Origin of the sequence: Paenibacillus sp. P3E (assembly GCF_001909045.1) — a bacterium.
GTDB lineage: Bacteria > Bacillota > Bacilli > Paenibacillales > Paenibacillaceae > Paenibacillus_AQ > Paenibacillus_AQ helianthi.
Window position 1 is genome coordinate 1 of the sequence record NZ_LVWH01000172.1, and the last position, 57,671, is coordinate 57,671.

The 57,671-nt window shown below is 50.0% G+C and carries 59 protein-coding genes, 2 rRNA genes and 1 riboswitch (1 of these 62 running past the window's edge); of the genes, 58 read left to right on the top strand and 3 right to left on the bottom strand.

Annotation, left to right across the window (positions count from 1 at the left end):
* From A3842_RS33895 to A3842_RS17435, 3 genes are all read left to right on the top strand, one after another.
* Positions 1 to 86, top strand: a 23S ribosomal RNA gene (locus A3842_RS33895); the annotation flags it as partial.
* Between the two features lie 77 nt (positions 87 to 163).
* A 5S ribosomal RNA gene (gene rrf / locus A3842_RS17430) occupies positions 164 to 280 on the top strand.
* A gap of 260 nt (positions 281 to 540) precedes the next feature.
* Entirely contained in the window at positions 541 to 954 is a 414-nt protein-coding gene (locus A3842_RS17435) for a hypothetical protein (protein ID WP_074086900.1), read from the top strand.
* An 83-nt stretch (positions 955 to 1,037) separates the two neighbouring features.
* Here A3842_RS17435 and A3842_RS17440 read toward each other — a convergent pair whose 3' ends face one another.
* The gene (locus A3842_RS17440; RefSeq protein WP_074086901.1) at positions 1,038 to 1,562 is read right to left on the bottom strand and encodes a hypothetical protein; all 525 of its coding nucleotides are present in this window, start codon (positions 1,560 to 1,562) and stop codon (positions 1,038 to 1,040) included.
* 210 nt (positions 1,563 to 1,772) lie between these two features.
* Here A3842_RS17440 and A3842_RS17445 point away from each other — a divergent pair, with 210 nt between their 5' ends.
* From A3842_RS17445 to rsmI, 10 genes are all read left to right on the top strand, one after another.
* A complete protein-coding gene (locus A3842_RS17445) occupies positions 1,773 to 1,958 on the top strand; it encodes a sigma factor G inhibitor Gin (RefSeq protein WP_020427902.1) in 186 nt (61 codons plus the stop codon).
* Between the two features lie 214 nt (positions 1,959 to 2,172).
* On the top strand, positions 2,173 to 3,807 hold the full coding sequence (locus tag A3842_RS17450; protein WP_074102222.1) for an aminotransferase class I/II-fold pyridoxal phosphate-dependent enzyme: 1,635 nt from the start codon (positions 2,173 to 2,175) through the stop codon (positions 3,805 to 3,807).
* A complete protein-coding gene (tmk, locus tag A3842_RS17455; RefSeq protein WP_074102223.1) occupies positions 3,808 to 4,449 on the top strand; it encodes a dTMP kinase in 642 nt (213 codons plus the stop codon).
* Positions 4,450 to 4,567: 118 nt separating this feature from the next.
* The gene (locus A3842_RS17460; protein ID WP_020427905.1) at positions 4,568 to 4,897 is read left to right on the top strand and encodes a cyclic-di-AMP receptor; all 330 of its coding nucleotides are present in this window, start codon (positions 4,568 to 4,570) and stop codon (positions 4,895 to 4,897) included.
* A 42-nt stretch (positions 4,898 to 4,939) separates the two neighbouring features.
* Positions 4,940 to 5,380, top strand: coding sequence for a YaaR family protein (locus A3842_RS17465; RefSeq protein WP_074086904.1), 441 nt, complete (start codon positions 4,940 to 4,942; stop codon positions 5,378 to 5,380).
* A 17-nt stretch (positions 5,381 to 5,397) separates the two neighbouring features.
* Positions 5,398 to 6,372, top strand: coding sequence for a DNA polymerase III subunit delta' (holB, locus tag A3842_RS17470; protein WP_074086905.1), 975 nt, complete (start codon positions 5,398 to 5,400; stop codon positions 6,370 to 6,372).
* 141 nt (positions 6,373 to 6,513) lie between these two features.
* Entirely contained in the window at positions 6,514 to 7,314 is an 801-nt protein-coding gene (locus tag A3842_RS17475) for a PSP1 domain-containing protein (protein WP_074086906.1), read from the top strand.
* A gap of 30 nt (positions 7,315 to 7,344) precedes the next feature.
* The gene (locus tag A3842_RS17480) at positions 7,345 to 7,710 is read left to right on the top strand and encodes an initiation-control protein YabA (protein WP_074086907.1); all 366 of its coding nucleotides are present in this window, start codon (positions 7,345 to 7,347) and stop codon (positions 7,708 to 7,710) included.
* 132 nt (positions 7,711 to 7,842) lie between these two features.
* Entirely contained in the window at positions 7,843 to 8,616 is a 774-nt protein-coding gene (locus A3842_RS17485; RefSeq protein WP_074102224.1) for a tRNA1(Val) (adenine(37)-N6)-methyltransferase, read from the top strand.
* Positions 8,613 to 9,515, top strand: coding sequence for a 16S rRNA (cytidine(1402)-2'-O)-methyltransferase (gene rsmI, locus A3842_RS17490; protein ID WP_074102225.1), 903 nt, complete (start codon positions 8,613 to 8,615; stop codon positions 9,513 to 9,515). Before A3842_RS17485 ends, rsmI begins: the two co-directional genes overlap by 4 nt.
* Before the next feature lie 464 nt (positions 9,516 to 9,979).
* Here rsmI and A3842_RS17495 read toward each other — a convergent pair whose 3' ends face one another.
* Positions 9,980 to 10,234, bottom strand: coding sequence for an AbrB/MazE/SpoVT family DNA-binding domain-containing protein (locus A3842_RS17495; RefSeq protein WP_019914502.1), 255 nt, complete (start codon positions 10,232 to 10,234; stop codon positions 9,980 to 9,982).
* Between the two features lie 305 nt (positions 10,235 to 10,539).
* Here A3842_RS17495 and A3842_RS17500 point away from each other — a divergent pair, with 305 nt between their 5' ends.
* From A3842_RS17500 to A3842_RS17560, 13 genes are all read left to right on the top strand, one after another.
* Positions 10,540 to 11,823, top strand: a complete 1,284-nt coding sequence (locus A3842_RS17500) for an HD domain-containing protein (RefSeq protein ID WP_074086910.1) — start codon at positions 10,540 to 10,542, stop codon at positions 11,821 to 11,823.
* Positions 11,824 to 11,877: 54 nt separating this feature from the next.
* Positions 11,878 to 12,648, top strand: a complete 771-nt coding sequence (locus A3842_RS17505) for a TatD family hydrolase (RefSeq protein ID WP_074102226.1) — start codon at positions 11,878 to 11,880, stop codon at positions 12,646 to 12,648.
* 198 nt (positions 12,649 to 12,846) lie between these two features.
* A riboswitch (cyclic di-AMP (ydaO/yuaA leader) is annotated at positions 12,847 to 13,075 on the top strand.
* A 290-nt stretch (positions 13,076 to 13,365) separates the two neighbouring features.
* Positions 13,366 to 14,526: a resuscitation-promoting factor gene (locus tag A3842_RS17510; protein WP_074102227.1), complete on the top strand. Its 1,161-nt coding sequence runs from the start codon at positions 13,366 to 13,368 to the stop codon at positions 14,524 to 14,526.
* A 165-nt stretch (positions 14,527 to 14,691) separates the two neighbouring features.
* Positions 14,692 to 15,243, top strand: a complete 552-nt coding sequence (gene rnmV, locus A3842_RS17515) for a ribonuclease M5 (RefSeq protein ID WP_074086913.1) — start codon at positions 14,692 to 14,694, stop codon at positions 15,241 to 15,243.
* Positions 15,240 to 16,124 carry a 16S rRNA (adenine(1518)-N(6)/adenine(1519)-N(6))-dimethyltransferase RsmA gene (rsmA, locus tag A3842_RS17520; protein ID WP_074102228.1) on the top strand — a complete coding sequence of 295 codons (885 nt, stop codon included), beginning with the start codon at positions 15,240 to 15,242 and terminating at the stop codon, positions 16,122 to 16,124. The genes rnmV and rsmA overlap by 4 nt, the downstream gene beginning before the upstream one ends.
* Before the next feature lie 103 nt (positions 16,125 to 16,227).
* Positions 16,228 to 17,130 carry a sporulation peptidase YabG gene (yabG, locus tag A3842_RS17525; RefSeq protein WP_074102229.1) on the top strand — a complete coding sequence of 301 codons (903 nt, stop codon included), beginning with the start codon at positions 16,228 to 16,230 and terminating at the stop codon, positions 17,128 to 17,130.
* Between the two features lie 258 nt (positions 17,131 to 17,388).
* On the top strand, positions 17,389 to 17,664 hold the full coding sequence (gene veg, locus A3842_RS17530; RefSeq protein WP_019914493.1) for a biofilm formation stimulator Veg: 276 nt from the start codon (positions 17,389 to 17,391) through the stop codon (positions 17,662 to 17,664).
* A gap of 130 nt (positions 17,665 to 17,794) precedes the next feature.
* Entirely contained in the window at positions 17,795 to 17,974 is a 180-nt protein-coding gene (locus tag A3842_RS17535; RefSeq protein ID WP_074086916.1) for a small, acid-soluble spore protein, alpha/beta type, read from the top strand.
* Between the two features lie 186 nt (positions 17,975 to 18,160).
* Complete coding sequence (gene ispE / locus A3842_RS17540; RefSeq protein WP_074086917.1) at positions 18,161 to 19,015, top strand: 4-(cytidine 5'-diphospho)-2-C-methyl-D-erythritol kinase; 855 nt, start codon at positions 18,161 to 18,163, stop codon at positions 19,013 to 19,015.
* A gap of 104 nt (positions 19,016 to 19,119) precedes the next feature.
* Positions 19,120 to 19,947 (top strand): pur operon repressor, encoded by an 828-nt coding sequence (gene purR, locus A3842_RS17545; protein ID WP_074086918.1) that lies wholly within the window; start codon positions 19,120 to 19,122, stop codon positions 19,945 to 19,947.
* A 211-nt stretch (positions 19,948 to 20,158) separates the two neighbouring features.
* Complete coding sequence (gene spoVG / locus A3842_RS17550; RefSeq protein ID WP_020425826.1) at positions 20,159 to 20,446, top strand: septation regulator SpoVG; 288 nt, start codon at positions 20,159 to 20,161, stop codon at positions 20,444 to 20,446.
* A gap of 171 nt (positions 20,447 to 20,617) precedes the next feature.
* Positions 20,618 to 22,027, top strand: a complete 1,410-nt coding sequence (gene glmU, locus A3842_RS17555) for a bifunctional UDP-N-acetylglucosamine diphosphorylase/glucosamine-1-phosphate N-acetyltransferase GlmU (RefSeq protein ID WP_074102230.1) — start codon at positions 20,618 to 20,620, stop codon at positions 22,025 to 22,027.
* An 82-nt stretch (positions 22,028 to 22,109) separates the two neighbouring features.
* Entirely contained in the window at positions 22,110 to 23,063 is a 954-nt protein-coding gene (locus tag A3842_RS17560) for a ribose-phosphate diphosphokinase (RefSeq protein ID WP_054944031.1), read from the top strand.
* Between the two features lie 79 nt (positions 23,064 to 23,142).
* Here the strand turns inward: A3842_RS17560 and A3842_RS17565 are convergent, their stop codons facing one another.
* The gene (locus A3842_RS17565; protein WP_074086920.1) at positions 23,143 to 23,343 is read right to left on the bottom strand and encodes a hypothetical protein; all 201 of its coding nucleotides are present in this window, start codon (positions 23,341 to 23,343) and stop codon (positions 23,143 to 23,145) included.
* A gap of 92 nt (positions 23,344 to 23,435) precedes the next feature.
* Here A3842_RS17565 and pth point away from each other — a divergent pair, with 92 nt between their 5' ends.
* The 32 genes from pth to folK form a co-directional block, all read left to right on the top strand.
* Positions 23,436 to 23,996 carry an aminoacyl-tRNA hydrolase gene (gene pth / locus A3842_RS17570; protein WP_074086921.1) on the top strand — a complete coding sequence of 187 codons (561 nt, stop codon included), beginning with the start codon at positions 23,436 to 23,438 and terminating at the stop codon, positions 23,994 to 23,996.
* Between the two features lie 89 nt (positions 23,997 to 24,085).
* Positions 24,086 to 24,316 carry an anti-sigma-F factor Fin gene (gene fin, locus A3842_RS17575; RefSeq protein ID WP_074086922.1) on the top strand — a complete coding sequence of 77 codons (231 nt, stop codon included), beginning with the start codon at positions 24,086 to 24,088 and terminating at the stop codon, positions 24,314 to 24,316.
* 133 nt (positions 24,317 to 24,449) lie between these two features.
* Positions 24,450 to 27,974, top strand: coding sequence for a transcription-repair coupling factor (gene mfd, locus A3842_RS17580; RefSeq protein WP_074102231.1), 3,525 nt, complete (start codon positions 24,450 to 24,452; stop codon positions 27,972 to 27,974).
* The gene (locus A3842_RS17585; protein WP_083609632.1) at positions 27,961 to 29,016 is read left to right on the top strand and encodes a peptidylprolyl isomerase; all 1,056 of its coding nucleotides are present in this window, start codon (positions 27,961 to 27,963) and stop codon (positions 29,014 to 29,016) included. Before mfd ends, A3842_RS17585 begins: the two co-directional genes overlap by 14 nt.
* A 206-nt stretch (positions 29,017 to 29,222) precedes the next feature.
* Positions 29,223 to 29,765 (top strand): stage V sporulation protein T, encoded by a 543-nt coding sequence (spoVT, locus tag A3842_RS17590; RefSeq protein WP_074086925.1) that lies wholly within the window; start codon positions 29,223 to 29,225, stop codon positions 29,763 to 29,765.
* A gap of 144 nt (positions 29,766 to 29,909) precedes the next feature.
* A complete protein-coding gene (locus A3842_RS17595) occupies positions 29,910 to 31,586 on the top strand; it encodes a putative polysaccharide biosynthesis protein (RefSeq protein WP_074102233.1) in 1,677 nt (558 codons plus the stop codon).
* A 178-nt stretch (positions 31,587 to 31,764) separates the two neighbouring features.
* Positions 31,765 to 33,264: a bifunctional methyltransferase/pyrophosphohydrolase YabN gene (gene yabN / locus A3842_RS17600; RefSeq protein WP_074102234.1), complete on the top strand. Its 1,500-nt coding sequence runs from the start codon at positions 31,765 to 31,767 to the stop codon at positions 33,262 to 33,264.
* Between the two features lie 323 nt (positions 33,265 to 33,587).
* Complete coding sequence (locus A3842_RS17605) at positions 33,588 to 33,860, top strand: HU family DNA-binding protein (protein ID WP_074086928.1); 273 nt, start codon at positions 33,588 to 33,590, stop codon at positions 33,858 to 33,860.
* A complete protein-coding gene (locus tag A3842_RS17610; protein WP_038584395.1) occupies positions 33,860 to 34,138 on the top strand; it encodes an RNA-binding S4 domain-containing protein in 279 nt (92 codons plus the stop codon). Before A3842_RS17605 ends, A3842_RS17610 begins: the two co-directional genes overlap by 1 nt.
* 179 nt (positions 34,139 to 34,317) lie before the next feature.
* Positions 34,318 to 34,602 (top strand): sporulation protein YabP, encoded by a 285-nt coding sequence (gene yabP / locus A3842_RS17615; protein ID WP_074086929.1) that lies wholly within the window; start codon positions 34,318 to 34,320, stop codon positions 34,600 to 34,602.
* Positions 34,599 to 35,162 (top strand): spore cortex biosynthesis protein YabQ, encoded by a 564-nt coding sequence (yabQ, locus tag A3842_RS17620; RefSeq protein ID WP_074102235.1) that lies wholly within the window; start codon positions 34,599 to 34,601, stop codon positions 35,160 to 35,162. The genes yabP and yabQ overlap by 4 nt, the downstream gene beginning before the upstream one ends.
* 21 nt (positions 35,163 to 35,183) lie before the next feature.
* A complete protein-coding gene (locus tag A3842_RS17625) occupies positions 35,184 to 35,519 on the top strand; it encodes an FtsB family cell division protein (protein ID WP_074086931.1) in 336 nt (111 codons plus the stop codon).
* Positions 35,520 to 35,643: 124 nt separating this feature from the next.
* Entirely contained in the window at positions 35,644 to 36,144 is a 501-nt protein-coding gene (locus A3842_RS17630; RefSeq protein ID WP_036696437.1) for a S1 domain-containing RNA-binding protein, read from the top strand.
* A gap of 431 nt (positions 36,145 to 36,575) precedes the next feature.
* The gene (gene spoIIE, locus A3842_RS17635; RefSeq protein ID WP_074102236.1) at positions 36,576 to 39,083 is read left to right on the top strand and encodes a stage II sporulation protein E; all 2,508 of its coding nucleotides are present in this window, start codon (positions 36,576 to 36,578) and stop codon (positions 39,081 to 39,083) included.
* 300 nt (positions 39,084 to 39,383) lie between these two features.
* On the top strand, positions 39,384 to 40,130 hold the full coding sequence (locus A3842_RS17640; RefSeq protein ID WP_074102237.1) for a vWA domain-containing protein: 747 nt from the start codon (positions 39,384 to 39,386) through the stop codon (positions 40,128 to 40,130).
* Positions 40,120 to 41,058 carry a serine/threonine protein kinase gene (locus tag A3842_RS17645; protein ID WP_074086934.1) on the top strand — a complete coding sequence of 313 codons (939 nt, stop codon included), beginning with the start codon at positions 40,120 to 40,122 and terminating at the stop codon, positions 41,056 to 41,058. The genes A3842_RS17640 and A3842_RS17645 overlap by 11 nt, the downstream gene beginning before the upstream one ends.
* A 75-nt stretch (positions 41,059 to 41,133) precedes the next feature.
* Positions 41,134 to 42,576, top strand: coding sequence for a tRNA lysidine(34) synthetase TilS (tilS, locus tag A3842_RS17650; protein WP_074102246.1), 1,443 nt, complete (start codon positions 41,134 to 41,136; stop codon positions 42,574 to 42,576).
* 45 nt (positions 42,577 to 42,621) lie between these two features.
* Positions 42,622 to 43,161 carry a hypoxanthine phosphoribosyltransferase gene (gene hpt / locus A3842_RS17655; RefSeq protein WP_074086935.1) on the top strand — a complete coding sequence of 180 codons (540 nt, stop codon included), beginning with the start codon at positions 42,622 to 42,624 and terminating at the stop codon, positions 43,159 to 43,161.
* A gap of 109 nt (positions 43,162 to 43,270) precedes the next feature.
* Positions 43,271 to 45,325 (top strand): ATP-dependent zinc metalloprotease FtsH, encoded by a 2,055-nt coding sequence (gene ftsH / locus A3842_RS17660; protein ID WP_074086936.1) that lies wholly within the window; start codon positions 43,271 to 43,273, stop codon positions 45,323 to 45,325.
* A 259-nt stretch (positions 45,326 to 45,584) separates the two neighbouring features.
* The gene (gene nadA / locus A3842_RS17665) at positions 45,585 to 46,523 is read left to right on the top strand and encodes a quinolinate synthase NadA (protein ID WP_074102238.1); all 939 of its coding nucleotides are present in this window, start codon (positions 45,585 to 45,587) and stop codon (positions 46,521 to 46,523) included.
* Between the two features lie 39 nt (positions 46,524 to 46,562).
* Positions 46,563 to 48,179 carry an L-aspartate oxidase gene (nadB, locus tag A3842_RS17670; RefSeq protein WP_074102239.1) on the top strand — a complete coding sequence of 539 codons (1,617 nt, stop codon included), beginning with the start codon at positions 46,563 to 46,565 and terminating at the stop codon, positions 48,177 to 48,179.
* Positions 48,169 to 49,044 (top strand): carboxylating nicotinate-nucleotide diphosphorylase, encoded by an 876-nt coding sequence (gene nadC / locus A3842_RS17675; protein WP_074102240.1) that lies wholly within the window; start codon positions 48,169 to 48,171, stop codon positions 49,042 to 49,044. The genes nadB and nadC overlap by 11 nt, the downstream gene beginning before the upstream one ends.
* Entirely contained in the window at positions 49,041 to 49,808 is a 768-nt protein-coding gene (locus A3842_RS17680) for a type III pantothenate kinase (protein WP_074086940.1), read from the top strand. Before nadC ends, A3842_RS17680 begins: the two co-directional genes overlap by 4 nt.
* Before the next feature lie 47 nt (positions 49,809 to 49,855).
* Positions 49,856 to 50,740, top strand: a complete 885-nt coding sequence (hslO, locus tag A3842_RS17685; RefSeq protein WP_074086941.1) for an Hsp33 family molecular chaperone HslO — start codon at positions 49,856 to 49,858, stop codon at positions 50,738 to 50,740.
* A gap of 8 nt (positions 50,741 to 50,748) precedes the next feature.
* Positions 50,749 to 51,693, top strand: coding sequence for a peptidylprolyl isomerase (locus tag A3842_RS17690; protein WP_083609633.1), 945 nt, complete (start codon positions 50,749 to 50,751; stop codon positions 51,691 to 51,693).
* 214 nt (positions 51,694 to 51,907) lie between these two features.
* On the top strand, positions 51,908 to 52,846 hold the full coding sequence (gene cysK / locus A3842_RS17695; RefSeq protein WP_074086942.1) for a cysteine synthase A: 939 nt from the start codon (positions 51,908 to 51,910) through the stop codon (positions 52,844 to 52,846).
* Between the two features lie 306 nt (positions 52,847 to 53,152).
* Entirely contained in the window at positions 53,153 to 54,766 is a 1,614-nt protein-coding gene (locus A3842_RS17700; protein ID WP_256701744.1) for an anthranilate synthase component I family protein, read from the top strand.
* Positions 54,766 to 55,347 carry an aminodeoxychorismate/anthranilate synthase component II gene (gene pabA, locus A3842_RS17705; RefSeq protein ID WP_074086944.1) on the top strand — a complete coding sequence of 194 codons (582 nt, stop codon included), beginning with the start codon at positions 54,766 to 54,768 and terminating at the stop codon, positions 55,345 to 55,347. Before A3842_RS17700 ends, pabA begins: the two co-directional genes overlap by 1 nt.
* Complete coding sequence (locus A3842_RS17710) at positions 55,344 to 56,225, top strand: aminotransferase class IV (RefSeq protein ID WP_074102243.1); 882 nt, start codon at positions 55,344 to 55,346, stop codon at positions 56,223 to 56,225. The genes pabA and A3842_RS17710 overlap by 4 nt, the downstream gene beginning before the upstream one ends.
* A complete protein-coding gene (gene folP, locus A3842_RS17715) occupies positions 56,222 to 57,079 on the top strand; it encodes a dihydropteroate synthase (protein WP_074086946.1) in 858 nt (285 codons plus the stop codon). The genes A3842_RS17710 and folP overlap by 4 nt, the downstream gene beginning before the upstream one ends.
* A 47-nt stretch (positions 57,080 to 57,126) precedes the next feature.
* The gene (gene folB / locus A3842_RS17720) at positions 57,127 to 57,489 is read left to right on the top strand and encodes a dihydroneopterin aldolase (protein WP_074086947.1); all 363 of its coding nucleotides are present in this window, start codon (positions 57,127 to 57,129) and stop codon (positions 57,487 to 57,489) included.
* 10 nt (positions 57,490 to 57,499) lie between these two features.
* Positions 57,500 to 57,671: the 5' portion of a 2-amino-4-hydroxy-6-hydroxymethyldihydropteridine diphosphokinase gene (folK, locus tag A3842_RS17725; protein ID WP_074086948.1), read on the top strand. It continues 380 nt past the right edge of the window; the window shows 172 of its 552 coding nt (coding positions 1–172); the start codon lies at positions 57,500 to 57,502; its stop codon lies beyond the right edge, outside the window.

Below are 57,671 nucleotides of genomic sequence, written 5' to 3' on the forward strand. Positions count from 1 at the left end.
TGAAGACGACGAGGTAGATAGGTTGGAGGTGGAAGTGCAGCAATGCATGGAGCTGACCAATACTAATCGGTCGAGGGCTTATCCAAATGATAAAACGCAGATTCGTTTCGGATTCAGTTTTCAGGAATGAAGGTTCCTGAAGCATTTACGCTGTAAATGCCCGTTTGGTGGCGATAGCGGAGGGGTTCCACGCGTACCCATCCCGAACACGACCGTTAAGCCCTCCAGCGCCGATGGTACTTGGACCGAAGGGTCCTGGGAGAGTAGGACGCCGCCAAGCACATGAAGCCATTGTTGAGTCATCGACAATGGCTTCTTTGTTGTTTTATCCATATAAGATGTTGTGGTTTAAGTACAAAAAAATAAATAAAACGCTTTCAATTGAGTGACATTTTTGTTACCGACGAACTTTCTGTTCCAAGTATAATAGAAAAGTGCAAATATTAAGCACTTCCTTAATACGAATGGACTACTGATAAATCCTAGCATTTAATTTTCTTATGTCTTTAGATGCATGGCAGTGGTAAGGAGGATTTAGGTATGAAGCGAACCCGACCATTATGGATAGTATTCATTCTTTGTATAGTTGGTGTAATGCTGGTTGGTTGTGGAACAAAAGAGCCGGCCTGGGACACCTTTGAAGGGGCTCTTAACGAAAAGGGTTTTCCTGTTCCTAAGGAAGCTAATTCTACGGACCGGACAACTAGTAATGTAGCTATGGATTATGTCCGGTATTCTATGCCTGATCTTAAGGAGAAGGAAGGTGTACCGGAACCTTACCGAAAGGCCATAGAAGCTTGGGGATGGGAAGAGCAAAAGGAAGAGGATTCGACAAATTCCCGGGTTTATCAGAAGGATGGAGTGATTGTACACTTAACCGTGCATAATGGTTATTTCATTGTCATGATTCCGAAGGAGAAGAAGGCCTCAATTAAAGGACTAAAGACAAAGTAAATAACCGCCATCCTGCTATGGATGGCGGTTATTTTTGCTGAGAATGTAGTGGCCTTTGCCGTATGTATATATAAATGTTATTTCTATTGCGAATAATAGGAGGCATCGGCTGGGGTAAACTTCAACATACCGTCTTTTTGTTCGCGGTGTAAGCGGAATAGTATATACAACCGGGGTAAGAGTACCCATAGATGAAATACTGCCAAAGACACAGTGAAGGCTAAAGGCGCCCAGACGATAAAGAGTGCGGTGATGGAAAGGCCGATCCAGAAGTTATGAAGTTGTACTTTGCGAAAAATACCGTAGTTGATGTATTGGTCGGGCATATATCCGGGCCATGGCAGGCGGAGTGACATTTTCCACCGCTTAGCAATGGGATGTCCAGAAATTAGCAGAACAGAACGTGAGATTACATACTGAATCCACAGAACGACGGGTGCGGCTATGATCATAAACAGGATGCTCCACCAAGAGAGGAAAATGGTCTCAAATACCACACAGATTATGGGGAGCGCCATATAGACACGCAGCCAAGCGGCAGAAGTATTGATTTTTTTGATTAGTTTGTACTGGTAGAATGTAGCCGAGCCTTTGTTGTTTGCTTCCATAAGAAAGCGCTGACCTCCTCACAAGTCCTTATGATACTAATATCGGCGGGTGAAGACGTTTTATTAAACTCACTTAGGCATAATCACCGTTTGGGCGGCTGATGAATACATATATTTTAAGCCAATGCAGGATAGGAAAAATCTATGAAAAGGTTTAAAATGATAGAAAGTGTATCATACTGTTCTTAAAAGAGTCAAGGTGGGATGGTAATGGAACAGCAAACCGAGCAAGCCTGCATCATCTGCGGGCAGATGAAAGAAGAAGGAATCGTGATTGTCTCGCATTTCATTTGCGAGGATTGTGAGGCTGAGATGGTACGTACCGAGGCTGAAGACGCCAAATACCGCTTTTTCGTAGGACGGATGAAGAAGATCGATCTGCAAAAGAATGCGTGAACAAAGTATGTGGTAGGCTTGGATGAATAGTAGAGAATTAGATAATAGACCGAATTAATACCTGCACCATTAAGAATTACCAATCTAACGGCTTCACCTGATCTTTTGGCGGGAGGAGCTGTTTTGTTATGTGATTAAGCTTTTTGGTCGAAATATAGGCGTATGGGCATATTTGCGTTAAAATAGAAGGTAACCCCCAGGGAAGGAAGAAAAGATGGACAGACTAGAGCCTGGCAGGGCACCTGTATATGAAATGCTGGAACAATATAGAGTAAAGGGTAATATCTCTTATCATGTACCTGGACATAAGAACGGAGATGCCTATCGAGGGCAAGAAAGTGCCGGTTTCTTAAGAGAGGTGATGAGGTACGATGTAACTGAGATTACCGGAACCGATGATCTTCATCATCCCGAAGGAGTAATTCAGGAAGCGCAGGAACTGGCGGCAGATTGTTTTGGGGCCGAGGAGAGCTTTTTTCTGGTTGGGGGCAGTACTGCCGGTAATTTGGCGTTGATCCTTACGGTGTGCCCTGAGCCTGGAATGACACTTATCCTTCAGCGGAATGTTCACAAGTCGGTTATCCATGGTTTGATGCTGGCTGGGGTTCGTGCTGTTTTTGTGGAGCCACAGATGGATTGGCACAGCGGCCTTATGGTTGCTCCTGCGGTTCAGTCGATTCAGAATGCCCTTGCAGCCTACCCTGAGGCCGCTGCCGTCCTGGTTACCATGCCAAATTACTATGGCATGGGCAGTGATCTTGCGCCCCTCGCACAGGCCTGCCACGACAGCGGTGTTCCGCTGTTGGTGGATGAGGCACACGGGGCGCATTACGGACAGCACCCTGCGCTGCCAGCGGGGGCGCTGGTGTGTGGCGCGGACGGTGTGGTGCAGTCCACGCACAAGATGCTGTCGGCGCTGACCATGGGCGCCATGCTGCATGTGCAAGGGCCATGGCTCGACCGCGCGCTGCTGCGGCAGCGGCTCGCCATGGTTCAGAGCTCCAGCCCATCATACCCCGTGATGGCTTCGCTCGATCTGGCCCGCCGGCTGGTGCATAGCCAGCGGGCCGGGGCCTTCACGGCGGGACTCGCCGCCGTGGATGTACTGCGGCGCGGCCTGGCTTCGCTGCCGCGCTACGGGCTGCTGCAGCCGGCAGAGCCGCTGCAGCCCGGCTGCGGCGCCGCGGGTACTGGCGCCGCAGCTGATATGCCGCCGCAGAGCGTGGCGGCATACAGCACCCAGGACCCCTTCAAGGCGGTCATATATGACGCCGCCGGGGTCCTGGGGGGCTTCGAGCTGCAGCGCAGGCTCGAAGAGAAGGGTATCGTGCCGGAGATGAGTGACGACCGGCACGTGGTGCTTGCCTTCAGCCTTGGCTCGAAGGCGGAGGATACAGGGCTGCTGCTGGCTGCGTTGCGGGAGATAGCCGAGGAGACAGCAGATGTGACGGTAAACCTGCATGAAGATACAACTAGGCAGGGATTTTCAACGGAATGCCTGCCTGCCCAGTCAGCAGCTGGGGTGGTTCCTGATTCCGCAAAAAATTCCACGTGGAACAATTTTACGAATGATATAATTTCCAGCCCTGTGTTATTTTCGATGAAACCAGTGAATCCATTGGAAACCGAAAGTATAGGGCTTGAATATAGTACGGGTAGAATGTCAGCGGAAATGGTGATACCCTATCCCCCTGGGATTCCACTTCTATATCCAGGAGAAGAGATAAGCGAAGATATCTGCAACCGGTTAATCGGCCTCAGCCAGGGGGGAGCCAAATTCCAGGCCTGTGCGGATCCGGCTTTACAACAAATTCTGGTTTACAACATTAAGAAGGGCGGAGACGCATAAGTGGTACAAGAAGGTTTCTTTATTACTCTGGAGGGAGGCGATGGCTCTGGAAAAACAACAGTTCTCGGCAGAGTAGCGGCCTATCTGCAGAATCATTCCATGCCTTACCTGATTACCCGCGAACCCGGCGGCATTGAAATTGCTGAGAAAATCCGTTCCATAATTCTCGATCCGGCGCATACTGCGATGGATGCACGTACGGAAGCGCTGCTATATGCAGCATCCCGAAGCCAGCATTTGGCGGAAGTGGTCGAGCCGGCGCTTAAAGAAGGACTTACCGTGCTATGTGACCGTTTTGTTGACAGCAGTCTGGTTTATCAGGGCTATGCCAGAGGATTGGGTATCGAAGAGGTAAGGAAAATTAATCAATTTGCGACCAGCGGACGTACCCCGGATCTCACGTTTTATCTTGATGTGGACCCGGAAGTAGGGTTGTCACGGATTGCTGCCAATGAGGAACGGGAAGTGAACCGTCTCGACTTGGAGAGTTTGGCTTTTCATCAAAGGGTTAGGGATGGATATTGCCAAGTCATAAAGTCTGATCCTGAGCGGATCGTGGTGCTTGATGCCAACCGTCCCATTCACATGGTGGAGCAAGATATTGTCCGTATACTGAAAGAACGAATATTAAAGGATTTTTAGGACGTTTTGTCTAATTAAAGGAAGTGTACCAAACTAAGCGTATGCTATCGAAGCTGGTATTCGTACGAAGTTAATGTATGAAGCCAAGCTCACAAAACTTTTAGGAGGGATAGCGAAGATGAATCTGATCATTGCAATTATCCAGGATAAAGACAGCAACCGGTTGTCGAGTGAACTAGTCAAAGCAAACTTTCGTGCAACGAAGCTGGCCAGTACAGGCGGATTTCTACGGGCAGGCAACACTACATTTATGATTGGCGTTGACGACTCTCAGGTGGAAGCTGTATTAACTGTTATTCGTAACAGTTGCAAGGTACGTGAACAGCTTGTCACCCCAGTGACTCCAATGAGCGGTACGACAGATTCCTATTTACCGCTTCCCGTAGAGGTTCAAGTTGGCGGGGCTACTGTATTTGTACTTCCTGTCGATCGTTTTGAGCATTATTGAGCATAGTATAGATAAATTCTCCGTAAAGGGGCGGTGGAACCTTTGAAAATCAATCCCGGCTACAGGCCCTTAAAAAGTGAGCTGCCGACAGCTGGAGCGGGGAGGCCCGTTCAGCAGAAAACCTTTACCGATATATTTCAGCAGCAAGGTGAACAAAAAACAATAGATGAGCTGAACCAAAAGATCAAGGATATTCAGCAGCAGGGAGACCGGCTTGCCAAATCCATGACGGTTCGGGAACTTGCCATATACCGGAATATGATCAAAAAGTTTCTGGAAGAAACCGCCCGAAGGGGCGTTATTCTAAAGGAAACCAAGGGCTGGGACCGCCGAGGGCGGGGGAAACGTTATAAACTGCTCGAGGAAATAGATGCCGCTCTGTTAAATATGGCTGATGAACTGCTGGAGAGTGAGCAGGGCCGTATAGATTTGCTGGGGCGTGTCGGAGAAATTCGAGGTTTGCTGATCAACCTTTCTTTTTAAAAGACTTGGAGGAATGTATGTCTTTTCATGATATATTAGGCCAGGAGGATGCCAAACGCCTGCTTCAAAATGCATTACGCAAGGATGCAGTAAGCCATGCCTATTTGTTCACAGGATCACCCGGAAGTGGTCAAATGAAGACGGCGTTGATGTTCGCCCAAGCTATATTTTGTACCACCAGTAAAGATGATGCGTGCGGAGAATGTCTGGAATGCCGTAAGGTAGAACATGGCAACCATCCGGATTTATCTCTGCTTAAGCCTGATGGAGCAAGCATCAAAATTGATCAGATCCGCGAGCTGCAGCGCATGTTCTCATACCGCTCAGAGGGTGTTAACCCTAAGGTGTATATTATAGAAGGAGCGGACAAAATGACGGTTCAGGCCGCAAACAGTCTGCTTAAGTTTTTAGAGGAGCCCCCGGCACCTGCGGTGGGCATTCTGATTTCCGACAACAGCAGTTCCCTGCTGCCGACAATCCAGTCAAGAACGCAGCGCATTCCATTTAGCCCTCTGCATCCGGATATTATGCTTCAGGCGCTGTCCAGTGAAGGGGTTCCGGTGCCACTGGCACGATGTGCGGTATCACTCACTTCGGGACTTGATGGTTGCAGGGAACTTTTGGCACAGAATTGGTTTGCAGAAATGAGAAATCTAGTGTTACAATTAGCGAAGGAGTCTTTGGGCAAGGGCAGCTCCGCGGTAGCAACCGCCGGGCAGAAGCTGTTCAAGACCGGACTCAGTGAACATTTGGATATCCTGTTCAGCATGTTCCACTTATGGTTCAAAGATATGCTTTACTTCCTGTACCGAAAGCACGAAAGTATCGTTTTCATAGATCAGTTAGACTTTATTTCCAGACATGCCCGTCAGCGGAGTACGGAACAATGGGTAGCCTATATGGAATTTGCTGCAGAGAGCAAGCGTAAGCTGCGATCCAATGCCAATGCTCAGTTGTGTCTGGAACAGTTCCTAATCCGATTGGAAAGTTAATGGGTTAGTTTTGATATATCCTCCGGATCAACGCTTCAGCCTGGAAGTATGGGTTTAACGGATGAGGAAGGACAAGCATGGATCACCAGGGAGCGGACTTGCTTAAGGGTTCCTTTTACCGGCAAACAAGGGGGTTAATTTTTGTACAGCGTAGTAGGTGTCCGCTTTAAAAAAGCGGGTAAAATATATTACTTTGATCCGCTCGATTTTCCGATTGAACGGGATCAATGTGTGATTGTGGAGACAGCAAGAGGTGTCGAGTACGGTAAAGTTGTCGTTGGAAAAAAAGAGGTGCAGGAAGCGGATGTGGTGTTGCCTCTCAAAAAAGTCATGCGGATTGCCGGAGAAACGGACGCACGCGTGGTGGAAGAGAATAAAGGTGCTGCAAAGGATGCTTTTACCACCTGTTTAAATAAAATCCGCGATCATGGCCTCAAAATGAAGCTTGTGGATGTGGAATTTACGTTTGACCGCAATAAGATTATTTTTTATTTTACTGCTGAAGGCCGGGTCGATTTTCGTGAGTTGGTCAAGGATCTGGCAAGCATCTTCCGTACCCGCATTGAGCTGCGGCAGATCGGGGTGCGTGATGAGGCTAAGATGCTCGGTGGGTTAGGGCCTTGTGGTCGGGTACTTTGCTGCTCCTCCTGGCTTGGAGATTTTGAGCCTGTATCCATAAAGATGGCTAAGGACCAGAATCTCTCACTAAACCCAACAAAGATCTCGGGTCTTTGTGGAAGACTCATGTGTTGCTTGAAATTTGAGCATGATAATTACGAAAGCACGAAGGAAGAAATGCCAGCGGTAGGCAAGCTAGTCGTAACCTCACTGGGTGACGGTAAGGTGGTTGGTATTAATGCCGGAAGCCGTACAGTTCATGTACAGTTGTTCGAAGTGGGCAAAGTTAAAGAACTTCCAATGGATGATGTTGTCGTCAAGTAAACCATATAAGGTTACTTTCGGGGTGGAAACTTGGAGAAGATAAATATATTTGCACACATGCAGGAGATGGAAGCGCAGATGGAAAACATGCGCGCAAGTCTCGGAGATTGGAAGCAGACGGTTAAGGAATTAATGGAAGCCAATCAAAGGCTAAGTCTGGAGAATGAACAGCTTCGTAAAATATTGAAGCGGGAGGCGCCTTTGGACCCTGCTGCCCATTCTGCTGAAGCAGAGGCTCTTTTGGCCGCAAGTGAGGGAGCAGAGGAGGTTGTCGGGGAAGGCTATGACAATCTGGCACGGCTCTATCATGAAGGTTTTCATATCTGCAATGTCTATTTTGGGCATTTACGTACAGAGGGTGACTGCCTGTTCTGTCTTTCGTTTCTTAATAAATGAGCAAATCCAGCCGTAGGAGATTTACGCCTACGGTTTTTTTTGAATTTAGCAGAGTGTATGCTTCCGAAGCAAATTTTGTTTCGAAGACAATTCATGAAGTATATACTTAAGCAAAACTTTTAGGAGAACACTATGACGAATTCTTTTAACGATGTGCCGGTTCCTTTGTATGGCGCAGAGCGGGTAGATGATTTACTGACACATGATTTAAAGATTATTCAGAGCGATGAGGTGTTCAGCTTTTCAATGGATGCAGTCTTGCTTGCAAGATTCGCCAGTGTACCGCCGCGTGGCAAGGTACTGGATCTGTGTACAGGCAATGGCGTGATCCCGATGCTTCTTACGACACGTACCAAGGCCACTATAGAAGGTATTGAGATTCAGCCGCGTCTGGCAGATATGGCTCGTCGAAGCGTAGCGATGAACGGGCTGGAGGATCGGGTAATTATACATGAGGGGGATTTACGTGAGCTGCACCATACGGCAGGATACGGCGTGTATGATGCGATAACCGTTAACCCGCCCTATATGCCGCTGAACGGGAGTGACCTTAAACTGAATACCCATCAGGCTATGGCCCGCCACGAGCTGGGCTGCACTCTTGAGGAGGTCGTTCAGGCCTGTGTACGGCTTGTCCGCACCGGTGGAAAGGTAAGCATGGTTCATAAGCCACAGCGTCTGGTGGATATCATCAGTCTGATGAGACAATACCGGCTGGAACCAAAGCTGATCCGTTTTGTTCATCCGCGTGCCCATCTGGAGGCTAATATGGTATTAATCGAGGCGGCGCGGGATGGTAAGCCTGAGGTACGTTTACAACCCCCATTGATCGTATATAATGAGGACAATCAATATTGTCCGGAAATTCTGGATATCTACTACGGAGCTAAAGAGGGTAAATCATGACGATCTCGTGTCAAAGCAGCTTTCAAAACAGGAATATAGATCAGCAAAAAGGAACGGGCTCCCTGTATCTGGTAGCGACTCCCATTGGCAACTTGGAGGATATGACGTATCGTGCTGTGCGTACGCTGCAGGAATGCGATATTATCGCCGCCGAGGATACGAGACAGACCCGCAAATTACTAAGCCACTTCGAAATCACACCTTCGATGCTGTTCAGTTATCATGAGCATAATAAGGCGGCCAGTGGACCAGAGCTTATCCGCTATATAATAGAAGGTAAAAATCTGGCACTGGTCAGCGACGCCGGTCTGCCGGCCATTTCCGACCCTGGAGCCGATCTCGTAGCGCTTGCGGTCAGCCACGGGATTCCCGTGATTCCGATCCCCGGAGCAAATGCGGCGCTGTCTGCTTTGATTGCTTCAGGCTTGCCTACTAACAGCTTCACCTTCATCGGATTCCTGCCAAGGGAGCGTAAGGATATTCGCAACGTGCTGTCAGCACTCCGTTCAGCGCAAGGCACCTTGTTGTTCTATGAATCACCGCACCGTGTAGCAAAAACATTGACTCACCTGCAGGAGGCCTTCGGTAACCGCCAGGTTGTACTCGCCCGTGAATTGACAAAAAGATATGAGGAGTTCCTGCGCGGAACTATTGAAGAATGTGTGGTTTGGTTGTCAGATCATCCACCACTGGGTGAGTACGTAATTGTGCTGGAGGGGGAGAGCAAAGAGGAGGCCAAGCTCGCCGAATCTTCCTGGTGGCGTGAACTCAGTATTGAGGAGCATGTAACCCACTATGAAACTTCCGGTCTGACACGTAAGGACGCTATGAAAAAAGCAGCATCAGATCGTGGGTTGGCCAAGCGGGATATTTATAATGCTCTACTGGAAAGAGAGTAAGGAAATATTGATGAGGAATTCAGTTGTAAATGTAGTTTCAACATTTATATATATGGTAACGGGGTAATTTGGAGTATATATATGGGTATAGTGTAGCCAAGCAATTCCCGCAGGGAGAGCGGCTTGCAGCACCGCACGTTACCCGGGAGCGCCTTGCGCAGCCGCTATAGGAGGTAATAGCCTATGGCGAAACCCTTCGCATGACAAGGCCCCGAGGGCTTGCCCGAAAGAGGGCCGGTCTACCATCAACCGATACTCTTTTACGCGCAGCCACACGATCAGACAACTTTAAGGGTGTCCAGAGGGCCGGGGCCCTTGGGGCCCTCTCTGTAGGGAGTGTTTGGGAGGGTAAACCTTAGGAAGGGAAAAGAGCAAAAAAATACCTCCCGCATAACGGGAGGCCAAGGAGATATAAAAAGGTTAGAATTAACAATTTGATTAGTTCTTATTATAACCTATTTGTTTTAATTTGTCACAGGGGTAGGGATGGCAGAAATGCATTCGTGACAAACAATTTTTCCTTTGAAATAGGTTACGTTTTCAGCATTGCCACAGAATATGCAAGCAGGCTCATATTTCTTAAGCATGATCCGCTCACCGTCCACGTAAATTTCGAGCGCATCCTTTTCTCCGATGCCCAGTGTACGGCGCAATTCAATTGGAATAACAACCCGTCCTAGCTCATCTACTTTTCTAACTATACCTGTTGATTTCATCATTGCAATCGTTGCTCCTCTCAATGTTCAAAAGCGTCATTATTCGACAATGTTCACCGTTTTATGATATTTATAATACCAACCATTCCCAAAACAGTCAACCTTTTTTACGGGTGATTTCAAGGGTATTTTGATAAAAACTTTTGTGACGCTTATAAATAACGCAAATCGTATGAAAATTGCTAAAAATTAGTTTGTCGATTTGTAAATCTATAAAACGTCACAGTTCGACAAAGTGCGACATTATCTACTATTATAACCTTTGTTTCAACTGATTTCTATTATTATTATTCAAAGGAGTTGAACTTATGAAGCAACCGCTGACAGAAGAGAAGGTTTTTAAAGACCCGGTACACAACTATATTCATGTTCAGGATACGATCATCTGGCGATTGATTAATACCAGCGAATTTCAGCGTTTGCGTCGCATTCGCCAGCTTGGTACCTCTTATCTAACCTTCCACGGAGCAGAGCATAGCCGTTTTTCCCACTCCCTGGGCGTTTATGAAATTACACGGCGAATCATCTCCCAGTTTGAACGAAGCGGGTACAAGGATTGGATGCCGGAGGAGAGTCTGCTCACATTATGTGCAGCGCTCTTACATGATTTGGGACATGGGCCGTTCTCCCATTCAATAGAAGAAGCTTTTGAAATGAACCACGAGGATTGGACCTGCAGAATAATACAGGAGAATACGGAAATCACTGCTATACTGCGGGATGTGAGTGAGGATTTCCCGCGCAAGGTTGCCTCTGTAATTGCCAAAACATATGAGCATGAAATCGTGGTCAACCTGGTGTCCGGTCCTCTGGATGCGGATCGCATGGATTATTTGCTGCGGGATGCTTACTACACCGGAGTCAACTATGGAACCATCGATATTGACCGTATTTTAAGAATGCTGCGTCCTTATAATGGGAGGGTTGTCGTAAAGGAATCAGGCATGCATGCCATTGAGGATTATCTGATGTCACGGTACCAGATGTATTGGCAGGTATACTTTCATCCGGTTACGCGCAGTTCGGAGATTATTTTGCGCCAGATTTTCCGCAGGGCGAAAGAGCTTCTCCAGGAGGGCTACTCCTTCCGCTTTATGATCAATCCACTCCGTGATTTATTTTGTGGTGAGATTAATGTAGAACAGTATTTACTGCTGGATGAAGCCTTGGTCCAGACTGCCTTTATGCAGTGGACGCTGGAATCCGATGAAACGTTAGCTGACTTGTGCAGCCGATTTATTCATCGTAAACTGTATAAATATGTGGAGATGGACCATCTCGATTCGGAGACGATTGACGAAATCCGCCGCAGTTTTGCCGGTGCCGGGCTGCTTCCTGATTACGACCTGGAAATTGATTATCCGACAGATCTCCCCTATGATGTTTTCCGTCCGGGGCAGGGCTTTGACAGCAAACAAATTTTGCTACTGGACCGGCATGACAAATTGCGGGAGATCTCTGAAGTATCGGATATAGTCCGCTCAATCAGCGGCATTCACCGCGGACGGTATCACCTTTATTTTCCGCAGGACAAGCTGCAAAATGTGCTTACACAGCTGCCGGACTCTATCGCTGAGATCTTTGCAAAATAATACAAAAATTTCTGGAATTCATCATAGAAAACAAGACCGAAAGGACGATACAGCATGCGCTTATTCGACACACATACTCATCTGGATGCACCGCAATTCGACGAGGACCGTGAGCAGGTTATTGCCCGCGCGTTAGAGGCTGGTGTCAGCAAGATGATTAACATCGGATTTAACCGGGAAACGATTCCAACGACAATGAAATTGGCAGAATCGTATGATTATATTTATGCAGCAGTTGGCTGGCACCCCGTTGACGCCATTGACATGAAAGAGGAGGATATGGACTGGATCGCCTCTCTGTGCAGCCATAAAAAGGTGGTGGCTATCGGAGAAATTGGACTTGATTACTACTGGGATACCTCACCCAAAGAGGTACAGCATGAGGTATTCCGCAAACAGATTGGTATGGCACGGGAACTAAAAATGCCTATCTGTATTCATAATCGTGATGCCCATGGGGATGTGGTACGAATTTTGCGGGAGGAGAAGGCAAATGAAATTGGCGGTGTCATGCACTCGTTTTCTGGGAGTTGGGAAACGGCCAAAATGTGTCTTGATCTAGGCTTTCATTTATCCTTCGGTGGTCCTGTGACTTTCAAGAATGCCAGGGTGCCTAAAGAGGTGCTTGCTCAGACTCCAATGGACCGGCTTTTGATTGAAACCGACTCCCCATATCTGACGCCTCACCCCTTCCGCGGGAAGCGAAATGAGAGTGCTCATGTGAAGCTTGTCGCCGAGGCGGCAGCGGAAATAAAAGGGATTGATTTACAGGAATTGGCTGAAATTACGTATGCGAACGCGCTGGAACGATTTGGAATTGTCTGAAAACGGGAGAAAAACAGGTGAAAAAAGAAGTATAGCCGATATATTAAACTTTTTTAATAAAGAAACGGCTGATTATTACAATATTTTAATGATTTTTTTACGTAAACGTGGTTGAATCGCGCTTTACAACATGCATCAAAACAGGATATCATCTTTTCAGTGAAGTGAGCTGTTGTTACTGTGACAGTCACAATTTCATGGATCGTCTCGCTGAGTCTCCGTATGGAGAACGGGGGAACCAATAATGATCTGCCGCATGTCCGTACATAGAGTACAACATAGAAATGCCGCAGACTTTATTTGATTTCTTCACGTGGTCTTTGGGGTGAATTTGAGGGCAACCGCCGTGAGCGGGTGACCTGAGATAGGGCGTCTCTCTTATGCCCGAACCCGACAGCTAACCCCGTAAGCGCAAGTAAGAGAGGAAACCTCGTGCATAAACATTCCCGCGTATTCTGACACCCGGAGAGCCACGAAAGAGTCCTCTGTGAACTCTTTTGGGCTTTTTTTGTTTTTTGAATAATGCGGATGTTCCCAGCATACTGTTATATAACAGATGTCTGGAGTAGCTATGCCGAGCAGGCGATCCATGAGCAGGAAACGCTAAAGCAATGCGGGCGTATCCTGTGCAATCTCAAACCTAGTTTCGTCAGAAGTGATAAAGTCACCTTTGCTATACAACTTGGACGACGGGGCTATGTAAGGAGGATGGAGAGAATGGGCGTATTCCAACCAGAAGTATCCCATGATTCGCAATCATCCAGCAGGTCTTTCGCATTACGGTGGAAGCAAGTGAATCCTCGCGTACTTTCGCTTGCAGGCGCGGCATCAATTGTTATCGCGCTGGTAATTCTGCTGTACGTACACGGTCAAAGCATTAAAGAAATAACTTTAGTAATAGACGGAAAGGTACAAACGCTGGAGACGCGGGATGCGCTGCTCAGCGATGTGCTGGCAAAGGAACAAATTTCGCTTCAGCCGCATGATGCTTTATCCATTGGCCTTAGTGATGAAATAAAAGACGGCGACCGCGTCGTAATCAACCGTGCGCAGGCCCTTAAGCTTACTGCGGATGGAACAACCCAAACGCTGTACACGACCGAGGATACCATCGGTCAGGCGATTGACAAACTGGGCGTCAGCCTGGAAAGCTACGATAAGATTTATCCTTCGCTCAACACTGCAGTTTCTGCCGACATGGAAATCAAAATTGTCCGAATCAACAAGCAAGTGGTACAGCGGACAACGAATTTGCCTTTCCGAGTAATTAAGACCGCAGACCCCTCCCTGACCAAGGGAACTGTAAGAGTTGCACAAGCAGGCAAACCCGGCGTAATGGTCCAGCATATTGAGAAAATCTATCAAGATGGCGAGCTGGCATCTATGCGTATGGTGGGCAAGGAAGTACAGGCGGTTACCAAAGACAAGATCATTGCTATTGGTACCAAAGCACTTCCCAAGGCTGCTGTAGCTACTACTGCAACTTCCAATTCAACCACTACCACTAAATCATCTAAAGTCAGAGCGAACAGCAACAATGTTGCCAGCAAGGCAGGTATGGATTTCGAGTACAAAAAAGTAATTAAAAATGTATCCATGACAGCTTATTCATCTGAAGAGCCTGGTATTGGAACCCGTACGGCTTCCGGCACACGCGTAACGGAAGGTAGGACCATCGCTGTAGATCCAGACGTAATACCTATTGGCTGGTGGGTGTATATTGAGGGACTTGGGTTTCGCCGTGCAGAGGATACCGGCGGTGCCATTAAAGGCAACAAGGTAGATGTCTATTATGATTCACTGAGCCATGCCCGTAACTTCGGCCGTAAATCGCGTACGATTTATGTGATTGGACCTGTGAAGCCAGAGCTGAATTAAGCAGCAGATTTTTGCAAATTAGCGTTTTATAAGATATAGTGAGGGTAGCACTTAAGACTGTTACGGAATTACAGAGCTGCCGCTCATCACTTATACATTCTTTAGCCAATAAGAAGGGGAGCGAATCCTCTTCTTTTTGCGTTGCAGAGTAAGGAGTTTTGTAAAATGATCAAGGAATTAATCGTTGTGGAAGGTAAAAGCGATACAGTTGCGGTTAAGCGTGCTGTAGATGCGGATACCATTGAAACAGGCGGTTCAGCAGTTGACCGCAAAGTGATCGCCAGGATTGCGCTGGCCATGGAGCGCAGAGGGGTCATTATTCTAACTGATCCTGATCACGCCGGGGAACGGATCCGGAAGATTGTGTCTTCCAAGGTGCCAGGCTGCAAGCATGCGTTCATTCCTGAAAAAGATGCTACCCGCAAAGGTGACATCGGAGTTGAAAATGCTTCTCCGGAGGCTATTCGTCACGCGCTTGAGCATGTTCATACTTCCTTTGAAGGCGCCCCGGCCCTGATTGGGTTGGAGGATCTGATGGCTGCAGGGATGATGGTGCATCCCCGGGCAGCGGAGCGGAGAATGGAGTTGGGCAATTTGCTGGGGATCGGCTACTGTAACGGCAAGCAGCTATACAAGCGTCTGGCGATGTTTGGAATATCACGAGAGGAATTTGTAAATGCTCTCGCGCAAATTGATCAGGGAGGCATTACCTCATGAGTGGCAACAATCATATCTCATCCCCGGTACGCACTAAGGAAATTATCCAGCGTTACGGGTTCTCGTTTAAGAAAAGCTTGGGCCAGAACTTTCTGATTGACCAGAATATACTGGACAAGATTGTAGATGCTGCAGGCCTGGATCAGGCAGCAGGTGCACTAGAGATTGGACCAGGCATTGGCGCTTTGACCGAGAGGCTGGCGATGTCCGCTGGAGTGGTGACAGCCGTAGAGATTGACCGGCGGCTGATCCCGATACTTCGGGATGTTCTTGCCTCTTACCCGCATGTCAAAATCCGGAACGATGATGTGTTGAAAGTGAATTTGCAGGAATTATTCGCTGAGGATTTTGCGGCTGTGGAAAGAGTTAGTGTAGTTGCCAATTTGCCGTACTATGTAACCACTCCAATTCTCATGAAGCTGCTTGAAGAAAAACTGCCGCTTGATAATATCGTGGTGATGATTCAAAAGGAGGTTGCCGAACGTATGGCAGCTTCACCTGGCGGGAAGGAATATGGCAGCCTTAGCATCGCTGTTCAGTATTATAGTGAACCCGAACTGGTCTGCATAGTGCCGCGTACGGTATTCATTCCTCAACCGAACGTGGAATCCGCCGTGATCCGTCTCAAGGTGAGAGAGCGTCCCCCGGTAGAGGTTGCAGACGAGAAGCATTTCTTTGAGGTTGTACAAGCTTCCTTCACCCAGCGGCGCAAAACCATTGCCAATAATCTCAAAGCCCGGTTCTTTCCTGAAGAGGGGCGTGAACGTCTGGAGTCTCTGCTGGCTGAGGCTGGAATCGAGCCAAGCCGCCGCGGAGAAACACTCAGCCTGGAGGAGTATGCCCGGCTAAGCGCCGTACTGCTTGCTGCTGGAATCGTTTAGGCATGAAAAAACGGCCTGATGCCTTTCTTATGTTTCAAATCACCGCCGATTAAGAACCAACCAGGGTCTTTGCCCATACGATGGGGTAGAGGTGGTGTTTGAAATGAATTTAGGAGACTTGGTCGTTCGCAAATCTTATGGTGGCGATGTAACGTTCCGGGTGGAGAATATCGTGCAGAACGGGGCCGTCATCAAAGGTACCGAATTTCGCCTGCTGGCGGATGCGCCTTTGGAAGACTTGATGCAGGTGCCTCCTACCCGTATTACCGAGCGGGGACAACAGGCGCAGATTAAAGCTACTGAATCCCTGACCCGGCTGCGTAAAGACCGGCAGGAGCAGAGCCAGCGCAGCGGAGAGAGTATCTCCGGAGTATGGCCCCAGTCTCCCAAGGAGCTGGCCTACTTCGAGGTGCCGGGAAAGGTGCTGCACCTGGATGGTGATGCACTGTATTTGAAGAAGAGCCTTAATCTATACGAGCAGCTGCGGATCCCCGCTGAAGGTCATCATATTCATGAATCAAAGATGGCCGAAACGCTGTACCGGCTGTTGCCGCATGTACGTCCGGATATTGTTGTCATTACCGGTCATGACGGAGTACTCAAACAGCAGCATACTTATGATCTCTACAGCCTGAATAGTTACAAAAATTCGCAGAACTTCGTAGCGGCCATTAGGGTTGCGAGGGAATATGAGCGGAATTTTGATACGCTGACTATTGTGGCAGGAGCCTGCCAGTCCCATTTCGAGGCACTGCTAGGTGCGGGGGCCAACTTTGCCAGCTCGCCCGGAAGAATTCTGATTCATGCTTTGGATCCGGTCTATATAGCGGCAAAGGCATCTTTTACTTCCATCCGGGATTCCGTCAGTCTGGGGGATGTGCTGAATAATACCATCAGCGGCAGCCAGGGCATGGGCGGAATCGAGACCCGCGGCAGCTTCCGTATCGGAATGCCGCGCCTGCAGAATCTGTCTACTCTAAAGGTAGCACCATCGGTGATGATGTAGCCGCAGGATACGAGAACAGACATTTCAGAAATCCCCACTTAAGCCCCACTTTTGTGGGGTTTTTTTGTTTACGGTGTTTTTAGCTTATTGAATATTAGACTCTGATATTACGGCTAACAAGGATTTAATGTCAGCGTTGCTCTACGCTAAAAAAATTCCGTTGACAACATTTTTACCATCATCTATAATTATTTATTTGATTTGACAATGAAGGTGGAAAGTTGTATAATGGACAAGGAAAGAGGTGGTCGTCAGGCAATGGCTAATAACGCGCTGTTGGAAATTAAACGCAGTCTCGAAGCTCACGTCGGTCATAAGATCACGTTGCGTGCAAACGGTGGCCGTCGTAAAACCGTTGAACGCACCGGTGTCCTGGAAGAAACGTACCCTTCTGTATTTATTGTCAAACTGGATCAGGAGCAGCAAACCTTCAAGCGAGTCTCCTACAGCTATGCCGATATCCTCACTGAATCTGTGGAAATCACAGTTTGTGAAGATGATGGGCAGATGCGGATTATGTATATTAAAGCTTAACGGTTTATGGGCAGTCTCCCGCAGGGGAGGCTGCTTTTTGTTCTTTTTGGCTGAATGGCCATCCGGTCTTGGCAGCATACTAAAGCAGCAACAATCTCGTCATCCATCATTTTAAGGAGGGATTTCGTTAATGAGCCGCAGAAAACGGGGCATGATGTCAGAGGAATTGAAGACGGAGCTGGCCAAGGAACTGGGTTTTTATGAGACGGTAGAACGTGATGGCTGGGGCGGAATTCGGGCGAAAGATGCCGGGAATATGGTTAAAAGAGCCATTCAGCTGGCTGAGGAGGCCGCACGCAAATCGTATTAGGACTTGCAGGAACAACTCAGCGAGGGGTGCTGCCACGACGGCAGTGCCTTTTCGGTATGTACTGAACTTTTGATAAAATGAAAAAAAAGGACGACAAACCTTTTCTACTGGATGGACTTCGTTACGAGTTTCTCATATAATATGTTAAGTTGTTTTTACGGGAAAAGCTGAGGGTGGGTGAACGCCTTGAAAATGTATGAAAAAGCGCCAGCAAAAATCAATCTGATGCTGGATGTGCTGCATAAACGCGCGGATGGCTTTCATGAAGTTGAAATGATTATGACTATGGTTGATTTGGCGGACCGCTTGGAGCTGTCTGAGCTGAAACGGGATTCTATTATTATCTCAAGCCAGGCCGGATATATTCCGCTGGACGAGAAGAACCTGGCCTTCCAGGCGGCGAGGCTTATTAAAGACCGCTATAACGTGAGGAGCGGTGTGCATATCCATTTGGACAAAAGAATCCCTGTGGCTGCAGGCCTCGCCGGCGGCAGCAGTGACGCCGCGGCAACGCTGCGCGGCTTGAACCGGCTCTGGCGCCTCGGCATTCCAGCGCAGGAGCTGCAGGAACTGGGCGCCGAGCTGGGCTCGGACGTCCCGTTCTGTGTCACAGGCGGCACTGCCCTTGCAACGGGCAGAGGCGAGCGGCTGACTCCCATTCCAAGTCCGCCGCAGTGCTGGGTCGTCCTGGCCAAGCCGCCGATTAATGTATCGACGGCTGAGGTGTACGGACGCGTGCGCGCGAACAACATCGCTGTGCATCCATCCGCTTCCCGGATGCAGGAGGCGATCGCCGCAGGCGATTTCGCAGCCGTCTGCGCGGGGCTCGGTAACGTACTGGAGGATGTCACGCTGAAGCTGCATCCGGAGGTGCAGCAGTTGAAGGACGCTATGGTGAAGCTGGGTGCAGATGGCGTACTTATGTCTGGCAGCGGGCCAACGGTATTTGGCCTGGTGTCAAAACAATCGAAGGTAGCCAGAATTTACAATGGGCTGCGCGGATTTTGCAAGGAAGTATACGCTGTGCGTTCGCTGAACTAAGTAAACGCTGTCTGACGGTGGTCGAATGGATCCCCATGCTTGTGTAAATCCGTACAAAAGTGATATTATTTTTAATAATATTCGGTTTTGGCGAGGAGCATTCCGTGAAAAAACTTAAAAGAAGCCAACGTTTGGTAGACATGACCCAATTTTTGCTTGAAAAACCGCATGTTCTTCTTCCGCTATCAACATTTGCTGACCGGTACGGAGCGGCGAAGTCATCTGTAAGTGAAGATTTGGCTATTATAAAAGAGGTATTTGAAGGAGAAGGCATGGGGGAATTGCAGACACTCGCTGGTGCGGCGGGTGGTGTGCGCTATATTCCGAGGATGCCTACAGACATAGCGCTAGCCTTCGTAGACGGCCTATGCAGCCAGCTTGAACAAAGTGACCGTATACTGCCTGGCGGATATTTGTATATGTCTGATCTGCTTGGGCTTCCGTCTCTGATGGAGCAGGCCGGCAAGATTATCGCCACAGCCTTCTATGGTGTAGAGATTGACGTGGTAATGACAGTAGAGACCAAAGGTATTCCCCTGGCTTATGCCACGGCCGCGCAGCTGGGACTTCCGGTAGTGCTGGTACGCCGCGACCATCAGGTGACGGAGGGCTCTGCAGTAAGCATCAATTATGTCTCGGGATCGCATAAAAGCATACATACGATGTCGCTGTCCAGACGGGCGCTGAGGGAGAAGTCGAGGGTGCTGATTGTGGATGACTTCATGAAGGCGGGTGGAACCGTACGCGGCATGGTCGATCTTCTGGGTGAATTCAATGCTGAGGTTGCCGGTGTAGGTGTGCTGGTTGAATCCGGAGCTGTTGAAACCGAGGAGCGCCTGCTCCATGACTATGTATCCCTGGTGAAGTTAAGTGAAGTGGATTCTAAGGAACGGCGGATCTCTGCACATCCGGGGAATTATTTTTTCGCTTGATTGGCAGAGTAAACCTAATATCTATAAGACTGGCTAAAATGTCGAATCCGTGAGGAAAACACAGAGAACTTCACGAAATGTGTCGAAAACGATGGTATGGCAAAAATAATCTTCTTCATCAGACATTTTATGGAATCCAAAAGAAGGAATTCGCATTGCTGTGTGGAATTATACACCAAGTCTCTGATGGAAAAAGGTGGTGAACACACACATGCAAATTACGGATGTCAGACTCCGCCGCGTTAACTCTGAGGGGAGAATGAAAGCAATCGCATCCATTACAATCGATAACGAGTTTGTTGTTCATGACATTCGCGTCATCGACGGTAATAACGGGATGTTCGTTGCAATGCCCAGCAAGCGTACACCGGATGGGGAATTCCGCGATATCGCACACCCGATTTCTTCGGGAACACGCGAGAAGATTCAATCCGCGGTTCTGGCCGAGTATGATCGCGCCGCTACTGAAGAAGAAGAGGTCATTGAAGAGGGAGCATAAGCCAGTCGCTTACTCTGAAGGACGGCTGCCCTTACTTGGGCGGCTTAAGGCCATGCCGTTTTTTTATTGGGGTTCGAAGAAAAGGGAACCATGCCTTCATGGTTCTCTTTTCTTTTTGCCCGGAATGAGATATATTCAGTAGTGAGCTAAAGAAGTAGGGGGTTGGCATTCTTGAAAAGAATGGCTGTTGTACTTGCTGCAGGTCAAGGCAAGCGCATGAAATCTAAATTATACAAAGTGCTGCACCCCGTCTGCGGCAAACCGATGGTAGGGCATGTACTTGATACAGTAAAAGCGACCGGATGCCAGCGCACCGTTGTAGTTGTCGGACACGGTGCGGAGAAGGTAAAAGCCTATGTAGGCCAGAATGCGGAATATGTTCTTCAGGAAACGCAGCTGGGTACAGGCCATGCCGTGAAGCAGGCTAAAGACCTTCTCGGCGGTGAAACAGGCACAACAGTTGTAATCTGCGGAGATACACCGCTCGTGACAGCGGAAACGCTGGAGGGGCTTATGGCTCTGCATGAGGGCCAGAATGCGGCTGCAACCGTACTTACAGCTGTCATGGAGCAGCCTGCAGGCTATGGAAGGATTATTCGAGGTAAGGATGGCGGCGTACTGAAGATCGTGGAGCAGAAGGATTGCTCTCCGGAGGAAGCTGCTGTAAATGAGATCAACACGGGGACTTATTGTTTTGATAACACGAAGCTGTTTGCAGCTTTGGAGAAGGTTACGAGCAGCAATAACCAGCAGGAATATTATTTAACCGATGTTATCGGCATACTCCGGGCACAGGGGGATATCGTACTGGGATATCAGGCTCATGATGCTGCGGAGTCTATTGGCGTTAATGACCGTTTGGCCTTGTCGGAAGCAGAAGGTCTGATGCGCCAGCGCATCAACCGTCAGCACATGCTGAACGGGGTAACCATTATTGATCCTGCTTCCACCTATATCGCAGCCGATGTGATCATCGGAGCAGATACCACACTCTATCCGGGAACTACCCTGAAAGGGAAGACGGTCATCGGGGAGGACTGCATCATTGGGCCTTCCAGTGAGATTGAGGACTGCGTGGTGATGGATGGTGCTGAAGTGAAGCACTCCGTGCTGAATCAGGCCCAGGTCGGAGCAAGAACCTCTGTTGGGCCTTTTGCCTATTTGCGGCCAGGTGCTGTGCTTGGGGAAGAGGTTAAAATCGGTGATTTTGTGGAAATTAAGAATGCCAGTATTGGGGATGGCTCGAAAGTCTCACATTTAAGCTATATCGGCGATGCGACGGTTGGCAAGAATGTAAATGTGGGCTGCGGTGCAATTACCGTTAACTATGACGGCTACAATAAATCCAGAACCGAGATTGGCGATGATGCCTTTATCGGGAGTAATGTGAACCTTGTAGCTCCGGTTACTGTGGGTAAAGGTGCATTTGTCGTTGCCGGGTCGACCATTACCCGTTCAGTTTCAGAGAATGATCTGGCTATTGCCAGAGTAAGGCAGGAGAACAAGCCAGGGTATGCCGAGAAGATCCGTGCCCGGGCCAAAGCCAAGAAAGGCCAGTCCGAGTCCATCGTAGAGCGCTAGAAGCCAAGGCGCCGGTCGGACCCGCAAATCCGCGCCGGCGCTCACTTGGAAGTTAAATTCCGTCACGGAGGGTTTATATTTTATGACTTATTGCGATTCCAAACTAAAGATTTTTACCTGCAATTCCAATCCTAAGCTGGCCAGTCAAATTGCCGACTACATCGGCATACCCATGGGAGAATCCCACACGACCAGCTTCAGCGACGGAGAGATTCAGGTTAAGCTGTCAGAGAGCGTTCGTGGCTGCCACGTATATATCGTACAGTCCACGTGTGGTCCGGTTAATGATAATCTTATGGAGCTTCTGGTTATGGTCGACGCCCTCAAGCGCGCCTCCGCGAAGAGTATCAATGTGGTTATTCCGTACTATGGCTACGCACGTCAAGACCGTAAAGCCCGTTCCCGCGATCCGATAACGGCCAAGCTGGTAGCGAACCTGATTGAAAAAGCAGGGGCACACCGCGTCATTACCATGGACCTTCACGCGATGCAAATTCAAGGCTTCTTCGATATTCCTGTGGATCATCTCCTGGGTGTTCCCATTCTTGCCCAGTATTTCCGCTCCAAGCAGATTCAGAATCCTGTAGTAGTGTCTCCTGACCATGGCGGTGTTGTGCGGGCAAGAAAGCTTGCTGATTTCCTGAACGCGCCGCTGGCGATTATCGACAAACGCCGTCCAGAGCCAAATGTAAGTGAGGTTATGAACATCATCGGTAATATCGAGGGCAAAACAGCGATTCTGATCGATGACATCATCGACACAGCCGGAACCATTGTACTGGGAGCCAATGCTCTGATGGAAGGCGGCGTGAAGGAAGTATATGCGTGCTGCACCCATCCCGTATTATCAGGTCCTGCACATGAACGTTTGGAAAACTCTCCAATCAAAGAAATTATCGTGACGGATACCATTCCAATTCGCAGCGACAATCCGACCTCGAAGCTAAAGGTTCTGTCCGTGGCTCCACTGATGGGCGAGGCTATTATCCGCGTTCATGAAGAGCTGTCGATCAGTAAATTGTTTGAAATAGAATAGATTGCCCAGGGTATAGAAAAAGGGTTACACCTTTCGCGAGGAAGATGTAACCCTTGTCGGCGTAATGCAGAAGCTGTCTCTAGTATCCCGGACGAGAGACGAAGGTGAACAGGGTACGGTTATAAAGGGTCCCCTGAAGCTCCACAAAACCTTCATCCACAGCTGTCACCATCCCGATGTCAACGTGCACGTTGCCTCTATATACCTCGACAGGCACAGCATGTTGGATGTGGTACTGGAAATGGCGCTGAAGCGTTAAGATATCGCCTTGATGTAGCATGTTTCATCACCTGTCTTTGGAATATACGCCTATTGTACCAAAAACGGAACGCCTCTGCCGAGAGGTGTCTAGAAGGAAAGGATAGCCGCATCATGAAATGGATAGTTGGACTCGGAAATCCCGGACCGCAGTACGCCAAAACGAAGCATAATGTCGGCTTTATGGCTTTGGACGAACTGGCGGCTAAATATGGCATAGTTTTTAATCAGAACAAATGTAAGTCCGTTATTGGTGAAGGTGTGATTGACGGTATCAAAACCGTTCTGATCAAACCAATGACTTTTATGAATCTCTCCGGGGAAGCGGTTCGTGCCTATATGGATTATTACAAAGTACAGCTTGAAGATATGATTGTTGTGTATGATGATCTGGATACGGAAATGGGTAAAGTCCGGCTGCGCTACCAGGGAAGCGCCGGCGGCCATAACGGGATTAAGTCCATCATACAGCATACCGGAACCCAAACCTTCAACCGTGTGCGGATGGGGATATCCCGGCCTGAGCCTGGATTTGCTATTGTCGACTATGTTCTATCTACCTTCCCTAAGAAGGATGGGGATAAGTTGGAAACGATGATTCAGGACACCTGTGCCGCTCTGGAGTTCAGTATGAAGCATACATTTGAGCAGACTATGGCTAAATTTAATGGCTAATTGCCTAGAGGCGATAATTCCCCCTAAGGCTAAAGCTTAATCAGGCGGGGCATACTGAAGGTAATATACTACCTTCAGGAGGCATATAGATGGCAATAAACTATGTATGCAGGCACTGCCGGACATTTCTGGGAAGCATCCAGAGAAGTGATATTACAGAAATGCAGTTGGGCCTACATTCCTTGACCCCTGCGGAGCGCAGAGATATCATAGCGTATGATTCAGAAGGCGAGATTACGGTAAAGGTGACTTGCGACTACTGCAAGGAAGCCTTGGACAATAACCCCGAGCTCAGTCTGCTGGCCAGTCCGCTTCAGTAAGTGGCAGCGGCTGTCTCTATCGTCATCCGCAAGCCTTGGCCTTATGCTAAGGCTTGTTTTCGATTCTAATTATAATAGGTGGCATCTGCCCGTCAGGGCAGTGCCAGCCTGTTTAGTAAGAGAGGTGCGCCTGTTGTTACAAGGTCTTATAGAAGCATTTTCCAAAGATCCCGATTTTCAGTCCGTTACCCGAGGTGTAGCTGCAGGCATGAAGGAGCAGCTCATATCGGGTTTGTCTGGTTCGGCCAGACAAATCATGCTGGCGGCGCTGCATGAAGAAACTTCACGTCCGCTGCTTGTAGTTACTCATAATATGTTTTCTGCCCAGAAGATGGCTGAGGATTTGCAGGAAGCGCTTTCTCCGGATCGCGTTCTGCTCTACCCTGCCAATGAGCTGGTTGCCGCCGAGGCGGCAGTCTCAAGCCCTGAGACACTTGCCCAGCGGATTGATGTGTTAACGAGATGCGCCCAGGGCTTCCGTGGCGTTGTTGTTGTTCCCTATTCCGGTGTACGCCGCCTGCTTCCTTCGCCACATGTGATGGCAGACGCAGAGGTAACGATCTCCCAGGATGGGACGCTTGTTCTTGATGAGTTCCTGATGTCCATGATTGAGATGGGCTATGAACGGGTGGAGCGGGTAGAGAACCGCGGCGAGCTCAGTGTCCGAGGCGGTATTATTGATTTCTATCCGATGACTTCCCCCCTGGCCTACCGGGTGGAGCTGTTTGATGATGAGGTCGATTCCATCCGAACCTTTGATCCGCAGGACCAGCGTTCGATCGACAAGGTAAACAGCGTGAAGATCACACCTGCCAAGGAAATTATTGCTGATCAGCTGCGTCAGGATACGGCTTCTACAGAAGCAGCGGCAATGCTGGAACGGCAGCTCGAAAAGATGGCGGACCGCCAGGCGAAGCTGCGTCTGCGCGAGGAAATGGGCCGGGAGCTGGAAATGCTCCGCGAAGGCACTTATTTTCCGGAAATCTATAAATATATTAGTCTCTTATATCCTGAGCGTACCCATCTGTACGATTACATGGCGAAGGATACGATTCTGGTGCTGGATGAACCAGCGAGATTGCTGGAAACAGCGAAGCAGCTTGAGCGGGATGAATCGGAATGGAACCTGCACCTGCTGCAAAACGGAAAGACACTGCCTGATCTGCAGCTTTCTGTGGAGAGTGATGTCGTCATGTATCAACGGCCGTTCCAAAGCCTGTTCATGTCGATTTTCCTGCGCCAGGTTCCCCATATTCAGCCGCAGAATATTTTGGGCTTTATCAGCCGCGGAATGCAGGACTTCCATGGCCAGATGAATGTGCTGAAATCGGAGATGGAGCGGTGGCACAAATCCGGCGTGAAAGTGATTATGCTAGCGAATGGTGAAGAACGGATGGAGCGTGTCCGCAGGGTTCTGTACGACTATGGCATTGAGGAGCCTACCATTCTTCAAGGCAATTTGGGTTCCGGTTTTGAACTGCCTTCCATTCATCTTGCGGTGATTACCGAAGGAGAAATGTTCTCCCAGAAGCAGCGCAAGGCGCGCAAGGTATCCAAAGGCATCGATAATGCTGAACGGATCAAAAGCTACACCGAACTGAAGATTGGTGATTATGTTGTTCATCAAAATCACGGGATCGGGAAGTATATGGGAATCGGGACGCTGGAGGTCAGCGGAATTCACCGGGACTATATGCATATTATGTATGCCGGAGGAGATAAACTCTCCGTACCGATTGAACAAATTGATCTGATTCAGAAGTACGTGGGCTCGGAAGATAAGGAGCCGAAGGTTTATAAGCTTGGCGGTAATGAATGGACGAGAGTTACAAGTAAGGTGCGGTCTTCGGTACAGGATATTGCCGATGATCTGATTAAGCTCTATGCTGAACGTCAGAGTGCCCTGGGCTATGGCTTTGAGAAGGATACCCAGGAGCAGCACGAATTCGAAGAGATGTTCCCTTATGAAGAGACACGCGATCAGCTGCGGGCCATTGAAGAAATCAAGAAAGATATGGAGCAGAACCGTCCGATGGACCGGTTGCTGTGCGGTGACGTAGGCTATGGCAAGACGGAGGTAGCCATTCGTGCCGCGTTTAAATCTGCGATTGAAGGCAAGCAGGTTGCGGTGCTGGTACCAACGACGATTCTGGCCCAGCAGCACTACGAGACCTTCCGCGAGCGTTTTGCCAATTATCCGCTTAACATCCAGGTGCTCAGCCGGTTCCGCAGCCGCAAGGAGCAGAATGAGACAATCAAGGGTGTACGGCAGGGAACCGTAGATGTGGTTATTGGCACGCACCGGCTGTTGTCGCAGGATATGGTCTTTAAGGATCTGGGTCTGTTGATCGTGGATGAGGAGCAGCGTTTCGGGGTTACACATAAGGAAAAACTCAAAAAACTGAAGACCAATGTCGATGTACTTACTCTTACGGCGACACCTATTCCCCGGACCCTGCATATGTCCATGCTCGGTGTGCGGGACTTGTCAGTCATTGAGACACCGCCGGAGAATCGCTTTCCTGTACAGACGTACGTGGTAGAGCACAGCCAGACGCTTACCCGTGAGGCTGTAGAGCGTGAGCTGGCCCGGGGCGGTCAGGTCTATTATCTGTACAACCGTGTTCAGGGTATTCAGGAAATGGCTGCGCAAATCTCCATGCTCGTTCCGGAAGCCCGGGTTGGCATTGGTCATGGCCAAATGTCAGAGTCAGAGCTGGAGAAGACCATTCTTGACTTTCTGGATGGGGAATACGATGTACTGGTCAGCACAAGCATCATCGAGACAGGGGTAGATATTCCGAACGTCAACACGCTGATTGTACATGACGCTGACAAAATGGGGCTGTCCCAGCTGTATCAGCTTCGCGGGCGGGTAGGCCGCTCCAACCGGATTGCTTATGCCTATTTCACGTACCAGCGGGATAAAGTGCTTACTGAGGTAGCCGAGAAGCGGCTGCAGTCGATTAAGGAATTTACGGAGCTTGGCTCCGGCTTCAAAATCGCCATGCGTGACCTTTCCATTCGCGGAGCGGGCAATTTGCTTGGTGCTGAACAGCACGGATTCATTGCGTCTGTCGGTTTTGATCTCTACTCGCAGATGCTTGCAGAAGAGATCCGCAAACGCAAAGTCAGCGTGCTGGGTGAAGAGGATACCTCACTTAAGCAAGGAAATACGGTGATTGACTTGTCGATTGATGCTTATCTGCCATCCGAGTATATCTATGACAGTATTCAAAAAATAGAGATATATAAGAAAGTTGCTGCGGTGGCTGCCCTTGAAGATGCCGCAGAACTTGAAGACGAGCTACTCGACCGTTTCGGTGAGCTGCCTGAGGCTGTTGTCAACCTGTTATCTGTAGCCCGCCTGAAGGTATATGGCAAGCTCTACGGAATGGAATCGATGGTCCGGCGGGGCGATGAGGTCTCGCTTAACTTCCATGAAGGCAGCACCGGCGCTTTTGACACGGCAAAGCTCGCTAAGGTTGGAAATAACTTTGAAAGACGTGTACAATTTGATAGGGACGCCAAGTCAACCATCCGTGTGAAATCAAAGGATCTGGGGGACAAGGAACTGCTTGATTTGCTGGAACAGTTCCTGGCGGCGGCCAAACAGTCTTTAAAATCGAAGGGAGAATTACATGATGTCATCAAATAAAACAAAATCCTGGAAAGTGCTGCTAGTTTCACTTGCGGCGGCCATTTCTTTCTCTATGCTGGCAGCTTGCAGCAGCAATAATAACAGTAATACGGCTGAAGATAAAAGCGCTGCGGTAGCTACGTACAAAGGCGGTAAAATTACCGAAAAAGAATTTGAAATGGATACCCGTGTTATGAAACTTTTGTCGCCACAGCAGGCGCAGTACCTGGAAATTGATGCCTTCAAGGAATCCATCCTGAAGCAGGAAGTTGCATTTGAATATCTGTCTGGCAAGGCTACGGATGCCGCGAAGAAAGAAGCGGAGAAGCAAGCAGACGAACAAGTAAACTCCATTAAGACAGGCTTAGGGGAAACCTATGAAAGTACGCTGAAGGAAGCGAATCTGACAGAAAAAGATATTCATTCCTACATGCTGCGTGTACTGACTGTATATCAGGACATGCTGTTGAAAGTTACAGACGACCAGGTAAAAGCTGAGTTTGAAAAAACTAAAGGCGACTTCACGGTAGCTACGCTACGCCATGTGTTGATCGGTCTTAAGGATGCTGCAGGTAAGGAACGCACCGATGCAGATGCGCTGAAGCTGGCCAAGGAAGTGAAGGCTAAGCTGGATGGCGGGGCGGACTTTGCTGCGACAGCCAAACAATACTCTGATGATACCGGGTCCAAGGAAAGCGGCGGTGAAATTAAGGACAAGGCCCTGGGCGGATATGTGGAGGAATTCAAGAAGGCTGCCCAGACGCTGGCGCTGAATACGATTAGTGATCCGGTCAAGACCGTTTACGGTTATCACGTGATGGAAGTGGAATCCCGAACAGAGACCCCTTTTGATAAGCTGACCGATGAACAGAAGGGAACCATCAAGGGGTCACTCGCGTCCCAGGCTCTGGAATCGTACCTTGAGAAGGATCTGAAATCACTCGATGTCAAAATTAATTTGCCGAAGAGCTCTGCAGCTGCGGGAGCAGCAAATGGCGGAACTAAGCCTACAGCCGCACCAAGCGCTAAGGCTCCGGCTGCAACGGAAGCGGCCCAATAATATACGACAGATATCAATAAGACGGCCCCCTCGCATAATGTGAGGGGGCCGTCTCCGTTTATATAATACATGCGGGATCGATGTATAAGGAACTGGGAAGAGATGAATACTATGGTCAGATATTTCGATAAATCACTGGGATTATCCATTCCCATAATGAACAGTAGTTGGACCATACTTCTTAAGAAAGCGGGGCAACATGTGAAATGAAAGCTACTGGAATTGTTCGCCGTATTGATGACCTCGGCCGAGTTGTTATCCCCAAAGAAATTAGACGTACTTTGCGTATCCGTGAAGGTGATCCACTGGAAATCTTCGTCGACCGTGACGGTGAAGTCATACTGAAAAAGTATTCTCCGATTGGGGAATTGGGCGATTTTGCCAAGGAGTATGCAGAATCACTCTTTGAAGGAACAGGCCATATTACCATGATCACCGACCGCGACACTTTTATCGCTTTGGCTGGAGGTTCAAAAAAAGATTATCTAGAGAAACAGGTTGGGGTGTTGCTTGAGAAAGTAATGGAGAGCCGGAAGACTGTACTTGAAACGAATGCAGGCAGCTATGACATTGGTAAAGACCATCCGGAATCCGTCTCTTCGTATGTGGCTGCACCCATCATTTCCGGTGGAGACCCCATCGGCTGTGTCGTCCTGCTGAATAAGGATGACTCGGTGAAAATGGCGCAGATGGAAGTGAAAATGGCCGAAACCGCGGCTGCCTTCCTGGGCAAACAAATGGAGCAGTAACTTCTGTGGCATGGAAGCCCCGCTTCCCCTTTGGCGAAATAAGCCAAGCGGGTGGCGGGGTTTTTGTCGTGGGGTGTCCCTATGCGTTATAATATAGAAATTCATCCCATCATAGCAGTTATAGCTGTAGAAGCAGGTATATGTATGAAACTTAAGTCGCAAGGCTCGAAACTGCTGCAAGGGGCATTCATTCTTAGTGCAGCAGCCATCCTATCGAAGCTGATTGGCACCCTGCAGAAAATCCCGCTGCAAAATCTGGGCGGAGATGCTGTATTCGGTATTTATAACACGGTATATCCACTGTACACCATGCTGGTAACAGTGGCGATGCTGGGCCTGCCGTCAGCTGTTTCCAAATTCGTGGCAGAAGCTTCTGCGGGTAGGGAAGAGCAGGAAGGACGCCGGATACTGAGGCTCTCTGCTGTCCTTACCGGTGTGAGCGGGGTGGTAATTGGAATTCTGGTCTACGCAGGTGCGCCACTCCTCTCGGCATGGGTCGGCAATTCGCATATTACCCCTGCACTACGGGCCAGCGCGTGGGGGCTGGCCGTTGTTCCGCTAATGGCTGCGCTGCGGGGCTATTTTCAGGGCCTTCATAATATGGTCCCTACTGCCGTCTCCCAGGTGGCCGAGCAGTCGGTGCGCGTTGCTGTTATGATCGCACTGCTGCTATATCTGACTTCGATTCATGCAGATGCGTCAGGCATTGCCGCCGGGGCGCTACTGGGCTCAGCCGGAGGAGGTGCAGCCGGTCTGCTCATCATGCTGCTGTATCTGCGGAGGCACCGCCGCCGTCAAGCGGAGCCGGGGCTTGCTGCCACATCGGAAGTGATGGCTGAGACTTCATGGACACAAGAGCAGAGAACGGCAGCTCCCGCCAGTCCGAAGTCGAGTACACGCATCCTGCAGTTGCTGGCCTATGGGCTTCCAGTTATGCTGGGGGCACTGGCCGTGCCGCTCATCGGGCTGGTAGATGTATTCACTGTTCCCCGCCTGCTGTCCTCTGGCGGGAGCGAAGCGTCTGCGATGGCGCAGTTCGGGATCTACAACCGCGGCCTGCCGCTGGTGCAGATCGTCACGATGCTCGCTACTTCGCTGTCTGTGGTCTTCATCCCGGCACTCGCAGAAGCCAAGTACCGGGGCGATCTGGGGCTAATCCAGACCCGCGTCAGCTTGTCGCTGCGTTGGTTCTGGCTGCTGGGCCTGGCCGCCTCCGCAGGCCTGGCGGTGCTTGCGGAGCCGATCAATGTGGCACTGTACGGCGACGCTTCCGGCAGCAGCACGATGACCTGGCTGGCCTTCACCGCCGCTGGCGGTACGGTCAGCATCATCTCGGCCGCGCTGCTGCAGGGCCTTGGCGCCGTGCGCGCGCCGGCGCTGCACCTCCTGGCCGCCGCGCTGCTCAAGGCGGCCCTGAACCTGCTGCTCGTGCCGCAGCAGGGCATTACCGGCGCGGCCATCGCCAGCGTGGCCGCGCATGGGTTCGCAGCAGCGCTGAACGTGCTGCTGCTGCACCGCCAGGGCCATCTGCGGCTGCGCCTGGCAGATGCCCTGCTGCGGCCCGCGCTGCTGCTGGCGGGCCTGGCCCTGGCCGCTAGCGCCGTGAGCTACGCTACCGGCGCTGCGGCAGAAGCCGCGGGCCTTGGCGGCAGCCGCACCGCGGCCCTGGCGCAGAGCCTGCTCGGCGTGCTCGCAGGCTGCGCTGTCTTCGCCATCGGCACGGTAGTCCTTCGCCTGCTGAGCGAAAGTGAACTGCGCCAGCTGCCGGGCTTCGGCCCGAGGCTGGCGGACAAGCTGAAGAAGCTGCGCCTGTTTCCCTAAAGCCGGCAACGCTGGCTTGGATTAGGCTAGTCCCTCCGGTTTATCCGTAAAGGGTCTGGCCGGTCATAAATCAACGCTAGCAGTCCTGTTGAAATGCGGTACGGATTGAAATACCAGCACTACATAGAGCGGTCACATGCTATTAAGGGCAGCGGCCGCCTGGAAGGAGTAGAATCGCATGAGTGCAACACTAACAGTGGTTGGGCTTGGCTCGGGGAATCCGGACCGGCTGACGCTGGGCATTATCAAGAAGCTGAAGGCGGCATCTATCGTTTACGTTCGGACTGCAGAGCATCCGGTCATGGCGGCTCTGGCTGAGCTTGGGATTGCTTCACAGTCGTTTGACAGCCTGTATGAATCGTTGTCATCTTTTCCTGAAGTATATGAAGCGATTACGGCGAAATTAATCGAGGAAGCGGGTTCGGCGCCGTTGGGTACAGAAATGGTCTATGCCGTTCCGGGACATCCGATGGTTGCCGAGTCGGCTGTTTCTTTGCTGCGGGAACGCTGCCCGCAAGCGGGAATCAAGCTGGATATTCTAGGCGGGGAAAGCTTCCTGGACGAGGCTTTTGTGCGTCTGGGTTTTGATCCGATTGAGGGCTTTCAGCTTTTGGATGCCTCGGGCATCCGCAGCTCCCAGCTTCAGCCCGAGCTGCATACACTGATCGGCCAGGTGTACGACAGCTTTACGGCCTCCGAGACCAAGCTTTGCCTTATGGAGCTGTATCCGCCGGAGTATGAGATCATTGTAGGGCATGCACTCGGAGTGGAAGGTGAAGAGCAGATAGACCGCGTACCGCTCTATGAGCTTGACCGCCTTACAGGCTTTGGCAATCTCTCGCTAGTCTATGTGCCGGCGAACCGAGAAGAGACAGCAAGACGGCGCAGCTTTGCCCGTCTGCATGAGATCGTTGATATTCTGCGCAGTCCGGAGGGCTGTCCCTGGGACCGGGAACAGACTCATGAGTCGCTGCGTAAGAATCTGATTGAGGAAACTTACGAGGTGCTCGAAACTATTGACGAGGATGATCCGGATCATATGAAGGAAGAGCTGGGAGACCTGCTGCTCCAGATTATGCTGCATGCCCAGATGGAAGAGGAGCTCGGAACTTTTAATGTCTATGATGTGATTGAAGGCCTCAATGACAAGCTGATTTTCCGTCATCCGCATGTATTCGGGGATACCGAAGCGGGCAATGCCGAAGAGGCGCTGAAGAATTGGGAGGGCATGAAGGCTGAGGAGAAACGGCGCAAGGGCCTGAAACCTGAAGCTGACTCTGCGCTTAGTGGAGTTCCCCGTGATCTTCCGGCGCTGATGAAAGCTTATAAGCTGCAGAAGAAAGCTTCCAGGGTAGGCTTCGATTGGGACAACGTTCATGACGTTCTGGCCAAAGTCCGCGAGGAGGCAGACGAACTGCAGGAGGCTATCGAGAACGGTGCTTCAGCGGAGGAGCAGATGCTGGAGCTGGGGGATCTGTTATTTGCAGCCGCCAATGCCGCCCGCTTTATCGATGCGGACCCGGAAGAGGCGCTGACCCGCACCAACCGCAAATTTGTCTCTCGGTTTCATTATATTGAGCAGCAGTTGCGCAGCCAGGGAGCTACCGTTCAGGAGAGCAGCCTGGAACAGATGGAAGCACTCTGGCAGGAAGCAAAAAAGGAAGAACGAAAGCTGTAATTTTATAGAGTTGCCCGTACAGCCGGTATAGCCCTCCGATAAAGCGGCAATGCTGTGAATGCGCCCAAATCTCTGATTTGAAATGCAAAGAGTAGTTTATAGTGTTATAGTGCTATAAGCCCGGGATTTTTCGGCGGGAAATAGAAGGATACTCTATAGCACTCAGCATATTAAGACTTATATTTTTAAAAAATTGGCGGTTCGTGGCAGGAATTCGGGTTGGCATCAAGAATATCATAAAGACGAAATGACGGTTTGCGGCTTATCCTGGCGCACAATCGCGTTTCATTTATTTTTTTGTATCCTAGGAGGAACTTCAAATTATGAACAAGACAGATTTGGTTAACAACATTTCCGAAAAAAGCGGATTGGCAAAAAAAGATGTAGAAGCTGTATTGAACGGAGTACTGGGCGAAATTACCGAAGCCCTTGCACAAGGCGATAAAGTGCAGCTGATCGGATTCGGTACCTTTGAAACCCGCAAACGTTCCGGCCGCTCCGGCCGCAACCCGCAAACGGGCACACCGATTGAAATTCCAGAATCGACTGTACCGGCCTTCAAGGCTGGCAACAAGCTCAAAGAAGCCGTCAACTAATGCGTCTTGATAAATTCCTGAAAGTCTCCCGCTTGATCAAGCGCCGCACAGTGGCCAAGGATGTGTCCGAACAAGGCCGGGTGCTGATCAACGGGAAAGAATCCAAGCCGAGCAGTACAGTGAAGATCGGCGACGAGATCACTGTGCAATTCGGTCAAAAACTTGTGACGGTCAAAGTGGAAAAGCTGGTCGAAACGACCCGCAAGGACGAGGCCGCAGGTATGTATACACTGCTTCGTGAAGAGCCTGTTGCCAAAAGCAGCGGCCTCGACTGGTAAGCAGATTTGTAAAGTTTCTAGAAAAGCGCTGCTCTGCATTCTGTGGAGTATGCGCTTTTTTTGAAAATATAAGAGTTTCGAGGTTCACGCAATAAATTAGCCGTTTCCACTTGTGCCGTTTCTGTTCTATAACCTCTCCTTCCCCCATAGATTAGAATCAAGAAGGAGGGGTACATGCTATGATCGAGCCAGTAAAAGTCAATAAACAGCACGATCTGCACATGCACAGCCGCAAACAGCTGGAGCTTACCGGTGTGCAGAACGTGGAAAGCTTCGACAGCGAAGAGTTTCTGCTGCGTACGGAACTTGGCCATCTCACCATTCGGGGAAATCATTTACATATCAAAAACTTAAGTCTGGAGAATGGCATATTGTCTCTGGAGGGCAATGTGCAATCCCTGATTTATCTAGATCCCGGAGCGCAAGGTAAAAATAAAGGATTACTCGGCAAGCTGTTTAAATGAATCCCACAGTTCAGTGGATGACCCTGTTCTATATGATGCTGGCCGGCACAGCCATGGGACTGGCCTATGACAGCTACCGGGTGCTGTCGCTGAAATTAAGCTTTCCCAAGTGGCTGAATGCGCTTCTCGATCTCTTGTATTGGTTATGGGCGGCGCTGCTGGTCTTTCGCATGCTTTATGCCGGAAATCAGGGACAATTGAGGTTTTATGTCTTCTTGGGACTGTTTCTAGGCGTATGGATCTATTTTTTAATCTTCAGTGTTACGGTGCGCCGTTTTGTGGTAATGTTAATTCAGTCGGTTCAGTATACGTGCAGACTGCTATGGAGAGTTATAGAAGTGTTAATAGGTGTACCGCTGCGCTTGTTGTGGCGCCTCTTGAGAGGCATACTGCAGCTGTTGGGCCGTATCCTGTTATTTATTCTAAAGCTGCTGCTGCGTCTAACGAAACCCATTTGGGTATTTCCTGTAAGGTGGATCTCTCCACATGTTTCCCGGCTCCGCCACAGCGGCTGGGTCACGAGATGCGTAGCATGGATACACACCAAAAGGAAACACTGACTTGAACTGGAGGAACGCTGCATGAACAGATTCTCTGCGGAAGAGAAGGGGAATAGCCATAAAGCTTCGGCCGCAGGCACGAAGAGAAGGAAATTCATATGGACGCTCGTTGTTGCTGTGTTTTTTGGCTGGGCCGGTTTTATTTTCTTTGCCCAGAGTGCGGCTATTGCAGAAAAGAGTGAACAGCTCGCCAAGAAGCAAGAGAGCAATGAGACGGTGACCACTTCCCTTAATCAACTGAAATATGAAGTATCCCGCCTGAATGATGATGAGTATGTCGGACAATTGGCGCGTAAATGGTACAATATGTATCCTAAAGGCGAAACACCTATTCGTACAGAGCAATCAGGGAAATAAAGCAGGCCAAAAGGGGCTTTCGCTGTGTTGCCTTGATTTGTTCTTTACTGTATAATCAAATCACCGCAGACAGGATGGACTTTATATTCGTCTGTATATTTTTAAGGGAGGATCATTTTATTCTATGGCAATTGAAGTGGGCACCAAGTTAGAGGGCAAGGTGACAGGCATCACGCATTTCGGAGCATTTGTGGATCTGTCAGGAGGTGTCACAGGTCTCGTTCACATCTCGGAAATCGCCGATAATTACGTCAAAGATGTTAATGATCATTTGAAGATTGCTGATGTGGTGACCGTCAAAGTGATTAACGTTGACAAGGACGGTAAGATCGGACTTTCCATTAAGCAGGCCGTAGATAAGCCGGCATCGGAAGTACGTCCCCCCAGAGCTCCAAGACCTGAACGTCCAAGCGGTGGAGACCGTTTCGGCGGCGGTGGCGGCAGTGGTGGAGGCGGCGGTGGATTTAATCGTGAACGGGGAGGGCGTCCATTCAAGCCTGCAGCCGGTAAACCTTCATTCGAGGATAAAATGTCACGCTTCCTGAAAGACAGCGAAGAACGGATATCTTCGATCAAGAAGAACACAGAAGGAAAGCGTGGAGGCCGTGGGGCCAAGCGCGTATAGTTTCATACATGTACATCATTAATAACCGCCGGGGGCATAATTGCCCTTTGCGGTTTTTTTGTATGCCGGGAATGAGAAGACTTGCGCTACTAAAAATAATGGAATAGACACTGTGAAATCAAGTTCCACCTGGTAGGGCTATTTTGTCGGCTGAAAACAAATTCCCGACAGTATCCTTGCCATTCTCACATAACTCCAGAGCAATCGCTGACGAATGACTGCAGCCGCAGGTATGTAAAATGTGGAAGGACTTTCCATAATCTCCGCCAACCGGCTGTCCCGCAAGGGATGCGCAGGCTTCTCCACAGAATGTCGGCACAGGCTTTTTTGTCGGAAATTTCTTACAGGCTGCCCTCCGTTTCTGACAAACTTTCCAAAGACCCCCGCTATATAATGAGACTCATAAATTCTTAAACGGGTGGTGTAGAGGAATGGGTAAAAGCAATGTGGTGAATTTGCCGGAGTGGACAAGAACTGGAAGCAATGACAAAGATCAGAGGGATAGCTGGGGGGACCGGGCTAAGGCGTGGAGTCTGAAGCAGCCGGTAATCCAGCTTTTCATAGTGAAAAAGTGGATGCTGCTTCTGAGTCTTATGGGTTTTCTGCTCGGCCGCGCGATGATACTGGAAGAGCTGTCCCCTTTTGCTGCAGCTTACTTTGCCGTTATTGTATTTATGCGTAAAGACTCCATCTTGCCTGTAGCCGGCGCAATTATCCTTGGGAGCCTCTTTACTCCATTCCCCGGTGCCATAATAGTAGCCGCAGAGCTAATTATCTTTCTCTTGATTTATAAAGGCTTGGAGAGCTTTCAAAAAGTGGAGCTTTCCTATGCGCCGCTGATGGTCTTCGTCTCTTCGTTTATGGTGGGGTTATTCCAAATCGTCATTGGGCCCTCGATTACCTGGTATTCGCTGATGATGGCAACACTGAATGCTCTGCTCGGATTCGTGCTTACTCTGGTATTCTTGCAGGCGCTTCCGATCTTTACGTATAAGCAAAAAAGCAGGGCGCTGCGTAATGAGGAAGTACTCTGCCTGATTATACTGCTGGCCTCAGTGATGACCGGCCTTGTGGGCTGGAGTGTAGGCGGATTATCGCTTGAGCATATCCTATCCCGCTTTCTGATTCTGCTGTTTGCCTTGGCTGGAGGTGCCCCGCTTGGTGCAGCCGTCGGTGTGGTTACCGGACTGATCCTCAGTCTGGCGGATATTGGGGCGATTTATCAGATGAGTCTCCTCGCCTTCTCAGGGATGCTGGCAGGCATGATGCAATCCGGGCGCAAAGGTGCGGTCTCTATCGGGATGCTGCTCGGCTCAACCATTCTGTCCGTCTACTTCCTGGGTCCGGGTGATGTGATGGCCTCTACCTGGGAGACCTGCGCAGCGGTAGTGTTGTTTCTTCTTACACCTAAAGGAATGATTTCTGCCATTGCCAAGTATGTACCGGGCACGCCAGACCATAGCCGTTCCCAACATGAATATGCGAGAAGGGTAAGGGATATTACAGCCGATCGGGTAACCCAGTTCTCCCAGGTATTCCGCCAATTATCGAGCAGCTTTGGTCAGATTCCCCGTGCCGGGGAAGCCGGTAAATCGGATCGTGAAATGGAGGATTTCATGAATACCGTGACCGAAGGAGCCTGCTCGGGCTGCATCCGCCGCTCCCATTGCTGGGATACCAAGTTCTATCAGACCTACCGCTATATGACCGATATGATGACAACGGTAGAGGAGTGCCCCGGCATTACGGCTGCCCAGCTTCCGCCGGAATGGAGCCGGATCTGCGGCAAAACTGCTGAGGTATTAGAAGTGATGAAAGGTCAATATGATCTATACCAGCATGATATGCGCTGGAAAAGACAAATATACGATAGCCGCCAATTTGTTGCCGAGCAGCTGTCAGGCGTGTCCCAGGTGATGGAGGATCTGGCCAAAGAGATCAAACGTGAAGGGCAGGCCATGTACCGTCAGGAAGGACAGATTCGTGAAGCACTGGAGAAGCTCGGCTTGTCCATCCACAGCATTGAGATTCTGAGCCTGGACCCGGGCCGGGTAGAGATCGAAGTCGTGCATGCCTATACCCGCGGCTTTGATGAATGCCGGAAGATGATTGCTCCGCTGCTCACTGACATTCTGGAGGAAAATATTGCAGTCGTAAATGAAACGGCGGTTCATCCCCGGGAGGGATTGTCGATGGTGACCTTTGGATCGGCCAAAGCCTATGAGGTAAATACAGGTGTTGCAGGAGCAGCCAAAGGCGGTGATATGCTATCGGGAGACAGCTTTAGCACTGTAGAGCTGGGCAATGGAACCTTTGCTGTCTCCATCAGTGATGGTATGGGCAACGGGGAGCGGGCCCGCATGGAGAGCAGCGCCGCGCTCGGGATGCTGGAAAAGCTGCTGCAGTCGGGGATGGACGAGAAACTCGCGGTCAAATCCGTTAATTCTATTCTGCTCCTGCGTTCTCCGGACGAATTCTATGCGACTGTGGATATGGCGCTGATTGACCAGTATTCAGCACAGACTACGTTTATGAAAATCGCGTCAGCCCCCAGCTTCATCCGGCGGGGAAGTGAGGTCATTCCTGTTACAGCCAGCAATCTGCCGATTGGAATCATCAAGGATATTGAGGTTGACCTCGTCAGTATGCAGCTGCGTCCAGGGGATATTTTAATAATGATGACCGATGGTATTTATGATGCACCCGGATATGCCGTTAATAAAGAAATATGGATGAAACGCTTAATCCAGGAGCTTGAGGGTGATGACCCCCAGGTGCTGGCCGATGATCTGCTGGAAAAGGTTATCCGGTATCAAGGTAATGAAATCCATGATGATATGACGATCGTAGTCAGCCGCTTGGATCACTTCCATCCGGAATGGTCCAGCCTGCATTTGCCCGGTATTGGCCGGATGGAGCGCCCGCGCACCGTAAGCTAATCTATCATTTAACTGATACTGTTTTTTGCAGCTATAACCGCTGGCTCAGATACGGATCGGAGAGGAATTTTGGAGCTGGAGAAGCGCTAGCGTTCGCCTTCGCCTTTGTCTTCTGATTTCAACCGCAAAGGGCGGTTTCCAAACAAGAAATCAGAAGACAACAGCGACCGGAAGCCCAAAACTTCCTTGCAGTGACGCATTTTCACGCATGATTTAATTCATTTTTCCCCGCTAGCGGCGTTTGAAATCTCTCTACCTTGGATATGCTAGAAACATATACAAGGAAGGGAGTGATCGGTCATGAAGCAAATCCTGCTTATTACTGACGGTTGTTCGAACGTAGGGGAGAGTCCGGTGATGGCTGCGGCGCATGCGCGTCAGGAAGGCATCACCGTTAATGTGGTCGGTGTAGTCGATTATGGCACCATCGGGGAGCTTGGCAGCCAAGAGATTGCGGATATTGCCAAGGCCGGCGGCGGTATCAGCCGGATCGTAGGAACGCCGCAGCTGGCACAGACGATTCAGATGATGACCCGCAAGACAGTGGTTCAGACGATTCAACAGGCGGTTAATAAAGAGGTAAAAAAAATACTCGGAGAAGGCTCACTGGAAGAGCTGCCTCCGCTGCAGCGCTCGCAGGTGGTTACAGTTGTCGATGAATTGACCGAAACCTCACCACTGCGTATTGCGCTTTTGATCGATGCCAGTGCGAGCATGAAGCCTAAGCTGGGTGCTGTAGAAGATGCGATCCGTGATCTGGCGCTTAGCCTGGAGGCCCGGGAGGGTAAGAGCGAAATAGCCGTTTTCCATTTTCCGGGACGCTCCAGCAGTGAGGATGCCGTGCTGGATATGGACTGGACACATAATGTGTCGGAGGTCCGCTCCTTGTTCTCCAAGCTTAAGATGCGTGGGGCCACGCCTACCGGACCGGCCATATTCAAGGTGCTTGAGCATTACCGTTATGATACACTGGATGGACACCGTGAACGTCCGACAGATGACGGTTACGATGAAAAAGAAGGGATGATTGGTGGGTATGTCGTCTAATCCGCCCTATCCTGCCGGCACGGTAATCAGCGGCAAATGGCGGGGGAACCGTTATGTCGTTGAGCGGATGCTGGGAAGAGGAGCGAACGGAACCGTATATCTGGTGCAGCGGGAAGGCAGACGGGAGCACTATGCCCTCAAGATCGGTAACGATACCCTTGAGCTGCAATCCGAGATCAATGTTCTGACCAGCCTGCAATCCAGCAGGAAGCGAAAAGAGCATCGTGCACACCGTGAATCCCCCTTGTCTTCCTATTTACTCGAATCAGATGATTTTAAAGACGCCGACAGCGTACCATTTTATGTTATGCGTTATGTGGAGGGCCGGCCGCTGCACCATTTTTTAGCCAAGAACGGAGCCTCCTGGCTAGGTCTGGTTGGCCTCAAGCTGCTGGAGAAGCTACGGAATCTGCACGAGTGCGGCTTTGTGTTTGGAGATTTGAAGCCAGAGAACGTAATGGTGTCCAATTACGGAGAGGCAGAGCTGATTGATTACGGCGGTGCCAGCCCGCTGGGCCGCAGCGTGAAGCAATTTACCGAATGGCATGACCGCGGGTACTGGAATGCGGGCAGCCGTATGGGTGACGAGAATTATGATCTGTTTGCCTTTGCTGTGCTGTGTCTGCGTTTGCTGGATGAAGAAGGGTTGAAGACAGCTGCCTCCCAGCTGCCGCAGACTAGAAGTGCCGACGAGCTGCTGAAGCTGGCCAGAACTTTGCCCGATAAGAAGCTCTCCGCTTGGCTGTGTCTGGCACTTAAAGGCGGATTCCCGGGAACGGAGGCGGCAACAGAAGCCTGGAGGACCCATATCTACAATTCAAGAAAACCGGGGAAAGAATCAATGGCGACACCCGGCTGGTTAAAAAGTGCATTCGCGCTATCCTTATTTTTGCTGGTATTTACGATTTACTACGTATTTCGATTTTGAAATTATACATAATATCGGGAGGTCTTGGCATCTCATGCCAGTTCCGGCCCGTTACCGGGTGAGAAAGGGAGCCGTATGGAGCAAATGAAAGAACTGGTGGAATCCGTATTGGAGTCTGCAGCCGAGCATCAGCTATGGTCGCCCCATGACACCATTGTAGTCGCAGTTTCCGGAGGGCCGGACTCTGTGGCTCTTTTGCATATTCTGTATGAAATCGCCTTGAACCGGATACCGCTAACCTTAATCTGTGCGCATGTGAATCATGGCTTTCGAGCAGAATCGGCAGAAGAAGCGGAATCTGTCCGTGCCATGGCTCGTGAGCTCGGGCTTCCCTTTGAAATGGCAGAGTTTGATATTCCCTCTCTCGTCAAGGAGAGCGGTCTTGGACCGGAGGGAGCAGCACGGCAGAAACGCTATCAGTTTCTCATCGATACGGCGCACCGCTATGGAGCCCGTTCGGTTGCGTTGGCTCACCATGCAGACGATCAGGCCGAAACTGTGCTGATGCGTATGCTTCGGGGAAGCGGTCCTTCAGGCCTTGGGGGGATGCGGTGGAAACGCACCGAAAAAAAGGTGGAACTCATCCGGCCCTTCCTGCGTATTAACAAAACAGCTCTTGTCGAATTGTGCCAGCAGGAGGGGTTTTCCTATGCTGAGGATGCCAGTAATTTAAAGACGGAGTATAGACGCAACGCGGTAAGGCTGGAACTGATTCCAACGCTTGAAGAGTACAATCCCAGAGTGAAGCAGTCACTACTTCAATTGTCTGAAATTGTTCAGGCGGAAGATGAATTTATGGAAGCGGCAGCGGGAAAATGTTTTGATGAGCTCGTTCTGGTCGATTCTGGAAAATGCTCTCTGAAGAGGACCTCATTTGCGGCCGTACCCTCTGCTTTACAACGGCGTTTGATTAAACTAATATTAAATTATCTGTCGGCGGATTCATCGAGCTTGGATTTTCCCAAGATTGAAGCAGTACGCCGGGGAACGCTGCAGGAGCATCCCACGGTATGGAGTTTGAATTTGGGTAGCGGACTGACCTGTATGCGGCAATATGATACTATTGTGTTCTTGTCCAAGCCTCCGAAGCAGCAATTAAGCTATACATATCGGCTGTCTTTGCCTCATCCCCGTATTGAAATTAAGGAGATAGGAAAAGTATTGACGATGTCGGTGCTGGAGAGAGAAAATTTTTCTGTACTGGGGGAGGACTTTGGGGAAATGTTGGCGTGGTTTGACAGCAGCGAGCTGGTCCTGCCACTCACCATCCGTTCCCGTTTGCCTGGAGATACCATAAGGGTTATGGGATTAAACGGAAGCAAAAAGGTAAAAGATATTTACATTGATGATAAAATACCTTCTTCCGAACGCTCTGCGATTCCCCTTGTTTGTGATGGTCTGGGCAATATCGTCTGGATTCCGGGCGTTAGACGCTCGATGCATGCCGCAGTAGGGCGGCACACGGCCTCGGTTCTTTTATTGTCTCTGGAGGATATGGAGAAGAGCGAAGAGGCGTAATGGTCAAAGTAAGTCTTTCATAGTATAACTTAGGAGGTTCGCAAGTTGCAGAACGATATTCAGGAAATCTTGATCAGCGAAGAGGAAATTCAACAAAGAATCAGGGAACTCGGCGCCCAGCTGAGTACGGAATATGCAGGACGCACGCCACTCGTCATCTGTGTGCTAAAAGGCGCGTTTATCTTTATGGCAGATTTGGTTAAAGTCATTACAGTGCCTGTTGAAATGGATTTCATGGCTGTATCCAGCTATGGAGCATCCACCAAATCCTCAGGCGTAGTCAAAATCATCAAGGATCTGGACGCTTCCGTTGAGGGACGCGATGTTCTGATTGTGGAGGACATTATTGACAGCGGGCTTACGCTTAGCTATTTGATTGAAATGCTTCAAGGGCGCAATGCTGCATCAGTGACTGTGGTCACCTTGTTCGACAAACCCGCAGGGCGCACAGTTAGTCTGGAAGCCGCGTATACCGGATTTGTAATTCCGGACGAATTCGTAGTAGGGTATGGACTGGATTATGCCGAGCAGTATCGGAACCTCCCTTACGTCGGTGTACTGAAGCCTGAAATTTATTCCAAATGAGCTAATCGCAGCCTTAGATCTACGGATCCGTTCCCTGGCTTCTGTCAAATTTGAGGAGTCTGGGCAGGCTATGGTACAATAACTTGAGTGTTGTGAGAGGAGGTAGGGGATGAATCGGTTCATCCGGAATTCTGGTTTTTATTTGATTTTATTTTTAGTCGTGGTGGGCATTGTCCAGTTTGTAAGCAATGGAAATGAATCCGCCGATTTCCCTAGATATGATGAGTTAAGACAGGAGATCAAGAATAACAATGTGAAGAGCATGACGATTCAGTTCGAAGGCAATGCTTTTGCCGTAACCGGCGAATATAAACAGCAGCCTTCAGGTGCTAAATCGAAGAACTTTTCCACATTTGTTCCTCCTACAGATCAAGCCATTAATGAACTCGTAGCTGCCAGTGATAATAACGGCATAGAGTTATCGCAGAAGAAGATGGAAGGTGACAGCATTTGGCTGACGTTCCTTTCTTCCATCATTCCGCTGGTTATCATGTTCATCCTGTTCTTCTTCCTGTTTAATCAGGCACAGGGTGGCGGCGGCAAGGTAATGAATTTCGGTAAGAGCAAGGCCCGGTTATATAATGAAGAGAAGAAGAAAATTAGTTTCGAGGATGTTGCAGGGGCCGATGAAGAGAAGCAGGAGCTTGTCGAAGTCGTGGAATTCCTCAAAGATCCGCGTAAATTTGCCGCAGTAGGTGCCCGCATTCCTAAGGGTGTGCTTCTCGTGGGCCCTCCAGGTACAGGTAAAACCCTGTTGGCCCGTGCGGTAGCCGGTGAAGCCGGGGTTCCTTTCTTCAGCATCTCCGGTTCCGACTTCGTCGAAATGTTCGTCGGTGTCGGCGCTTCCCGAGTACGTGATTTGTTCGAGAACGCTAAGAAGAATGCACCTTGTATCATCTTTATCGATGAAATAGATGCGGTTGGACGTCAGCGTGGCGCAGGACTTGGCGGCGGACATGACGAACGTGAACAAACCCTCAACCAATTGCTCGTTGAAATGGACGGTTTTGGCGGTAATGAAGGAATAATTATCGTTGCGGCTACCAACCGTGCAGATATCCTTGACCCGGCCCTGCTTCGTCCAGGACGCTTTGACCGTCAGATTACAGTGGATCGTCCGGATGTGAAAGGCCGCGAAGCTGTACTCAAGGTTCATTCCCGCAATAAGCCATTGACGAAGGACGTTAGACTTGACGTTATCGCCAAGCGTACTACCGGTTTCACTGGAGCGGATTTGGAGAACCTGCTAAATGAGGCAGCCCTCCTCGCTGCACGGCGTAACCGTAAGGATATTTCCATGAACGAAGTGGATGAAGCTATTGACCGGGTAATCGTAGGTACCGAGAAACGCAGCCGTGTCATTAGTGATCGCGAGAAGCGTATTGTGGCTTACCACGAAGCAGGTCATACGATTGTCGGTTATTTCCTGGAGCATGCGGATATGGTTCACAAGGTGACCATCATCCCGCGTGGCCGTGCAGGCGGATACGTAATTATGCTTCCGAAAGAAGACCGGATGCTTGTTACCAAGCAGGAATTGCTTGATAAGGTAACCGGACTCCTTGGCGGGCGTGTCGCTGAAGAGCTATTCATTGGAGAGATCGGTACAGGCGCATACAGTGACTTCCAGCAGGCTACGCGAATTGTCCGCAGCATGATTATGGAATACGGTATGAGTGATAAGCTGGGACCTATGCAGTTCGGTACTTCTCAGGGCCAGGTTTTCCTGGGCCGTGATATCGGGCATGAGCAGAATTACAGTGACTCCATTGCATACGAGATCGATCAGGAGATGCAGAACTTTATCCGCAGCAGTTATGAACGCTGTAAAGAGCTGCTGACCAAATACTCCAAAGAGATGCACCTGATTGCCAATACGCTTCTTGAAAAAGAAACGCTGGAGCTGGATCAGATCAAGGAATTGATCGAGCAGGGTTATCTGACCGAAGACGGCAAACCGGTAGAATTACCTGGCGTTACTCACGAAGAAGGCGAGCCTGTCATTGATTCCATTGGTGATGTGCGTGTCCGCATTCAAGGTAAAGCTGAGGATACCTCTACTACTATCGGGGACTTGTCCAAGGATATTCCGAACAACCCGGATACAGAGCATGGAAACGGCTCGGATGACGGCAATAAAGACGGTGGCGGAAGTCTCGTCTAGATTGTAAGTGATATAAGATCCGGAGAACCCTAAGGTTCTCCGGATTTTTTTATCTTTTCAGTGCCCAGATGAACGTCTTCTGCCAGTCGGGTTACATTGACAGTGGGTGGAACGTTGTGTACATTAGTGATTAAATATTAAATAATATATGACGAATCAATCGCAGGGCTGGGTGGCTGCTGCGTACCCGCAAATTTCGGGGAGATTGCTAAGTATGTGCCGGCTAAAAGCCGTGAAGACATAAGGGGGAGAACAGACCGTGGAAGCTCTGGCGCTTGAGCGCAAGCAGGAACAGAATCGTGAACTTCGTGTGCGCCTCGAACAGCTTAAGAAAGAACGGAACGCAATCATTTTGGCTCATTATTATCAGCGTGATGAAATTCAGGAAGTGGCAGATTTTCGGGGAGACTCATTTTTACTTGCCCAAAAGGCAGCCGAAACTGATGCTGATGTAATTGTATTCTGCGGTGTCCACTTCATGGGAGAGAGCGCCAAAATTCTGGCTCCGAATAAAACGGTCCTTATTCCGGATGAGCGCGCTGGCTGTCCGATGGCTGACATGGTGAATGTGGATGGTTTGCGCAAGCTGAAGGCACAGCACCCTAATGCCAAAGTCGTTACCTATATCAATTCGTCAGCGGAAATCAAGGCGGAAACGGATATTTGCTGTACATCTGCCAATGCGGTGAAGGTTATTGAATCGCTGGATGCCGAAGAAATTATCTGGGTGCCTGACAAGAACCTGGGCCAATATGTTCAGGATCAGACCGGCAAGAAGCTAATCATCTGGGAAGGCTACTGTAACACCCATGACATGCTCACCGTCAAAGATGTAATTGAAATGAGAGCAAAATATCCGGAAGCTGAATTTGTAGTTCATCCGGAATGCCGTCCTGAGGTAGTGGCCATGGGTGATTATGTAGGCAGTACTACATCCATTATTGATTATTGTAAAAAATCCGGCCGCAAGCAGTTCATTGTTGGAACAGAAGATGGCACCGGCTATCAGCTCCGTAAAGACAGTCCGGATAAAGAGTTTCATTTTGCCACTAAATTTCTCGTTTGCCCTAATATGAAAGTAAATAATCTCAAAAAACTGGTCAAATGCCTGGAGACGATGAAGCCGCAGATTTATGTACCGCCCGCTGTCGCCGACAAAGCCAGAACATCCCTAGAGCGCATGCTACAAGTCCGGTAGCATGCGCTACTCTTTCGTTGAAACAGGTGAAAAGCGGTCATGATTCCACAATATTTGGTTGATTTCGACCTTAGCGAGCTTCCAACAGTCCAAACGGATTGTATCGTCATCGGTTCAGGCATCGCCGGTTTGTTCACAGCGATCAAAGCCAGTGAAGACCGGAAAGTCATTATGATAACCAAAAAAACGCTGATGGAGAGCAACACCCGTTATGCCCAGGGTGGCATAGCTGCTGTATTTGCCGATGATGATTCACCAGCCTATCACCGTCAGGATACACTGATGGCGGGAGCGGGACTTAACTCATCAGCGGCTGTTGATGTTCTTGTAAATGAAGGGCCTGAAGGTGTGCGTGAGTTAATCCGTCTAGGCACACTTTTTGATAAAGAGAACGGCGTGATTGCGCTCACCCAAGAAGGTGCGCACAGCCACCGGCGTATTCTGCATGCCAATGGGGATGCAACGGGATATGAAATTGTGCGCGCTTTGGGGGAGCAGGTAGCGGAGCATGAAAATATTGAGGTATGGGATGATCATTTTGTGGTCGATCTTATCACTGACGGAGGAGAATGTGTGGGTGCCCTGGTCCAACGCCCTGGGGGCGGACGTTTGTTTCTCCAGGCAGCTGCAACCATACTGTGCTCCGGGGGAGCCGGTCAGTTGTACCGTTATACCACGAACCCTGAGGTGGCAACCGGAGATGGTGTGGCAATTGCTTACCGGGCTGGCGCGCATATTCGCGACATGGAATTTATTCAATTCCACCCTACAGCGCTCAGTTATCCGGGGGCACCGCGTTTTCTGATCTCCGAGGCAGTCCGCGGTGAAGGTGCCGTGCTGCGCAATATCAATGGTGAACGTTTCATGGAGCGATATCATGAGCTACTGGAGCTTGCGCCTCGTGATATCGTTGCACGGGCCATCATCAGTGAAATGGAGCTGACCAAATCTACTTTTGTGTACCTGGATATTACTCACGAGTCGGCAGAAATGGTCAGACACCGTTTTCCGACTATTTATGGAACCTGTATGAGTTATGGGCTGGATATTACAAGTGATTGGATTCCAGTGGCTCCGGCTGCGCATTATATGATGGGGGGCATCAAGACCGATCTTAATGGAGAGAGCAATATCTCAAGGTTGTTTGCCTGCGGGGAAGTGTCCTCAACCGGAGTGCAGGGAGCTAATCGGCTGGCCAGTAATTCACTGTCCGAGGCTGTTGTTTTTGGTCGGAGGATTATTGAACGTATCCGTCAGCTGCCGCCGCTTGAGCGTGGCGTTATAGCAGCAGGATGCGATGAAGGAAGGGTGGAATCCCCAACCCAGGCTATTGTAGAGCGCCGTCTGAAGGTACAAAAGGTAATGGTGCGATATACAGGTCTGCGGCGAAATGAAGAGATGCTGCTCAAAGGATTAGATGAATTGAAGCGTCAACTGCCTATCTTCCATTCGGCTTTGACCAAACGTGAAGAATACGAGTTCGCGAATATGCTGACCTGTTGTCTGCTGATTACCGAATCAGCCTTAGCACGTCATGAGAGCCGAGGTGCGCATTACCGTGAGGATTATCCGCAGCGTGATGATGCCCAGTGGCAGAAGCATCTGCTTCAGATTCGTGAACTGGGAATAGTGGAGGAATTAAGTGATGATGTTTAATGGTTACAATGAAGAACTGGTACAAATGATTAAGGGCTGGCTGCATGAGGATGTCGGCTCTGGTGATATCACAAGCCGCACAACGATTCCCGCAGGGCACGAATCCAAGGGGATCATTCACGCCAAAGAGGATGGTATTATCTGTGGTGTTCCTGTAGCAGAGCTGGTCTTTGAGGTGGTAGATCCTTCCCTTGTGTTCACTGCCATGGTACAAGAAGGTCAGGCTATAACCAAAGGGACTGTTATCGCCGAGGTAGAAGGCAGTACACATTCGATTCTCACCGGAGAACGTTTAGCACTTAATTTAATGCAGCGTTTATCGGGTGTGGCTTCCCGTACCCACTCTTTTGTACAAAAGCTTGAGGGATTGCCTTCCCGGCTGGTGGATACACGCAAAACAACTCCTGGTCACCGGATGCTGGAAAAATACGCCGTTCGTATTGGCGGTGGCGCCAATCACCGGTTCGGCCTCTACGATGCCGTAATGATTAAAGATAACCACATCAAGGGAGCCGGGGGAATTCGTCAGGCTGTTGGACGGGCCCGGGCCAATATTCCGCACACGATGACCATTGAAGTGGAGACGGAGAGCCTGGATCAGGTTGAAGAAGCGATTGCGGCAGGGGCTGATATTATTATGCTGGACAATATGTCCCCTGAACTGATGACTGAAGCCGTAAGACGGATTAAAACCAAAGCCCCTCATGTCAAAACCGAAGCCTCCGGCAACGTGTCCTTAGAAACAGTCCGCCGCATTGCTGAGACCGGAGTTGATGTGATTTCTGTCGGCAGGCTCACCTATTCCTTCTCCAGTCTGGATATCAGTCTGGATCTGAATGCGAAGAAGGAGGAGCACCTCTCATGATGCTTGCTGTAGATATCGGTAATACAAATATCGTCCTTGGGGTATACCGGGGGCGTGAACTACTCCATCATTTCAGGCTCAGCACTGCCCGTCAATCGACATCAGATGAATACGGTGTATTGATTCATAATTTGTTTCATATGTCGAATATATCTTTTAAAGACGTGGAAGGGGTCATTATCTCCTCGGTTGTTCCACCCCTTGTACAGGTGATTGTGGAGATGTGCGTGAAATACATTGGCAAGGAACCGCTGCTTGTTGGCCCGGGCATTAAGACCGGGCTTAATCTGCGGTATGAGAATCCACGTGAAGTTGGTGCTGACCGGATTGTAAATGCGGTTGCCGCCATTGAACAATATAAATGTCCGCTAGTCGTCGTTGATTTTGGAACGGCGACTACGTTTGACTGCATTGATGCCGGTGCAAACTATCTTGGCGGTGCGATTGTACCAGGACTGGGCATTTCTACCGAAGCATTGTATCAGCGGGCATCCAAGCTGCCGCGGATTGAACTTGAGAAGCCGAAGAAAGTCATTGGACGCAATACCGTACACGCCATGCAGGCTGGGATTATTTTTGGCTACGCTGGTCAGGTTGAAGGTATTGTGAAACGCATTAAGCTGGAGATGAATGCCCCGGTGCTGAAAGTAATTGCTACTGGAGGCCTGGCGACACTGATTGCCGGTGAAACCGAATGTATTGATGAAGTTAATCCTATGCTGACGCTGGAAGGCTTAAGAATTATTTATGACCGTAACAAATAAAGATATAGAACCCGTATGGGGTAAATGACAGGAGGAGTATGCAACCAATGGATGAAAAAAAAGATCGGCTGGTTCGGGGAACGGCGATGAACGGCAAAGTAAGAGCTTTTGCAGTCCGTACCACTGAGCTTGTCGACGAGCTTCGGCGCAGACATGATACGTATCCCACAGCAACAGCTGCACTGGGCCGTACAGTTACAGCCGCTGCTATGATGGGTGCCATGCTCAAGGGTGAGGAAAAACTGGCAATTATGGTCAAGGGGAATGGACCGCTTGGACAGATTGTTGCGGAATCTAATTCTCTTGGAGAAGTTCGTGGTTATGTACAGAATCCGCATGTTCATTTGCCTAGCAACAGTCTCGGCAAACTGGATGTAGCGGGAGCAGTAGGAACAGAAGGGTTCATTGATATCAGTAAGGACCTGGGGATGAAGGAGCCTTACCGGGGGAGCGTTCCTATTGTTTCGGGAGAGCTTGGTGAGGATTTCACCTATTATTTTGCGGTATCCGAGCAAACCCCGGCTGCGGTAGGGCTTGGAGTGCTTGTTGAAACGGATAACTCTGTGAAAGTTGCCGGTGGATTTATTGTGCAGCTCCTTCCAGGCCTCACCGATGATGAGATCACGGTGATTGAGCGGGCAGTAGGTGCACTGCCTTCTGTTACCGCCGTTCTCGAGCAGGGACTCGAACCGGAAGAGATGCTTCGCTGGTTGCTTCCTGATGTAATTATTATGGATGAACTCGATATAAATTTTGTCTGCCAATGCTCCCGTGAGCGTGTAGAGCAAACGTTGGTGAGTCTGGGCCAGCATGAGCTGGAACGGTTAATTGAAGAAGATGACCAGGCGGAAGTGGTATGCCACTTTTGTAACGAGGCCTATGTATTTCATAAGGATGAATTGCAGGTTATCCTGAATCAAGCGAAATCGTAGGCTATGGGATGATGACAAGACAAGAGCGCGTGCTGCGCAATGCCGTTATTCTACTGGCGATCGCAACATTAATGCTCGGAGGTTTATTGTTCTGGAGTCTGCGGGCTATGGCCATACTCAAGGGAGAGGTCGCAGAGGGGGAGTCCTCGGACATTGCAAGAGCGGGAGATCAGCCAATTACAGAACAGCAATGGATAGATGAGCTCAAAAAAAAGCATGGAGATGAAGTGCTCCTTGGATTGCTAAATCATATTGTAGTCAGCAAAGAGGCCAAGGCCTTGAAGATTACCGTAACCGATCATGAGGTCGAGAAGGAACTGCAGCGCAGTATGGCTGGTTACAGCTCCGAACAGCAATATTACGAACAGATGGAGTCAGAGCTGGGGCTCTCCCGTGAAGAAGTACGGGAAGAGGCGGTCTATCGTCTTACGCTGCAAGCAATAGCAACAGCGGGAATTAACATCAGTGAGAGCGAAATTGATGATTATTTAGCGCAAAATGCCGAGCGGTTCACTCCCAAGAAGGAAATGCAGCTCTCCATGATCAAGGTATCCACTTACGATGAGGCGGAAAAAGTAATGGACCGCCTGGAGCAGGGGGAGAATTTTGCAGAACTGGCCAGGGAGCTGTCCATCGATGAAGAAAGCCGCCTCCGTGGAGGAAGCATTGGTATGGTGGAGGAGGACGACCCATTCTGGCCGGAGGATCTCTTGAAGACTGCTGCTGGCCTGGAGGCGGGTGACATTGCAGGTCCGCTGCAGACAGGGGGAACTTATGCGGTAATTCGCCTGGAGCAAGCTATCGTGCCCAGGAAGCAGGATCAAGCTGAAGTCCGGCAGCAGGTACGGGAAGAGCTTGCGCTGGAGAAGGCCCCCCCGCTACAGAAGGTGGAAAGTGATTTGCGCGCTAAATATGATACAGCGATATATATTGACAACAGCCTGCAAGATTGATAATATGAACTTAATGTAAAACCTACTGATTTAGTCGGAAATAACAAACGGCGGACGGTTCAATTCCGCTGTCCAGCACTATAACTTGGCGCTGCGGTGTTGAATGTCCTGGTGCAGACCTAGCCGTTTTTTCATACACCCGGGAATTTATACTGAAGACTATTGTCTCAAGTTACGCACCCATTCATTTATCATTCCAAGGAGGTCTTTACTCATGGCTAAAGTCGTCAACAGTGTAACAGATTTGATCGGAGGCACACCGCTCGTTCGTCTCAACCGGGTGGTCCCCGAAGGTTCTGCTGAAATCTATCTGAAGCTTGAATATCAAAACCCGGGCTCCAGCGTGAAAGACCGCATTGCGATCAGCATCGTGGAAGAGGCTGAGAAGGAAGGGCTTCTGAAGCCAGGCGGTACCATTGTAGAAGCTACCAGTGGTAACACTGGTATTGGCCTGGCACTTGTTGCTGCAGCCAAAGGCTACAAGGCGGTTATTGTTATGCCGGAAACAATGAGCCTTGAACGGCGCAATCTGCTGCGTGCTTACGGTGCGGAGCTTGTCCTTACTCCAGGATCAGAAGGTATGAACGGTGCAGTTAAGAAGGCTGAACAAATCCTTAGCGAGAATCCTGACTTCTTCTTGGCTGAGCAGTTTAAGAATAAGGCGAACGTGAAGATTCACCGCGAAACTACTGGTCCTGAGATTGTTGAAGCCATTGAGTCCATCGGTGGACCACTGGATGCTTTCATTGCCGGAGTAGGTACGGGTGGAACAATCACTGGGGCTGGCGAGATTCTGAAGGACAAATACCCAGATGTGAAGATCTATGCTGTTGAACCAGCGGCATCACCAATTCTGGCTGGTGGTAAGCCAGGCCCGCATAAGATCCAAGGGATCGGCGCGAACTTCATTCCCGACATCCTGAATCAGAAGATCTATGATGAGATTATCCATGTAGAAAATGACGAAGCATTCGAAACCGCGCGCCGTGTAGCGAAGGAAGAAGGCGTTCTGTCTGGTATTTCTTCCGGTGCAGCCGTCTTCGCTGCCCTCAAAGTAGCCAAAGAGCTGGGAGCAGGCAAAAAGATCGTTGTGATTATTCCAAGTAACGGCGAACGTTACCTGAGTACTCCACTTTACAATTTCGAAGTGTAATTGCTGATTTGCATATCGTCCATAGAGCCTTCCATCCGCTGTCATAGGGATGTGAAGGCTCTTTTTTCGGAAAATCAATCCATCAGGCTTTTCAAAACAGTCCAAAGTACAGTATACTGACAGGCAATAAACCAAAGGATAAGGGAATGGATTAACCGTGAGGATTGCTTAGGGCGGGTTGTGTACAGAGTGAATTCACAGGAAGCGTATGCTGCACAAAACTAAGCAGATGCTTCCGTAGCAAGTTTTGTTGCGAAGTAAATTCACAAGAAGCGTATGCTGCACAAAACTTTTAGGGGGATGGCATTGGAAATCATAACAGCATGGCAGGACTGGGAGCTATGGGCACAGGCAGAGTGGAGCCTTCTCCCCCTTATTATACAATCGCCTCAGGACAAGGGAGGATTGCCCGCCTCCTGGAAGAAAGCCTGGGAGACGGCCTCCCCGTATTCAGTGGTATTGGAGAGCGGGAAAGGAGGCCGTTATACATACCTTGGCTTAAATCCGGTTTCTGTGCTGCAAGGCAAAGAAAGCTCGGCTGAAGTACGCAGCTTCTCTCCAGATGCGGCTAATACAAATGAGCCTAGGCTCCAATCTGTCATAAGTGGTCAACCATTGGAGGTGCTGGAGGGCTGGATGAAGGATTTCACTTCACCGTGCGTCCAGCTCTCTGCACTGCCTCCCTTTATAGGCGGCTGCATTGGATTTCTCAGCTATGATGTGGCCCGTTCCCTGGAGAAGCTGCCTGTCTTGGCTGAAGATGATCCGGGCTTTCCCGATTACCTCTTTATGAGGCTGGAGGAGCTGTGGATTTATGATCATCAGGAGGACATGCTGTACTGCACAGTGCATGTTCCGGTTGTTACCGCGAATCCGTCTGGCACTGGTGAATTGAAAGATCTGTATCAAGACGCTCTCCGGCGGGCAGAGCAGATGCTGGAGCAATGGCGGCTGATCTCAGCCACCCCAGGGGTTTCAGAATGCAGTGCTGAAGAAGCTGTCGAGGCTGCCATCCTTGAAGCTCATACCCATGTTTCCGGTGAGTGGCCGGCCATGACTTCAGCCTTCTCGCCCGAGCAGTTTCAGCGGGCAGTTCAGGAGGTTCAGGAATACATCCGGCAAGGGGATGTATTCCAGGTGAATCTGTCGCTGCGTCAAGAAGCGCAGCTGAAATCCTCGCCGGAGGATGTGTATGAATGGCTGCGCAAGCTCAATCCGTCCCCGTACATGGGGCTGCTGCGCTCGCCCGGCTTTGCCCTTGCCAGCGCTTCGCCCGAGCTGCTCGTCAAGCTGCACGGGGACAAGGTCAGTGCACGCCCCATAGCCGGTACCCGGCGCCGGGGCCTCACTCCCGCGGAGGACGCCGCCATGGAGGCGGAACTGCGCGGGAGCGAGAAGGAGATCGCCGAGCATATTATGCTTGTCGATCTGGAGAGGAGCGACATCGGCCGTGTCGCTGCATATGGAACGGTCAGCGTGCCAGAGCTGCTGACCGTGGAGCGATACTCGCATGTGATGCATCTCGTCTCGCAGGTGGAGGGCACCGTCGCGCCCGGTAAAGGCGCTTACGATGTCACGGCCGCCTTGTTCCCCGGCGGCACGATCACCGGCGCACCCAAGGTGCGCACGATGGAGATCATCGAGGAGCTGGAGCCCGTTCGGCGTGGTCCATATACGGGGTCGATGGGCTGGATTGACTATAACGGTAATATGGAATTAAATATTATTATACGGACACTGGCGGTTAAGGACGGAGTAGGTTACATCCAGACAGGTGCGGGTATTGTGATCGACTCTGACCCGTATCGGGAATACCGGGAATGCCATAATAAAGCCAAAGCCATAGTGAAGGCGGTTCTCTGCAGCGAGTATCAGCAGGAATCACGGACGACCGGCGGCGCCGAAGGAGGAGCAATATAATGATTTTGGTTATCGATAATTATGATTCCTTTACGTACAACCTGGTGCAGTATCTAGGAGAGCTTGGGGAAGAAGTGAAGGTATCCCGCAATGATGAGATTACCATTCAGGAGATTGAGGTGCTCGCACCGGACCATATCCTGATTTCTCCGGGGCCGTGTACACCGAATGAAGCGGGCATTAGCCTTGAGCTACTGCAGCATTTCAAAGGAATAATTCCGATCTTCGGTGTCTGTCTGGGCCATCAGGCGATCGGGCAGGCTTTTGGCGGCAATGTTATTCGGGCGGAGCGCCTGATGCATGGCAAAACCTCGCCCATCCACCACAACGGAACCTCGGTATTTGAGGGACTGGAATCTCCATTCACTGCAACCCGCTATCATTCACTGATCGTGGAACGCGATAGTTTGCCTGACTGTTTGGAGATTACGGCGGAAACAGCGGAAGGTGAAATTATGGCCTTGCGCCACAAAGAATACCCGATAGAGGGTGTACAGTTCCATCCTGAATCGATTATTACCGATCATGGGCACACCATACTACGCAATTTCCTGAAACGGAGAGCCGGAGAACCGGTATGAATTATATTGGATTGAACAACAGGGTCGTTGATTCCAAAGATGCCGTGATTTCCGCTCTGGATCACGGATTTTTGTATGGCATGGGCCTTTTTGAGACTTTTCGGACATACGGGGGCGAACCCTTTTTGCTGCAGCGGCACATCGACAGACTGGCGGATGGCTGCAGACAGCTCGGAATTCCCTTTGAGGGAGATATTGCTGAGCTCCGGGACTGGATTCAGCGTGTAATGGGCAAAAATGAACTACAGGATGCCTATATTCGTTACACTGTAACAGCCGGTGAAGATATTCTGGGTTTGCCTGCGGGCGACTACAGTCAGCCCAATCATTTGCTCTACATCAAAGAACTGCCGAAGTTCCCTGACACTCTCTACATGGAAGGCAAAGGCCTGCAAGTATTGAACCTGCCGCGTAATACGCCGGAGGGCCCGGTGCGCTTTAAGTCGCTGCATTATATGAACAATATCCTCGCGAAGCGTGAACTGGCAGGATATGCTTCAGCTGCAACCGGTGCAGAGGGATTGATGCTGACTGCACAGGGCGAGATTGCCGAGGGCATCGTCAGCAATGTTTTTTTCGTTACCAATAACGTGCTCTACACACCGAGCGTAGCCACCGGCATCCTGCCGGGAATTACCCGGGAAATGGTATTAGAACTGGCGCTCGATGCTGGACTGCAGACTGAAGAAGGCTTGTATAGGTGGGAGCAGATTGCAGAAGCGGATGAGATTTTTTTAACCAATTCGGTACAGGAGATCATTCCGGTTACAACGCTGTGGTGTACAAATGGGCGACAGACGGTAAGTGGCGGGCGCTGCGGGAGAATTACAGCATTATTGCTGGAGTTGTACAGAGAGAGGACTGGATTACTGAAATGAGACCCGTGATATATAAGCGGAATTACCGTATAGGTGCAGCGGAACTGACACTGGGTGAACGAACGTTGATTATGGGCATCCTGAATGTTACCCCGGATTCCTTTTCCGATGGAGGCTTGTGGGACGAGCCGGATCGGGCGGTAGAGCATGCGCTGCAAATGGCGGCGGAGGGCGCCGATATTATTGATATTGGCGGCGAGTCGACACGGCCTGGCCATCAACCCGTAAGTCAGGAAGAAGAACTGGCCCGCATATTACCTGTCATTGAGAGCATTCACCGTGCGGCTCCCCAACTGCCTTTGTCGATTGACACCTACAAGGCCGAAGTGGCCCGCAAGGCCATTCGGGCGGGCGCCCATATCATTAATGATGTCTGGGGCGCTAAGGCTGACCCCAATATGGCGGCAGTAGCTGCGGAAAGCGGCTGTCCCATCATTCTCATGCATAACCGCAATGACCGGAATTATCAGGATCTGGCTCGTGATATGTCTGCCGACCTTGCGGAAAGCATAAATCTGGCGTTGGCCGCAGGAGTGAGGCCGGAGAACATTATTATTGATCCCGGGATTGGATTTGCTAAGGATTATACAGAGAATCTTCAGGCCATGATGAATCTGGACCGGCTGAGCGAGCTTGGATATCCGGTACTGTTGGCCACTTCCCGCAAAAAATTCATTCGGACTGTGCTGGATCTCCCTGCAGATGATGTGGTAGAAGGCACTGCGGCCACTGTAGCATTCGGAATTGCCCAAGGCTGCCAGATCGTGCGGGTACACGATGTATCCAGAATCAAGCGTACGGTGCAGATGTGCGATGCCATGCTTTACGCTGCGGGGACGCTGGCACGTGGCTAATATACGATCAACTATAGATTATTTGGATAAGAAAGCAGGTAACCCCTATGGATAAAATGACACTGCACCGCATGGAATACTACGGCTATCATGGAGTGTTTGAAGAGGAGCGCAAGCTCGGTCAGCGATTTTACATTGATCTGGAGCTGGAGCTTGATCTGCAGGGCGCTGGCCTTAATGATGATCTCACCTTGACTGTGAATTATGCCGAAGTGCATTTCCTTGTCAAAAAAATTGTCGAAACAAAGTCATTTAAACTCATTGAAGCTTTGGCTGAATATATTGCATCCTCAGTACTGGACACTTATACTGTTATCAATGCAGTAACGGTGAAGGTGACCAAACCGCATCCGCCGTTCGACATTCACTTTCAAGGAGTGACCGTAGAGCTGCACAGAACCAGAAAGTGAGAACTTGGCAATGACCATACATTCTACCTCTGAGGCATCAGAGGCTTATATTGCTTTAGGGGCTAATTTGGGTGACCGTGAGGGGAGCCTGAAAGCGGCATTGAAAAGGCTGAACCAGCATGAGCAGATTGAAGTGACCCGCTGTTCACACGTATACGAAACGGAGCCTGTCGGGTATTTGG

Bases quoted from the DNA above. Each gene is read 5' to 3' on its own strand.
- A3842_RS17435 (WP_074086900.1), top strand. From the start codon at position 541: ATGAAGCGAACCCGACCATTATGGATAGTATTCATTCTTTGTATAGTT.
- A3842_RS17440 (WP_074086901.1), bottom strand. From the start codon at position 1,562: ATGGAAGCAAACAACAAAGGCTCGGCTACATTCTACCAGTACAAACTA.
- A3842_RS17445 (WP_020427902.1), top strand. From the start codon at position 1,773: ATGGAACAGCAAACCGAGCAAGCCTGCATCATCTGCGGGCAGATGAAA.
- A3842_RS17450 (WP_074102222.1), top strand. From the start codon at position 2,173: ATGGACAGACTAGAGCCTGGCAGGGCACCTGTATATGAAATGCTGGAA.
- A3842_RS17460 (WP_020427905.1), top strand. From the start codon at position 4,568: ATGAATCTGATCATTGCAATTATCCAGGATAAAGACAGCAACCGGTTG.
- holB (WP_074086905.1), top strand. From the start codon at position 5,398: ATGTCTTTTCATGATATATTAGGCCAGGAGGATGCCAAACGCCTGCTT.
- A3842_RS17485 (WP_074102224.1), top strand. From the start codon at position 7,843: ATGACGAATTCTTTTAACGATGTGCCGGTTCCTTTGTATGGCGCAGAG.
- rsmI (WP_074102225.1), top strand. From the start codon at position 8,613: ATGACGATCTCGTGTCAAAGCAGCTTTCAAAACAGGAATATAGATCAG.
- A3842_RS17495 (WP_019914502.1), bottom strand. From the start codon at position 10,234: ATGATGAAATCAACAGGTATAGTTAGAAAAGTAGATGAGCTAGGACGG.
- A3842_RS17500 (WP_074086910.1), top strand. From the start codon at position 10,540: ATGAAGCAACCGCTGACAGAAGAGAAGGTTTTTAAAGACCCGGTACAC.
- A3842_RS17505 (WP_074102226.1), top strand. From the start codon at position 11,878: ATGCGCTTATTCGACACACATACTCATCTGGATGCACCGCAATTCGAC.
- A3842_RS17510 (WP_074102227.1), top strand. From the start codon at position 13,366: ATGGGCGTATTCCAACCAGAAGTATCCCATGATTCGCAATCATCCAGC.
- rnmV (WP_074086913.1), top strand. From the start codon at position 14,692: ATGATCAAGGAATTAATCGTTGTGGAAGGTAAAAGCGATACAGTTGCG.
- rsmA (WP_074102228.1), top strand. From the start codon at position 15,240: ATGAGTGGCAACAATCATATCTCATCCCCGGTACGCACTAAGGAAATT.
- yabG (WP_074102229.1), top strand. From the start codon at position 16,228: ATGAATTTAGGAGACTTGGTCGTTCGCAAATCTTATGGTGGCGATGTA.
- veg (WP_019914493.1), top strand. From the start codon at position 17,389: ATGGCTAATAACGCGCTGTTGGAAATTAAACGCAGTCTCGAAGCTCAC.
- A3842_RS17535 (WP_074086916.1), top strand. From the start codon at position 17,795: ATGAGCCGCAGAAAACGGGGCATGATGTCAGAGGAATTGAAGACGGAG.
- spoVG (WP_020425826.1), top strand. From the start codon at position 20,159: ATGCAAATTACGGATGTCAGACTCCGCCGCGTTAACTCTGAGGGGAGA.
- A3842_RS17560 (WP_054944031.1), top strand. From the start codon at position 22,110: ATGACTTATTGCGATTCCAAACTAAAGATTTTTACCTGCAATTCCAAT.
- A3842_RS17565 (WP_074086920.1), bottom strand. From the start codon at position 23,343: ATGCTACATCAAGGCGATATCTTAACGCTTCAGCGCCATTTCCAGTAC.
- pth (WP_074086921.1), top strand. From the start codon at position 23,436: ATGAAATGGATAGTTGGACTCGGAAATCCCGGACCGCAGTACGCCAAA.
- fin (WP_074086922.1), top strand. From the start codon at position 24,086: ATGGCAATAAACTATGTATGCAGGCACTGCCGGACATTTCTGGGAAGC.
- A3842_RS17585 (WP_083609632.1), top strand. From the start codon at position 27,961: ATGTCATCAAATAAAACAAAATCCTGGAAAGTGCTGCTAGTTTCACTT.
- spoVT (WP_074086925.1), top strand. From the start codon at position 29,223: ATGAAAGCTACTGGAATTGTTCGCCGTATTGATGACCTCGGCCGAGTT.
- A3842_RS17595 (WP_074102233.1), top strand. From the start codon at position 29,910: ATGAAACTTAAGTCGCAAGGCTCGAAACTGCTGCAAGGGGCATTCATT.
- yabN (WP_074102234.1), top strand. From the start codon at position 31,765: ATGAGTGCAACACTAACAGTGGTTGGGCTTGGCTCGGGGAATCCGGAC.
- A3842_RS17605 (WP_074086928.1), top strand. From the start codon at position 33,588: ATGAACAAGACAGATTTGGTTAACAACATTTCCGAAAAAAGCGGATTG.
- A3842_RS17610 (WP_038584395.1), top strand. From the start codon at position 33,860: ATGCGTCTTGATAAATTCCTGAAAGTCTCCCGCTTGATCAAGCGCCGC.
- yabP (WP_074086929.1), top strand. From the start codon at position 34,318: ATGATCGAGCCAGTAAAAGTCAATAAACAGCACGATCTGCACATGCAC.
- yabQ (WP_074102235.1), top strand. From the start codon at position 34,599: ATGAATCCCACAGTTCAGTGGATGACCCTGTTCTATATGATGCTGGCC.
- A3842_RS17625 (WP_074086931.1), top strand. From the start codon at position 35,184: ATGAACAGATTCTCTGCGGAAGAGAAGGGGAATAGCCATAAAGCTTCG.
- A3842_RS17630 (WP_036696437.1), top strand. From the start codon at position 35,644: ATGGCAATTGAAGTGGGCACCAAGTTAGAGGGCAAGGTGACAGGCATC.
- spoIIE (WP_074102236.1), top strand. From the start codon at position 36,576: ATGGGTAAAAGCAATGTGGTGAATTTGCCGGAGTGGACAAGAACTGGA.
- A3842_RS17640 (WP_074102237.1), top strand. From the start codon at position 39,384: ATGAAGCAAATCCTGCTTATTACTGACGGTTGTTCGAACGTAGGGGAG.
- A3842_RS17645 (WP_074086934.1), top strand. From the start codon at position 40,120: ATGTCGTCTAATCCGCCCTATCCTGCCGGCACGGTAATCAGCGGCAAA.
- tilS (WP_074102246.1), top strand. From the start codon at position 41,134: ATGGAGCAAATGAAAGAACTGGTGGAATCCGTATTGGAGTCTGCAGCC.
- ftsH (WP_074086936.1), top strand. From the start codon at position 43,271: ATGAATCGGTTCATCCGGAATTCTGGTTTTTATTTGATTTTATTTTTA.
- nadB (WP_074102239.1), top strand. From the start codon at position 46,563: ATGATTCCACAATATTTGGTTGATTTCGACCTTAGCGAGCTTCCAACA.
- nadC (WP_074102240.1), top strand. From the start codon at position 48,169: ATGATGTTTAATGGTTACAATGAAGAACTGGTACAAATGATTAAGGGC.
- A3842_RS17680 (WP_074086940.1), top strand. From the start codon at position 49,041: ATGATGCTTGCTGTAGATATCGGTAATACAAATATCGTCCTTGGGGTA.
- hslO (WP_074086941.1), top strand. From the start codon at position 49,856: ATGGATGAAAAAAAAGATCGGCTGGTTCGGGGAACGGCGATGAACGGC.
- A3842_RS17690 (WP_083609633.1), top strand. From the start codon at position 50,749: ATGATGACAAGACAAGAGCGCGTGCTGCGCAATGCCGTTATTCTACTG.
- cysK (WP_074086942.1), top strand. From the start codon at position 51,908: ATGGCTAAAGTCGTCAACAGTGTAACAGATTTGATCGGAGGCACACCG.
- pabA (WP_074086944.1), top strand. From the start codon at position 54,766: ATGATTTTGGTTATCGATAATTATGATTCCTTTACGTACAACCTGGTG.
- A3842_RS17710 (WP_074102243.1), top strand. From the start codon at position 55,344: ATGAATTATATTGGATTGAACAACAGGGTCGTTGATTCCAAAGATGCC.
- folP (WP_074086946.1), top strand. From the start codon at position 56,222: ATGAGACCCGTGATATATAAGCGGAATTACCGTATAGGTGCAGCGGAA.
- folB (WP_074086947.1), top strand. From the start codon at position 57,127: ATGGATAAAATGACACTGCACCGCATGGAATACTACGGCTATCATGGA.